At 72.6% G+C, this 53,937-nt stretch carries 59 protein-coding genes (1 of these 59 running past the window's edge); 31 read left to right on the top strand and 28 right to left on the bottom strand.

Annotation, left to right across the window (positions count from 1 at the left end; all coding sequences use genetic code 11):
- Positions 1–555: 555 nt before the first annotated feature.
- A complete protein-coding gene (locus tag AB0C28_RS32730) occupies positions 556–969 on the bottom strand; it encodes a MarR family winged helix-turn-helix transcriptional regulator (RefSeq protein WP_357859553.1) in 414 nt (137 codons plus the stop codon).
- Positions 970–1,083: 114 nt separating this feature from the next.
- Between AB0C28_RS32730 and AB0C28_RS32725 the strand changes: the two genes are divergently transcribed.
- Positions 1,084–2,013, top strand: a complete 930-nt coding sequence (locus AB0C28_RS32725) for an alpha/beta hydrolase (protein ID WP_357859556.1) — start codon at positions 1,084–1,086, stop codon at positions 2,011–2,013.
- 57 nt (positions 2,014–2,070) lie between these two features.
- Here AB0C28_RS32725 and AB0C28_RS32720 read toward each other — a convergent pair whose 3' ends face one another.
- From AB0C28_RS32720 to AB0C28_RS32710, 3 genes are all read right to left on the bottom strand, one after another.
- Positions 2,071–2,502, bottom strand: a complete 432-nt coding sequence (locus AB0C28_RS32720) for a nuclear transport factor 2 family protein (RefSeq protein WP_358079884.1) — start codon at positions 2,500–2,502, stop codon at positions 2,071–2,073.
- A 14-nt stretch (positions 2,503–2,516) separates the two neighbouring features.
- Positions 2,517–2,822 (bottom strand): DUF952 domain-containing protein, encoded by a 306-nt coding sequence (locus AB0C28_RS32715; RefSeq protein ID WP_358079883.1) that lies wholly within the window; start codon positions 2,820–2,822, stop codon positions 2,517–2,519.
- Positions 2,823–2,895: 73 nt separating this feature from the next.
- Positions 2,896–3,219, bottom strand: coding sequence for a multidrug efflux SMR transporter (locus AB0C28_RS32710; RefSeq protein ID WP_357859565.1), 324 nt, complete (start codon positions 3,217–3,219; stop codon positions 2,896–2,898).
- A 132-nt stretch (positions 3,220–3,351) separates the two neighbouring features.
- Between AB0C28_RS32710 and AB0C28_RS32705 the strand changes: the two genes are divergently transcribed.
- Together AB0C28_RS32705 and AB0C28_RS32700 are read left to right on the top strand one after the other, a co-directional pair.
- On the top strand, positions 3,352–4,305 hold the full coding sequence (locus tag AB0C28_RS32705) for a radical SAM protein (RefSeq protein WP_357859568.1): 954 nt from the start codon (positions 3,352–3,354) through the stop codon (positions 4,303–4,305).
- Positions 4,306–4,405: 100 nt separating this feature from the next.
- A complete protein-coding gene (locus AB0C28_RS32700; RefSeq protein WP_358079882.1) occupies positions 4,406–4,813 on the top strand; it encodes a hypothetical protein in 408 nt (135 codons plus the stop codon).
- Between the two features lie 87 nt (positions 4,814–4,900).
- Here AB0C28_RS32700 and AB0C28_RS32695 read toward each other — a convergent pair whose 3' ends face one another.
- Together AB0C28_RS32695 and AB0C28_RS32690 are read right to left on the bottom strand one after the other, a co-directional pair.
- Positions 4,901–5,155, bottom strand: coding sequence for a helix-turn-helix transcriptional regulator (locus tag AB0C28_RS32695; RefSeq protein ID WP_346101996.1), 255 nt, complete (start codon positions 5,153–5,155; stop codon positions 4,901–4,903).
- A 99-nt stretch (positions 5,156–5,254) separates the two neighbouring features.
- Positions 5,255–5,656 (bottom strand): hypothetical protein, encoded by a 402-nt coding sequence (locus tag AB0C28_RS32690; protein WP_358079881.1) that lies wholly within the window; start codon positions 5,654–5,656, stop codon positions 5,255–5,257.
- 103 nt (positions 5,657–5,759) lie between these two features.
- Here AB0C28_RS32690 and AB0C28_RS32685 point away from each other — a divergent pair, with 103 nt between their 5' ends.
- The 5 genes from AB0C28_RS32685 (at position 5,760) to AB0C28_RS32665 (ending at position 10,522) form a co-directional block, all read left to right on the top strand.
- The gene (locus AB0C28_RS32685; protein WP_358079880.1) at positions 5,760–6,170 is read left to right on the top strand and encodes a VOC family protein; all 411 of its coding nucleotides are present in this window, start codon (positions 5,760–5,762) and stop codon (positions 6,168–6,170) included.
- Positions 6,171–6,296: 126 nt separating this feature from the next.
- Positions 6,297–7,634, top strand: coding sequence for an MFS transporter (locus tag AB0C28_RS32680; protein WP_358079879.1), 1,338 nt, complete (start codon positions 6,297–6,299; stop codon positions 7,632–7,634).
- A 942-nt stretch (positions 7,635–8,576) separates the two neighbouring features.
- Positions 8,577–9,341, top strand: a complete 765-nt coding sequence (locus tag AB0C28_RS32675; protein ID WP_358079878.1) for a MerR family transcriptional regulator — start codon at positions 8,577–8,579, stop codon at positions 9,339–9,341.
- Positions 9,342–9,392: 51 nt separating this feature from the next.
- Positions 9,393–9,716, top strand: a complete 324-nt coding sequence (locus AB0C28_RS32670) for a metalloregulator ArsR/SmtB family transcription factor (RefSeq protein ID WP_357859582.1) — start codon at positions 9,393–9,395, stop codon at positions 9,714–9,716.
- Positions 9,713–10,522 carry an SRPBCC domain-containing protein gene (locus AB0C28_RS32665; protein WP_358079877.1) on the top strand — a complete coding sequence of 270 codons (810 nt, stop codon included), beginning with the start codon at positions 9,713–9,715 and terminating at the stop codon, positions 10,520–10,522. Before AB0C28_RS32670 ends, AB0C28_RS32665 begins: the two co-directional genes overlap by 4 nt.
- A 62-nt stretch (positions 10,523–10,584) precedes the next feature.
- Here the strand turns inward: AB0C28_RS32665 and AB0C28_RS32660 are convergent, their stop codons facing one another.
- The 3 genes from AB0C28_RS32660 to purB all read right to left on the bottom strand — a co-directional run bounded on the left by AB0C28_RS32660 (position 10,585) and on the right by purB (position 13,966).
- On the bottom strand, positions 10,585–11,625 hold the full coding sequence (locus AB0C28_RS32660; RefSeq protein ID WP_358079876.1) for a DUF4037 domain-containing protein: 1,041 nt from the start codon (positions 11,623–11,625) through the stop codon (positions 10,585–10,587).
- A gap of 161 nt (positions 11,626–11,786) precedes the next feature.
- Positions 11,787–12,539, bottom strand: a complete 753-nt coding sequence (locus AB0C28_RS32655; protein WP_358079874.1) for a GNAT family N-acetyltransferase — start codon at positions 12,537–12,539, stop codon at positions 11,787–11,789.
- On the bottom strand, positions 12,536–13,966 hold the full coding sequence (gene purB, locus AB0C28_RS32650) for an adenylosuccinate lyase (protein ID WP_357859595.1): 1,431 nt from the start codon (positions 13,964–13,966) through the stop codon (positions 12,536–12,538). Before purB ends, AB0C28_RS32655 begins: the two co-directional genes overlap by 4 nt.
- Before the next feature lie 9 nt (positions 13,967–13,975).
- Here purB and AB0C28_RS32645 point away from each other — a divergent pair, with 9 nt between their 5' ends.
- Entirely contained in the window at positions 13,976–14,122 is a 147-nt protein-coding gene (locus tag AB0C28_RS32645; RefSeq protein WP_358079872.1) for a hypothetical protein, read from the top strand.
- Positions 14,123–14,262: 140 nt separating this feature from the next.
- Positions 14,263–15,537, top strand: a complete 1,275-nt coding sequence (locus AB0C28_RS32640; RefSeq protein WP_358079870.1) for a hypothetical protein — start codon at positions 14,263–14,265, stop codon at positions 15,535–15,537.
- Between the two features lie 70 nt (positions 15,538–15,607).
- On the opposite strand, the gene AB0C28_RS32635 is transcribed toward AB0C28_RS32640, so the two are convergent.
- Positions 15,608–18,892, bottom strand: coding sequence for an efflux RND transporter permease subunit (locus AB0C28_RS32635; RefSeq protein ID WP_358079868.1), 3,285 nt, complete (start codon positions 18,890–18,892; stop codon positions 15,608–15,610).
- A 103-nt stretch (positions 18,893–18,995) separates the two neighbouring features.
- Here AB0C28_RS32635 and AB0C28_RS32630 point away from each other — a divergent pair, with 103 nt between their 5' ends.
- On the top strand, positions 18,996–19,451 hold the full coding sequence (locus tag AB0C28_RS32630; RefSeq protein WP_357859604.1) for a MarR family transcriptional regulator: 456 nt from the start codon (positions 18,996–18,998) through the stop codon (positions 19,449–19,451).
- Positions 19,452–19,530: 79 nt separating this feature from the next.
- On the opposite strand, the gene AB0C28_RS32625 is transcribed toward AB0C28_RS32630, so the two are convergent.
- Both AB0C28_RS32625 and AB0C28_RS32620 read right to left on the bottom strand, forming a co-directional pair.
- Positions 19,531–21,891 carry an ATP-binding domain-containing protein gene (locus AB0C28_RS32625; RefSeq protein WP_358079866.1) on the bottom strand — a complete coding sequence of 787 codons (2,361 nt, stop codon included), beginning with the start codon at positions 21,889–21,891 and terminating at the stop codon, positions 19,531–19,533.
- 149 nt (positions 21,892–22,040) lie between these two features.
- Positions 22,041–22,541, bottom strand: coding sequence for a hypothetical protein (locus AB0C28_RS32620; RefSeq protein ID WP_357859610.1), 501 nt, complete (start codon positions 22,539–22,541; stop codon positions 22,041–22,043).
- Between the two features lie 182 nt (positions 22,542–22,723).
- Between AB0C28_RS32620 and AB0C28_RS32615 the strand changes: the two genes are divergently transcribed.
- Complete coding sequence (locus AB0C28_RS32615) at positions 22,724–23,302, top strand: dienelactone hydrolase family protein (protein ID WP_358079864.1); 579 nt, start codon at positions 22,724–22,726, stop codon at positions 23,300–23,302.
- A 16-nt stretch (positions 23,303–23,318) separates the two neighbouring features.
- Here AB0C28_RS32615 and AB0C28_RS32610 read toward each other — a convergent pair whose 3' ends face one another.
- A complete protein-coding gene (locus tag AB0C28_RS32610; RefSeq protein WP_358079862.1) occupies positions 23,319–24,038 on the bottom strand; it encodes a class I SAM-dependent methyltransferase in 720 nt (239 codons plus the stop codon).
- 319 nt (positions 24,039–24,357) lie between these two features.
- Between AB0C28_RS32610 and AB0C28_RS32605 the strand changes: the two genes are divergently transcribed.
- The gene (locus tag AB0C28_RS32605) at positions 24,358–25,119 is read left to right on the top strand and encodes an SDR family oxidoreductase (protein WP_357859619.1); all 762 of its coding nucleotides are present in this window, start codon (positions 24,358–24,360) and stop codon (positions 25,117–25,119) included.
- A gap of 39 nt (positions 25,120–25,158) precedes the next feature.
- Here AB0C28_RS32605 and AB0C28_RS32600 read toward each other — a convergent pair whose 3' ends face one another.
- A complete protein-coding gene (locus AB0C28_RS32600) occupies positions 25,159–25,629 on the bottom strand; it encodes a pyridoxamine 5'-phosphate oxidase family protein (protein WP_357859621.1) in 471 nt (156 codons plus the stop codon).
- A gap of 106 nt (positions 25,630–25,735) precedes the next feature.
- Positions 25,736–26,221: a CGNR zinc finger domain-containing protein gene (locus AB0C28_RS32595; RefSeq protein ID WP_358079860.1), complete on the bottom strand. Its 486-nt coding sequence runs from the start codon at positions 26,219–26,221 to the stop codon at positions 25,736–25,738.
- Between the two features lie 119 nt (positions 26,222–26,340).
- Here AB0C28_RS32595 and AB0C28_RS32590 point away from each other — a divergent pair, with 119 nt between their 5' ends.
- Positions 26,341–27,219, top strand: coding sequence for a hypothetical protein (locus AB0C28_RS32590; protein ID WP_358079858.1), 879 nt, complete (start codon positions 26,341–26,343; stop codon positions 27,217–27,219).
- A gap of 45 nt (positions 27,220–27,264) precedes the next feature.
- On the opposite strand, the gene AB0C28_RS32585 is transcribed toward AB0C28_RS32590, so the two are convergent.
- The 4 genes from AB0C28_RS32585 to AB0C28_RS32570 are packed head-to-tail and all read right to left on the bottom strand — an operon-like array spanning position 27,265 to position 29,858.
- The gene (locus AB0C28_RS32585; RefSeq protein WP_346101938.1) at positions 27,265–27,477 is read right to left on the bottom strand and encodes a hypothetical protein; all 213 of its coding nucleotides are present in this window, start codon (positions 27,475–27,477) and stop codon (positions 27,265–27,267) included.
- Positions 27,478–27,480: 3 nt separating this feature from the next.
- Complete coding sequence (locus tag AB0C28_RS32580; protein WP_358079856.1) at positions 27,481–28,215, bottom strand: alpha/beta hydrolase; 735 nt, start codon at positions 28,213–28,215, stop codon at positions 27,481–27,483.
- Positions 28,212–28,826: a LysE family translocator gene (locus AB0C28_RS32575; RefSeq protein ID WP_357859634.1), complete on the bottom strand. Its 615-nt coding sequence runs from the start codon at positions 28,824–28,826 to the stop codon at positions 28,212–28,214. The genes AB0C28_RS32580 and AB0C28_RS32575 overlap by 4 nt, the downstream gene beginning before the upstream one ends.
- A gap of 60 nt (positions 28,827–28,886) precedes the next feature.
- On the bottom strand, positions 28,887–29,858 hold the full coding sequence (locus tag AB0C28_RS32570) for a WYL domain-containing protein (RefSeq protein WP_357859636.1): 972 nt from the start codon (positions 29,856–29,858) through the stop codon (positions 28,887–28,889).
- 44 nt (positions 29,859–29,902) lie between these two features.
- Here AB0C28_RS32570 and AB0C28_RS32565 point away from each other — a divergent pair, with 44 nt between their 5' ends.
- Positions 29,903–30,655, top strand: a complete 753-nt coding sequence (locus AB0C28_RS32565) for a DeoR/GlpR family DNA-binding transcription regulator (RefSeq protein ID WP_358079854.1) — start codon at positions 29,903–29,905, stop codon at positions 30,653–30,655.
- Complete coding sequence (locus tag AB0C28_RS32560; protein ID WP_358079852.1) at positions 30,652–31,812, top strand: MFS transporter; 1,161 nt, start codon at positions 30,652–30,654, stop codon at positions 31,810–31,812. Before AB0C28_RS32565 ends, AB0C28_RS32560 begins: the two co-directional genes overlap by 4 nt.
- A gap of 94 nt (positions 31,813–31,906) precedes the next feature.
- Here the strand turns inward: AB0C28_RS32560 and AB0C28_RS32555 are convergent, their stop codons facing one another.
- On the bottom strand, positions 31,907–32,668 hold the full coding sequence (locus tag AB0C28_RS32555; RefSeq protein WP_358079850.1) for a TSUP family transporter: 762 nt from the start codon (positions 32,666–32,668) through the stop codon (positions 31,907–31,909).
- Between the two features lie 88 nt (positions 32,669–32,756).
- Positions 32,757–33,425 carry an IclR family transcriptional regulator C-terminal domain-containing protein gene (locus AB0C28_RS32550; protein ID WP_358079848.1) on the bottom strand — a complete coding sequence of 223 codons (669 nt, stop codon included), beginning with the start codon at positions 33,423–33,425 and terminating at the stop codon, positions 32,757–32,759.
- A 36-nt stretch (positions 33,426–33,461) separates the two neighbouring features.
- On the opposite strand from AB0C28_RS32550, the gene AB0C28_RS32545 reads away from it, so the two are divergent.
- Positions 33,462–33,677 (top strand): hypothetical protein, encoded by a 216-nt coding sequence (locus tag AB0C28_RS32545; RefSeq protein WP_357859651.1) that lies wholly within the window; start codon positions 33,462–33,464, stop codon positions 33,675–33,677.
- Positions 33,664–34,338, top strand: coding sequence for a glycine betaine ABC transporter substrate-binding protein (locus AB0C28_RS32540; protein ID WP_357859654.1), 675 nt, complete (start codon positions 33,664–33,666; stop codon positions 34,336–34,338). Before AB0C28_RS32545 ends, AB0C28_RS32540 begins: the two co-directional genes overlap by 14 nt.
- A gap of 6 nt (positions 34,339–34,344) precedes the next feature.
- Here the strand turns inward: AB0C28_RS32540 and AB0C28_RS32535 are convergent, their stop codons facing one another.
- The gene (locus AB0C28_RS32535; RefSeq protein ID WP_358079846.1) at positions 34,345–35,790 is read right to left on the bottom strand and encodes an aminotransferase class V-fold PLP-dependent enzyme; all 1,446 of its coding nucleotides are present in this window, start codon (positions 35,788–35,790) and stop codon (positions 34,345–34,347) included.
- 167 nt (positions 35,791–35,957) lie between these two features.
- Between AB0C28_RS32535 and AB0C28_RS32530 the strand changes: the two genes are divergently transcribed.
- A complete protein-coding gene (locus tag AB0C28_RS32530; RefSeq protein ID WP_357859663.1) occupies positions 35,958–36,785 on the top strand; it encodes a GntR family transcriptional regulator in 828 nt (275 codons plus the stop codon).
- An 88-nt stretch (positions 36,786–36,873) separates the two neighbouring features.
- Here the strand turns inward: AB0C28_RS32530 and trpA are convergent, their stop codons facing one another.
- Positions 36,874–37,698, bottom strand: coding sequence for a tryptophan synthase subunit alpha (trpA, locus tag AB0C28_RS32525; protein ID WP_358079904.1), 825 nt, complete (start codon positions 37,696–37,698; stop codon positions 36,874–36,876).
- A gap of 107 nt (positions 37,699–37,805) precedes the next feature.
- Entirely contained in the window at positions 37,806–39,014 is a 1,209-nt protein-coding gene (gene trpB, locus AB0C28_RS32520; RefSeq protein WP_358079844.1) for a tryptophan synthase subunit beta, read from the bottom strand.
- Between the two features lie 153 nt (positions 39,015–39,167).
- Here trpB and AB0C28_RS32515 point away from each other — a divergent pair, with 153 nt between their 5' ends.
- Positions 39,168–40,388, top strand: coding sequence for an FAD-dependent monooxygenase (locus AB0C28_RS32515; RefSeq protein WP_357859669.1), 1,221 nt, complete (start codon positions 39,168–39,170; stop codon positions 40,386–40,388).
- 117 nt (positions 40,389–40,505) lie between these two features.
- Here AB0C28_RS32515 and AB0C28_RS32510 read toward each other — a convergent pair whose 3' ends face one another.
- Positions 40,506–40,973 (bottom strand): nuclear transport factor 2 family protein, encoded by a 468-nt coding sequence (locus AB0C28_RS32510; RefSeq protein ID WP_358079842.1) that lies wholly within the window; start codon positions 40,971–40,973, stop codon positions 40,506–40,508.
- A 117-nt stretch (positions 40,974–41,090) separates the two neighbouring features.
- Here AB0C28_RS32510 and AB0C28_RS32505 point away from each other — a divergent pair, with 117 nt between their 5' ends.
- From AB0C28_RS32505 to rph, 5 genes are all read left to right on the top strand, one after another.
- Positions 41,091–41,339 (top strand): hypothetical protein, encoded by a 249-nt coding sequence (locus AB0C28_RS32505; protein ID WP_358079840.1) that lies wholly within the window; start codon positions 41,091–41,093, stop codon positions 41,337–41,339.
- 224 nt (positions 41,340–41,563) lie between these two features.
- Positions 41,564–42,568: an ABC transporter substrate-binding protein gene (locus tag AB0C28_RS32500; protein ID WP_358079838.1), complete on the top strand. Its 1,005-nt coding sequence runs from the start codon at positions 41,564–41,566 to the stop codon at positions 42,566–42,568.
- A complete protein-coding gene (locus tag AB0C28_RS32495; protein ID WP_358079836.1) occupies positions 42,565–43,662 on the top strand; it encodes an iron ABC transporter permease in 1,098 nt (365 codons plus the stop codon). Before AB0C28_RS32500 ends, AB0C28_RS32495 begins: the two co-directional genes overlap by 4 nt.
- Positions 43,659–44,414: an ABC transporter ATP-binding protein gene (locus AB0C28_RS32490; protein ID WP_357859684.1), complete on the top strand. Its 756-nt coding sequence runs from the start codon at positions 43,659–43,661 to the stop codon at positions 44,412–44,414. Before AB0C28_RS32495 ends, AB0C28_RS32490 begins: the two co-directional genes overlap by 4 nt.
- Positions 44,415–44,484: 70 nt before the next feature.
- Complete coding sequence (rph, locus tag AB0C28_RS32485; RefSeq protein WP_358079834.1) at positions 44,485–47,130, top strand: rifamycin-inactivating phosphotransferase; 2,646 nt, start codon at positions 44,485–44,487, stop codon at positions 47,128–47,130.
- Between the two features lie 13 nt (positions 47,131–47,143).
- Here rph and AB0C28_RS32480 read toward each other — a convergent pair whose 3' ends face one another.
- Positions 47,144–47,476 carry an STAS domain-containing protein gene (locus AB0C28_RS32480; RefSeq protein WP_358079832.1) on the bottom strand — a complete coding sequence of 111 codons (333 nt, stop codon included), beginning with the start codon at positions 47,474–47,476 and terminating at the stop codon, positions 47,144–47,146.
- A 238-nt stretch (positions 47,477–47,714) separates the two neighbouring features.
- On the opposite strand from AB0C28_RS32480, the gene AB0C28_RS32475 reads away from it, so the two are divergent.
- Both AB0C28_RS32475 and AB0C28_RS32470 read left to right on the top strand, forming a co-directional pair.
- Complete coding sequence (locus tag AB0C28_RS32475) at positions 47,715–48,032, top strand: winged helix-turn-helix domain-containing protein (protein ID WP_357859692.1); 318 nt, start codon at positions 47,715–47,717, stop codon at positions 48,030–48,032.
- Positions 48,033–48,180: 148 nt separating this feature from the next.
- The gene (locus AB0C28_RS32470) at positions 48,181–48,555 is read left to right on the top strand and encodes a DUF2255 family protein (protein WP_357859695.1); all 375 of its coding nucleotides are present in this window, start codon (positions 48,181–48,183) and stop codon (positions 48,553–48,555) included.
- A 107-nt stretch (positions 48,556–48,662) separates the two neighbouring features.
- Here AB0C28_RS32470 and AB0C28_RS32465 read toward each other — a convergent pair whose 3' ends face one another.
- Positions 48,663–50,192, bottom strand: a complete 1,530-nt coding sequence (locus AB0C28_RS32465; protein WP_357859698.1) for an MFS transporter — start codon at positions 50,190–50,192, stop codon at positions 48,663–48,665.
- A 231-nt stretch (positions 50,193–50,423) separates the two neighbouring features.
- Here AB0C28_RS32465 and AB0C28_RS32460 point away from each other — a divergent pair, with 231 nt between their 5' ends.
- Together AB0C28_RS32460 and AB0C28_RS32455 are read left to right on the top strand one after the other, a co-directional pair.
- Positions 50,424–50,795, top strand: coding sequence for a YciI family protein (locus AB0C28_RS32460; protein WP_357859701.1), 372 nt, complete (start codon positions 50,424–50,426; stop codon positions 50,793–50,795).
- Positions 50,792–52,003 (top strand): DUF6596 domain-containing protein, encoded by a 1,212-nt coding sequence (locus AB0C28_RS32455; RefSeq protein ID WP_357859705.1) that lies wholly within the window; start codon positions 50,792–50,794, stop codon positions 52,001–52,003. The genes AB0C28_RS32460 and AB0C28_RS32455 overlap by 4 nt, the downstream gene beginning before the upstream one ends.
- 88 nt (positions 52,004–52,091) lie before the next feature.
- Here the strand turns inward: AB0C28_RS32455 and AB0C28_RS32450 are convergent, their stop codons facing one another.
- A complete protein-coding gene (locus tag AB0C28_RS32450) occupies positions 52,092–52,748 on the bottom strand; it encodes a CBS domain-containing protein (RefSeq protein WP_358079830.1) in 657 nt (218 codons plus the stop codon).
- 333 nt (positions 52,749–53,081) lie between these two features.
- Between AB0C28_RS32450 and AB0C28_RS32445 the strand changes: the two genes are divergently transcribed.
- Complete coding sequence (locus AB0C28_RS32445; RefSeq protein ID WP_358079828.1) at positions 53,082–53,690, top strand: peptide deformylase; 609 nt, start codon at positions 53,082–53,084, stop codon at positions 53,688–53,690.
- Positions 53,691–53,920: 230 nt separating this feature from the next.
- Positions 53,921–53,937, top strand: partial view of a hypothetical protein gene (locus tag AB0C28_RS32440; RefSeq protein WP_358079826.1) — the start only. It continues 445 nt past the right edge of the window; 17 of the gene's 462 nt are visible here — the first part of the coding sequence; it begins with the start codon at positions 53,921–53,923; the stop codon falls past the right edge of the window.

Below are 53,937 nucleotides of genomic sequence, written 5' to 3'. Positions count from 1 at the left end.
GGAGATGTGGTTTTAGGGTGGAAGTCCTGCTATTCGCGCCGCGAGAGGAGCAGCACGTGGGGAACCAGTCGGTTTTATGTCCGATGTGTCGGGGGGTTCTGCCCGCTTCCGGTAAGGAGTCGTACACGGCGTCGCGGGGGCGGCTGATCGTGACCAACGGGTACTGCTCGGGCGGGTGTGCCGAGGCGGCGGATCAGGCGCAGCGGGTGACCCGGCAGCAGGTTCAGGAGGCGGCCCAGGAGGTGACGCAGCAGGTGGCGCGTCCGCGGCCGGCACCCTCCCCTGCTCCGGCGCCGGTTCCTGCGGGTGCGGGGCGTGCGCCGTTGCGGGTGGTGCGCTGATCGCTGGGGGTGGCCCGTCCAGGAGGGGGGACGGGTGGCCGCTCTCTTCGTCCGGTACGGCTCGTCGCGCGGGGCGCGGCGGGCCTTTTTCATGGATGGGCGCCGATCCTCAAGGCCCCAGGCCTGAACGGCCCATGAGCGGCATGTGGTAGCAGGCTCGCTCAGGGTGCCCTTCTCGCTGCCACGATCGCCGCAGCCGCCGCAACGTGGCGGGTCACTGCTGGTGCCGGAGGAGTTTCTCCAGGAGTCGCTGGAGTTCGTCGCGTTCTTGCGTTTCGAGTCTTGCGAGCCACTGCTCGAAGTTGTCGGACAGGGTCGCCAGTGCGCGATCGAGTACCTTCTGGCCGTCCGGAGTCACCACGAGGCGGTGGCGGCGCAGGTCGCCTTCGTCGATCTCGCGCTGGACGAAGCCCTTGGCCACGAGGTTGCGCAGGTACACCGTCACGCTCGCCTTGGGCATCATCAGCCGGGCGGCGAGTTCGGCCGGGTAGCGGCATTCGTCGACCTCGCCAAGTACGAAGAACTCCTTGGTGTCCAGGCCGAGCTCGTCGAGCTGCTCGCTGCAGCTGTTCATGACCGCGGTCAGCAGCCGGTGGTTGAGCCCCCAGATCCGCGCGGCGGTATTCACCTGGCGGGTGCTCCTTCCCGAGGATCGTACAGTCACTGATATTGTACAGTTTCGTACAACATCGATAGCTGTATTAGTGCTGTTGCCGTACTAGGATACGACCGGAACGGGATCATGGCTTCCATTCAGACCACGTCCATCTCCCGCGGCGGCTTCGAGCTTGCCGGGAACCTTCATCTCCCCGAGGGCTTCGACGCAGGCCACCAGCACCCGGCCGTGATCATCGCCACGCCGGGCAGCAGCGTGAAGGAGCAGATCGGCGCCAACTACGCCCGCGCCCTGGCACGGGAAGGCTTCGTCGCTCTGGCGTTCGACCCCGCCTACCAGGGCCAGAGCGGCGGGGAGCCCCGGGATCTGGAGGATCCCGCCGAACGGGTGGCCGATCTTCGCCACGCCGTCGACTTCCTCACCGCGCTGGACCACGTGGACGCGGAGCGCATCGGCGTCCTGGGCATCTGCGCCGGCGGCGGCTACGCCGTCAGCGCCGCGATGACCGAGCACCGCATCAAGGCGGTCGGCACCGTGGTCCCGGTCAACATCGGCCGCGCCTTCCGAGCGGCCATGGCAGCCTCCGGCTCCGTCACGGGCGTGCTCCAGGACGTGGCACGGCAGGCCACCGCCGAAGCGCGCGGCCGGCAGCCGGTCCGGCACCCGTGGATCCCCGACACCGTGCGGGACGCGGAGTCCGCCGGCATCACCGACATCGACGTGCTGCAGGCCGTGACCTACTACCGGACCCCGCGCGGCCACCACGAACGCTCGACCAACCGCCGCCACTACCGCAGCGACGCGCTGATTCTGGGCTTCGACGCCTTCCACCTCGCCGACGAGTTGCTGACCCAGCCCGTCCAGGTCGTCGTCGCCGGCGAGGGCGGGTCGACCGGCTCTCTCGACGACGGCCGGCTGCTGACCCGGCTGGCACGTCAGGCGGAGGACATCCTCGTCGTCGAGGGCGCACGCCACTACGAGATGTACGACGAGCCCGAGTACATCGCGCAGGCGGTCGAGCGCCTGAGCACGTTCTTCGGCAAGCATCTGGCCTGAGCCGCCACAAGATGAGCCGATGGCACGCCGGTCAACCGCACCCCGAGACGCCGGTGTCTAGTGGTGGCCGTGGTGGCCGTCGGTGGTGTGCCAGTAGTCGCGCGTCTGTACGGCGAGGCCGCCCGCGTCGAAGCGGGCGAAGACGCAACCCGCCAGGGTGATGGGGCGGCCGTCGTCGTAGGCGTGGACACGGAACTCGATGGCGGCCTGGTCGCCGTCGACGACGGGCGTGGCGAAGGTGACGTGGGGGTCGGTCTCGCCGGCGAAGGACCAGGTGATGTAGTCGGCGATGGCTTGCCGGCCGTGGTGCGGGGGGCGGAAGGGCATGCTGGTGTGGACGGCGTCGTCGCGGTAGAGGGCGGTGATGGCGGCGACGTCGTGGTGGGTCCAGGCGTGCTGCCAGGTGTCGGCGAAGCGCTGGGCGGCGGCGCGGGTGTCCATAGGCGGGCTCGTGCCCCTGGGCGGCGTCGCGTCTGCGGGCGGTGTCATGTCCGCAGGAGGCCTCATGGAGTGGCCGGGCCGGTGTAAGGGCGGGTGGCGGTGACGCTGGTCAGGGGCAGCGGCCCGTACAGGTGGGGGAAGCCGTTCTCGACGCGGACGTCGAGACCGGCCGGGTCGATGTCGAGGACGATCAGCGGTTCGGTGAGGTGGCTGTAGAAGGCGGTGTGGACGCCGTGCAACTGGGCCAGGTCGCGGCTGCAATGGATGAAGCCGACCTGGTCGAGGGTGCGGCCGAGGGTGGAGATGCGGTACTCCCCCGCGGCGCGGGCGTTCTCCCAGTCGGTGCGCAGGGCGAGGTGGTGGATCATGGTGTCCGTTCGCTGAGGGAGGGACGGCCGCGCTCCCCCGGCCGGCCAGGTGCGCGGGTCCGATGGCTGCGCTTCAGTGGCCGCCGGCGAGGTTGAGGACGACGACGCCGGCGATGATGAGCAGGATACCGCCGACCTTGACCAGGGTCAGGGTCTCGCCGAGGAAGGCGGCCCCGATGAGCGCGATGGCGGCCGTCCCGGCGCCGGACCAGACGGCGTAGGCCGTACCGACGTCGAGCTGGAGCTTCAGGACGCGGGCGAGCAGCAGGAAGGAGATGATGTAGCCGGCGGCGACGGTGATGCTCCAGCCGAGGTGGGTGAAGCCGTTGCTGAGTTTGAGCGCCGTGGTGGCGACCACTTCGGAGGCGATGGCGAGGGCGAGCAGGATCCAGGCCATGTGCGGGGCTCCAGACGAAGGCGGGATGGGGCGGGTGTGCCGCCAGTATCGTGGGTCCGCTCCCCCGCACGGGCGGGCGGGGTTGGGGGGAACGGCTTGAAAACGGAGTCGAATGCGTGTTCCACTGGGGATGTGGGTTGGGACGCGCTTGCGCTTGTCGACGCCGCCGATGAGCGTCCGCTGATCGAGCGGCGCGCGGTGGTGCGCGACGGCTTCTACGAGATGCAGGCCCGCACCGTGATCGAGCGGGTGCCGCAGGTCGCGGGCATCGCCCAGCGGTGGGCGGTCTCCCCCTACCGTGGCTGCGCCCATGCCTGCCGCGGCTGCGGCGCCCGCGCGGGTCACCGCCGGCTCGGCCTCGACGCGGGCGCCGACTTCGACACCCGCATCGTGGTCAGGCCCAACGTGGTCGAGCGGCTGCGGGCCGAGCTGACCCGCTGGGACGGCGCGGAGCTCGCGGTCGGGCTGGGAGGCGACTGCTACCAGGCGGCGGAGGAACGCTACCGGCTGATGCCCGGCGTGATCGGGGCACTGGCGGGCGCGGGGGCGCCGTTCACGGTCTACACCAAGAGCGCGCTGGTGCTGCGGGACGCGAAGCTGCTGGCGCGGGCGGGCGCGCGGGTGGCAGTGTCGATCGCGTTCGTGGACGAACGGATCCGGCGGGCGGTCGAGCCCGGAGCTCCACCGGCGCAGGCCCGGCTGGAGCTCGTGTCGGCGCTGGTGGAGGCGGGAGTGGAGTGCCGGGTGCTGATGTCGCCGGTGCTGCCGCTGCTGAGCGACGCCGCCGACCAGCTCGCGGCGACCGTACGGCGGATCGCGTCGGCGGGCGCGGCCGCGGTGGAGCCGGTGGTGCTTCGGCTGCCGCCGGGCACCCGGGAGTGGTACCTGAGCTGGCTGCAGGAGGCACATCCGCAGCTGGTGGAGCGGTATGAGGAGCTGTACGACCGGGCGGGCCTGCCGTCCGAGGGGTACGAGGGCCGGATCACGGGGCAGATCGCCCAGTTGTGCCGGATGTACGGGATGGGGTGCGGGGCGCCGGCGGTCGAGCCGCGTGAGCCGGTGGCGGCGCAGCTGGCCCTGGTGTGATCGTCGCGGCTGAGTGTGGATTTCTGCGCAGACCGGCGCCTTGACCGGTTTTAGCGTCGGCCTGGTCAGGATTGCAGGATTCCACGAGAGGAGAGATCTCATGACCGCGAAGGCCAGACGTCGTGGCCTCGCCGTCGCTGTCGCATCCCTCGCCGCCGCGGGCGTGCTCGGAGCGCCTGCCGCGAGCGCGTCGGCTCATCCGGTGCCGGGATGCAAGAGCAGGACGTACCCGGGGTATCAAGTCCAGCACGTGCACCTGTACCTGAGCGACCCGGCCGTGGCCGTGTGCAAGGCGTTCAAGCGGATCGGGGGCGGCAGGTTCCAGGTGTTCTACAAGATCAAGGGGCGCGGTGGCCCCCGGCAGGTGCAGGTCCGCAACGACGGGACGCGCGTGCGCGAGTACTTCGTGCGCGGCGGCACGGGGACGATCAAGGGCCGGCTGCAGGGGCAGCGCACGTTCTTCCGGACGTGCCGCCCGGACGGCACGGTGTGCGGGCCGTGGCTGTGACGCCCGCCCGAAGGACGGCCGCGATCGTGTAGACCCGCCCGGCGGTGCGCCGCGCGTTCCTGGAGGGGGACGTGCGGCGCCGGCGGGTCAGGGGGCGGCGGCCGGGGTGGAACGGGTGACGAGATGGTCAAGGGAGATGCCGAGCACGTCGGCCAGAGCCGCGATGGTGAAGAACGCCGGCGTCGCGATCCGGCCGGTCTCGATCTTGCGGAGCGTCTCGGCGGACATGCCGGCGGCCGCGGCGACCTCGACGATGCTCCGCTCCGCCCTGGCCCGTCGCAGCACCATGCCGAGCTGCTCGCCACGCAGGCGTTCTTCAGGGGTCAGCGGGGGTCGCACCATGACACCCATGCTATACCCCGGGATAGAAATACCGGACCAGACCGGCAGCCGCCCTCCCCCGGCGAACGTCACACCGGCCGAGGTCAGCGGTCGAAGGGGTCAGCGGTCGAACCAGCGGGCCGCGGGCGCGGTGAGCAGCGCGCCGGCGACCCCCAGCGGCAGGAGCACGCTCAACGGCAGCGACGCCCACACGAAGCGCTCCGCCAGCACCATCGACACCAGGTTGCCGCCACCCAGGATCGCCTCCACCGCCACCGCCGCCCACCGTACGAACGACCGCCGCGACCCCCACCGCAGAACCAGCCACACCATCACCACCAGAACGACGGCCGGCAGCAGGAACAACAGCAGAAACAGCGAGGGGGCGCTCGCCGCGGCCGCCAGCACCCCGCCCATCACGACCAGCCCCAGTACACTGGCGACCACCTGCACGATGAGCACCACCCGCGCGGTCCGCACGAGAGCGGGCATGGGCTCGACCGGGACACCGTCGCTCGTCACCCGATCATTGTGCCGCACGCCCGCACCAACCGGCCGAGGCCGGCAGGGAACCGGGCAGGAATCGAGAAGCACCCCACGCCGGACCGCGCCTAACGTGACGGCCATGGACATCACCATCCACGCCAGCTTCCTGCCGCACGACGACCCGGACGCCTCCCTGGCCTTCTACCGCGACCTGCTCGGCTTCGAAGTACGCGACGACGTCGGCTACCACGGCCTGCGCTGGATCACCGTCGGCCCCGCCGGCCGCCCCGGCGCCTCCCTCGTCCTGCAGCCGCCGGCCGCCGATCCCGGCATCACCGCCGCCGAACGCGTCACCATCGCCCAGATGATGGCCAAGGGCACCTACGCCGGCATCCTGCTGGCCACCGACGACCTCGACGGCCTGTTCGAACGGGCGCGTGCGGGCGGCGCGGAGGTGGTGCAGGAGCCGGTCGAGCAGCCGTTCGGGGTACGTGACTGCGCCTTCCGCGACCCGGCCGGCAACATGGTCCGCGTCCAGCAGCAACGCTGAGCCCCCGCGGCGGGCGCCAGGCCCACGTTCGTGATCTTCGCGGTCCGGAATTGACGGGGCCGTGTGGGAGGGTGGCGGCACCGGCCCCGGCGGCCGGACACCCCCTGCGTGAGAGAGGCGCCTTCCGTGCGAGGTCCCGGCCGTGCTCACCCCACCGGCGGCAACCCGGACCGCGGCGACACCAGTGAGGAGGACCGTCCGCGCCCGAAGGCCGGAGCGCGGATCGCCTCTGCCTTCTCCCCGCTGGCCGCACCCGGCTTCCGCCGCTACTACCTCGGCCAGACCGCCTCCTTCTTCGGCGACGCCCTGACCCCGCTCGCCGTCGCGTTCGCCGTGTTGCACCTCACCGGCTCCGCCGTCGACCTCGGCATCGTGGTCCTCAGCACCCGGCTGCCGATCATCGCCCTGACCCTGCTCGGCGGAGCAGCCGGCGACCGCTTCTCCCGCCGCTCCATCATGCTGATCGCCGACCTGACCCGCCTGGCCGCCCACGGCGCCACCGCCGTGCTCCTGCTGACCGGCAGCGCGCACCTGTGGACGCTGGTGGCCCTGCAACTGATCGCCGGCGCCGGATCGGCGTTCTTCAACCCGGCCGCCGTCGGGCTCGTCGCCTCCCTGGCCGGCAAGGAGAACCTCCAGGCGGCCAACAGCCTCATCTCGATCTCTCGCAGCACCGTGTCGATCGTCGCGCTGGGCGTCGCCGGAGCCCTCGTGGCGTGGGCCGGGCCGGGGTGGGCGATCGCGATCGACGCGATGACGTTCGCGGTGAGCGCCGCGTTCCTGGCCCGGCTCCCGCGCGACCTCCCCGAAGGCGGACGTGTCCCGGCGCGCGGGCTGCTGGCCGGCATCGGCGACGGGCTCGCCCAGGTGCGTCGGCGCACCTGGCTAGGGGTGTGGATCGTCCACCTCGCCGTCGCCAACGCGCTCGTGATCTCCCCCATCCTGGTGCTCGGCCCGTACGTCGCCGACCGCTCCCTCGGCGGCGCGCCGGCCTGGTCGGCGATCGGCATCGCCTACGCCGCCGGCGGGCTGGCCGCAGGCGTCGTCAGCGCGCACTGGCGGCCCGCCCGCCCCATGGTGGCCGCCCTGCTGGCGTTCCTGCTGATCGCGCCGCTGCCGGCCCTGCTCGCCGTGCCCGCACCCCTCTGGCAGCTCGTCGTCGCGGCCGTCGCCGCCGGCGGGCAGGTGACGGTGCACAACGTCATCCAGACCACGGCCCTCCAGCGGCACCTGCCCGCCGATGCCGTCGCGCGGGCGGCCTCCGTCAGCATGCTCGGCGCCCTCGTGGCGGCGCCCATCGGCATGGGGCTGGCCGGGCCCGCGGCCTCCTTCTTCGGCACGCGGCCCGTGCTGATCGCGTGCGCCGCGATCGCCGTGCTCATCACCGCCGTCACCTTGCCGGTGCCGGCGGTCTGGCGGCTCCGGGACGACTCTTCCGGCCCGGTCTCGTCAGTGTCCGGGTAATAACGCGCAGGATGTCGCAGGGGTGCGCCCGGGTAATAACTGGTGCTCCAAGCACACGGTGGATCCGTGGCCGAGCTGCGGGCGCCCGCGCGGCTCCGCGGCGTTCGTGGTCATGGTGTCAGGGCGGCGGGCAGGCTCGTTCGCCCGGCTCGCGGGCTGCGGGACCACCGCGCCCGCTCCGGCCCTGACGGCTCCGCCCGAGCCCGGCCCGGCAGGCCGTAATAAGGCGGTGGCCGGTCGCGGCCCGCGGCCGGGCCGTCGCAGCCGGGCGACAAGCCGGCCCCGCAGGCGCGTGCTCTGCCCGGTATCCGCCGGCGGGCGTCCCCGGCCGGCGCGTACGAATCTGTCCGGACGGTCACCGGGCCGCCGCCCGGACGGACCTCCTCCAGGCCGGGCCCCGCGCCGCACACCGGCGCGCCCCGCCACAGTTCTTCTCGCGAGCACAGGTGATAACTCCACTCCATCAGCGCCCGCACCACCCGCGGCCAGGGCAGCACAGCCCCAGGCCCCGGACAGCGGCAGGCGGGAACGGTCAACGACCCAGGACGAAAGCGCACAGGGCACGGCGAACCGGAGTCCGGCCCCGGCCACCTCGTGCCGGCGCCCGACGAAACGTCTCACCTCAGCCGGCCGGTAGCCCGCACGGCGCCCCCGGGAGGTCCTGATCGTCACCGCTGTCATGGTGTCTTCTGCCGACGAGGGCAGCGGGTCGCCATCTGCGCCGCGACCCCGTCGTCGCACCCAGGCTATGTCCCCGCGACGGCGCGAGTGTCCCCTGGTCAAGAAGCCACAGCAAGTTTTGACCTGGCCATGAGGTTCACCCGGTACGCCGTTGAATCCGGCACCTGAACCCGGCACCTGAACCCGGCACCTGAACCCGGCGCCTGAATCCGGCACCGCCCGGCTTGACCCGCACGCCCCGCCACCCGGCAAGCTGGACCCATGAGCCACTCCGTCGGACAGGTCGCCAGGATCGCCCGCATCACCGTACGCACCCTGCACCACTACGACGAGATCGGCCTGCTCACCCCCAGCGAACGCAGCCACGCCGGCTACCGCCGCTACACCGACGACGACCTCACCCGCCTGCAGCAGATCCTCCTCTACCGCGAACTCGGCTTCCCCCTCGACGAGATCGCCGTCATCCTCGACGCGCCCCACACCGACGAGCTCACCCACCTGCGCCGCCAGCACGAACTCCTCACCCGCAAGGCCGAGCATCTGCACGAGGTCATCGAAGCCGTCGAACGCGCCATCCACGCCCGCCAGGCCGGCATCGCCCTCACCCCGGAAGAACGCTTCGAGATCTTCGGCCACTTCCGACCCGAGGACCACGACGCCGAGGTCGAACGCCGCTGGGGACACACCCCCCAGTACGAGCAGAGCCGCGAGCGCGTCGCCTCCTACACCAAGGCCGACTGGCTCCAGCTCAAAGCCGAGACCGAGGCCATCAACGACGACTTCGTCGCCGCCTGCAAGGCCGGCCTGCCCGCCGACGGCCCCCACGCCATGGACCTGGCCGAACGCCATCGCGGCCACATGAACCGTTGGTTCTACGACTGCGACCACGAGCTGCACGCCTGCATCGGCGACCTGTACGCCGAGGACAGCCGCTTCATCGAGACCTTCGACGCCCTCCACCCCGGTCTCGCCGCGTATCTCGGCCAGGCCTTCCGCGCCAACGCCCGCCGCGCCGCCACGCCCTAACCCCGCTACATGCACTTGCGGGCATATAGCCGGTCGAGTATATTCACCGCCATGCCCTTCGACGTGCTAGCCGAACCCGCACGACGCCACATCCTCGACCTCCTCCTCCAACGCCCCCACCAAGTCAACGAACTCACCCACCACCTCGGCCTCACCCAACCCGGCACCTCCAAACACCTGCGCGCCCTCCGCCAAGCCGGCCTCGTCACCGTCCGCAAAGACGCCCAACGCCGCTGGTACGAACTCCGCCCCCAGCCCCTCGCCGAAATCGACGCCTGGCTCACCCCCTACCGCCGCCTCTGGAACACCACCCTCGACCGCCTCGAAACCCACCTCGACACCATGCACGACCACCCGGAAGACCACACCCCATGAACGAGACCCTCACCCTCCACCCCGACGGCCGCACCACCCTCCAACTCCAGCGCCGCCTCCCCCACCCACCCCACAAGGTCTGGCGCGCCATCACCACCCCCGAACACCTCTCCGCCTGGTTCCCCGCCGACGTCACCATCGACGGCGACCGCATCACCTACGGCTTCGGCCCCGACGGCCGCATCACCGAAAACGACCCACCCCGCACCTTCGCCCACACCTGGGGCGACGACGAACTCCGCTGGCACCTCCAGCCCGACGGCCAAGCCACCCTGCTCACCTTCACCCACACCTTCACCGACCGCCACGGCGCCGCCAGCTTCGCCGCAGGCTGGCACACCTGCATCAAGGCCATGCTCGCCCACCTCGACGGCCGCCCCACCCGCCTGCCGCAAACCCCCGACCCCGCCACGTCCGCACGCCTGCACGAGGACTACATCGCCATCCTCGGCCTGCCCGCCACCACCCTCCACACCACCGCCGACGGCCGCGCCGGCGTCCGCGTCGAACGCCAGCTCACCCGCCCCGCCCAAGACGTCTGGCAACTCCTCGGCGGCGCCGCCGCGCGGCCCGGCAGCCCGCCTCCCGAGGCGTTCACCGTCCCCGGCCTCAAAGCCGGACTTGTCACCCGCGCCGAGACCGCCGAGCTGCTCGCGTACGACACTCCGGAGGGCGGCGTGCGCTGGGAGTTCGCCGAGGGCACCGGGCAGGGCCCCCGCCTCATCGTCACCCACACCGGCGACACGGCCTTCTTCGACGCCTGGCGCGTCCGCGTCGAAGATCTGGCGGCTTCCCTCGTTGAGTAGGGTTTTTGAATAATGGGGTCGATGTGTTCTGCATCGACCCTCGGCCTTTACGCTGTAGATCACTACATGGTGAGGCCCAGCGCGGCCGCCGTCACCGCCCGCGCCCGCTCCGGCGCCACCAGCAGATCCGTCGAATCCGTCAGCTGATCCACACACCCCAGCAGCGGCAACCCGGCCACCACCGCATCCCCCACCGCCGCCATCAGCGCCCCCGCGAACCGCTCCCCGTCGATCACCCGGAACGGCCGCTCGAAGAACGGCCGCACCCGATCGTCCAGCCGCTCGGCCAGCCCCGCCCGGTTCTGCCAGCCCGCCACCCGCGCGTACGCGGCCGACAGCCCCTCCTCCCGATCCCGCCACGACCGCGCCGCCATCGCCGACCCCAGCGACTCGGCCAGCTCCGCCGAGCCCGGCATCCGCGCCAGCGCGCTGCCCAGCCATTTCGCGTACGGCGGATAGCGGCGGCGCAGCAGCAACGCCAGCCGCATCACCTCCCGCGCCAGCCGCGCCCCCACCACGGCCGAGCCCAGCTCGTCACCCACCTCCGCGCACCGGCCGGGAAACGGCTCCTCCTGCCAGATCCGGCGCCACTGACAGGCCAGCACATACCGCCACACGTCCTGCGGATACCAGCGCAACGCCGCCCTGGCCGCCTCCAGCCCCGGCTCCCCCAGCCCGTCGCAGAACACCTCGCCCCGCGTCACCTCCGCCAGGCGCTGCCACGGCACCGACAGCCAGTCCAGCAGGCTCACCCCCTCGCGCGGATCGAAACCGAGCCGCCCGCGCAGCCACCCGCCCAGCTCCGTCACCGTCACCCCGGGCCGCACCGCGCCGTGGTAGCCGAACACGGTGGGGTAGCCGGCGAAGCGTTCCGGCAGCCCCGCCACCACCTTCGCCTCCACCTCGGCCACCCGCTCCCCCGGCACGAACAGCAGCACCCTGGGGCCCCAGTCATGGTCGGCCGAACGCGCCGTGTCGAACTCCAGCACCTCCGAGCCGGGCCCGATCAGCGCCGCCCCGTGCGCGACCCCCGTCAGCAGAGGGGCCACCACTTCGCCGTAGAAGGCGCGCGACAACTCGATACCAGGTACAAAATCGGACATCACTCCGCCAACTTTGCACCAGCGCTTCCGGAACCACATCCGATTTTTCCGCCGGCCCCCGGGACCGCCGCCCGAGCACCGTGACCAGGCACGGCCGGGGCCTGGTTGGGGCCTGACCGAGGCGCGGTCGGGGCGCGGTGAGTCGTGGCCAGTACGAGCGGTCAGGGGGCGACGTGCGCGGCCATCACCGGCCGCCGCCGGTAGCCGATCCGCTCGTACACGCCGATCGCCGCGGCGTTGACGTCGTCCACCATCAGCGCGGCCCGCCCGTACGCCACCACCAGCTCCCGCGACACCCACCGGCACACCCGCTCGGCCAGCCCCCGCCCCCGGAACGCCGAAGCGGTCGCCACGCCGGCCAGCAGGCCCACCGTCGGGGCCGACCACGCGTCGGCCGCCACGGCGGCGAGCACGCCGTCCACGCGCACGCCCGCCCACCGGCTCACCCCCGCCGCTCCGGGAACGGCGTAGGAGTGCGGCGCCGCGGCCGCCAGCAACGCCGCGACCTCAGCCTCCGTCTCCAGCCAGCCCACGCCGTCGCCCGCGATAGGAACGAGGGCCGGGGCGGCGGCTGGGGCTGGGGCGGTGGGCAGGCTCATCCATGAGAACCTGCCGGCCTCATCCACCCCGTCCAGCTTCGCCGTCACCGCGCCCATCAGCTCCACCTCCCCCAGCGGCCGGTACGAAGGCCCCAGCTCGCCCAGCGCGTGCCGTACCAGCTCCACCGCGCACGCGGCGTCACCCCACACCGCCAGCCGGTCACGCCGCGAGATCTCCGGGCTGCCCGCCACGACCGCGTCACCCAGCGCCCAGGCCCGGCCCGCGCCGGTCAGGCCCTGCGCCGCCCACATCACCAGGTCGTCGTCATCGCACGCCGAGCTGAGCTCGCGGACCGAGCGCAGCTCGGTGATCACAGGATCGCGCCGGGACGGTACGCGGCCGCCTCCGGGTGCGCCGCCACGACCTCGCCCACAGCCCGCGAGACCGCCTCCACCTGATCGGCCGCCGCCCCCGTGAACGACACCCGGTCGGCCAGCAGCTCCTCCAGCCGCTCCCGGTCCAGCGGGAACCGCTCATCGGCGCCCAGGCGGTCCAGCAGCTCGTTGGCCGCCCCGCGCGAACGCATCGCCAGCGCCGCCCCCACCGCGTGCTCCTTGATCAGCTCGTGCGCCTGCTCGCGGCCCACCCCGGCCCGCACCGCCGCCATCAGCATCTTCGTCGTGCCCAGGAACGGCAGGTAGCGGCTGAGCTCGGCGGCGATCACCGCCGGGAACGCCCCGAACTCCTCCAGCACCGTCAGCATCGTCTCCACCAGCCCGTCGAAGGCGAAGAACGCGTCCGGCAGCGCCACCCGGCGCACCACCGAGCAGGACACGTCGCCCTCGTTCCACTGGTCGCCGGCCAGCTCGCCGACCATGGAGGCGTAACCACGCAGCACCACGGCCAGGCCGTTGACCCGCTCGCAGGAGCGGGTGTTCATCTTGTGCGGCATCGCCGAGGAGCCGACCTGCCCCTCCTTGAAGCCCTCCGTCACCAGCTCCTGGCCGGCCATCAGCCGGATCGTCTTGGCCAGCGACGACGGCGCCGCCGCCAGCTGCACCAGCGCGGTGACGACCTCGAAGTCCAGCGAACGCGGATAGACCTGCCCCACGCTGGTGAAGCGGTGCTCGAACCCCAGATGGGCGGCCACCCGCCCCTCCAGCTCGGCCAGCTTGCCACGGTCGCCGCCGAGCAGGTCGAGCATGTCCTGGGCGGTGCCGACCGGGCCCTTGATGCCGCGCAGCGGGTAGCGGGCGATGAGCTCCTCCAGCCGCCGGTAGGCGACCAGCAGCTCGTCGGCCGCCGTGGCGAACCGCTTGCCCAGCGTCGTGGCCTGCGCCGCCACGTTGTGCGAACGGCCCGCGATCACCGTCGCCTCATGCTCCTCGGCCAGCGCCGCCAGCCGGGCCAGCAGCGCCACCACCCGGTCGCGCACCAGCAGCAGGCTGTCGCGCACCTGCAGCTGCTCCACGTTCTCGGTCAGGTCACGCGAGGTCATGCCCTTGTGCACCTGCTCGTAGCCGGCCAGCGCGTTGAACTCCTCGATGCGGGCCTTCACGTCGTGCCGGGTGACGCGCTCGCGCTCGGCGATGGAGTCGAGGTCGACCTGCTCGACCACCTTCTCGTACGCGGCCGGCGCGCCCTCGGGCACCGCGACCCCCAGCTCGGCCTGCGCCCGCAGCACCGCCAGCCACAACCGCCGCTCAGCGATGATCTTGTATTCGGGCGACCACAGGCGGGCCAGCTCCGCCGAGGCGTAGCGGCCGGCCAGGACATTCGGGATACGCGGCTTCGACGTCACGTCGCACAAGTGTATTCACCCCGCCCGGCCACCGGATCAGCGGCCACGGGCACGAGCAGCCAACCCGCTCCCGCCCGCGCGACCGGCTCACCGGCCCGCTGGAAGGGCCGCCACCTCAAGGGCCGCGAGACCTACGACGAAGAGCGCGCGGCCTGATCCGCCGGCCTCCAGCCTCGTTGCGGTGTTTGTGTGATCGTTGATTGTTCGGCCGACGACAAGCCTGCGCCTTTACAATGTAGATTTATGACCAAGGCAACCCGTTCATCCGGGACGACCGCGACCGGACCTCCCGCGCCGTGACCGTCGCGGATCTCGCCGGACGCCGGGAGCCACGCCTCGCGGCCGCCGCCATCACCCTGCTCCTCTCCCTCGGCACCTTCGACCAGCTGAAGACACCCGCCCTGCCCGCCCCCGCCGGAGCCGCCACCTCGGCCGAGGAGATCGCCGATCGGCTGCGCGCACAGCTCGACGACGACCCCACCCGCGCCCCCTACGTCACCGCTGCGGCCGCTCCCCTCCTGGCCTCGTGTCCGCCGCAAAGCGGCGAGGCTCGGATGCCGCCCGGCGGCGTTCCCGCCTACAGCGGCGAGCTGCTGCCCCCGGAGATGGACGAGCCGCTGAGGGTCCGCTTCTGGATCACCTCCCCCGAGAGGGCGGCGGACGCGGTCACCGCGGCCCGCCCCGGCGCCGGGGAGTGCGACCGTCCCGGCCACCAGACGCTCAAGGAGGTGGCGGGCTACGACCGGCTGGGCTGGCGCGGCGTGCGGACCCTGGTCACGACGGACACCTGGACGGACGACGATTCCCGGGGCGCCGTGGCGACGATCGTGGCCGCGCGCGGCGGGCTGCTGGCGGAGGTGACGTGGGCCTGGCCGTTCGAGGCGGGCGGCGAGCCCGGCCGGCACGCCCTGCTCCAGGGCACCGCGTCGGCCGCGTCCGCGCTGGCAGCCGCCGGCGGCGACCCCTCCAGACCCGCGCCCGTCGCCCCCACCGCCATGACCATGCGGTCGGCGTCAGCCAGGATGGCCGCGGCCCTGCCCTCTGCCTCCTCCTACGGCAAGGACATGGCGTCCTGGCCGACCCCGGGAAGCGGGCCGCGTTCACATGAACTGGTCTGCGGGGACCCCTCTCGTGAGGAGAACGCCTACGCCGGCGCTCCGGCCGTCACCCGTCGCCTGATCGGCGACGTCTCGGTCCACGAGGCGATGTTGTTCCTGCCGGACGAGCGCAGCGCCGAACGGGCCCTGAGGAAACCGCTCAGCTGGGACGGCTCATGCTCCTTCGACGAGGACGGGCAGTCCTACAGCATCCAGCCCCGGCTCGACCCCTTCACCAGCGGCCCGTGGACGGGACAGATCAGAACGTTCGCCGTACAGCACCCCGAACCGCCGCCCAGGCCCAAGGGCGCCGTCCGCCACTCGACGGCTCATGTCGCGGTGGGTGTGCGCCATGGCACGACCATGGTCTACCTGCGCTGGCAGGGACCCGCCGGCACGGACCCGGCCGCCGCCCTGCGTACCGGCCGCACCGCCCTCATGAGCACCCTCGGCCGGCTGCCCGCCGGCGGGTGAGACAACAGGCGCGCCACGGCGGGCGACGATCGGTGTCGTCGCCCGCCGGAGCGTCACTTCCCTGGCGTCGTCACGCGGGCTGGCCGGCCAGCTTCTCCTGGCCCGTCTCGCCGGCGCTCTCCCCCTCCGCACGCCCGGAAGCGTGCCGCGAGCCCCCACGCTCCCGGGTCACCACCACGTACAGCGTCGGCACCAGCACCAGGGTCAGCAGCGTCGAGGAGATCAGGCCGCCGATCACCACGATCGCCAGCGGCTGCGAGATGAACCCGCCGGACCCCGTCACCCCCAGCGCCATCGGCGTCAGCGCGCAGATCGTGGCCACCGCCGTCATCAGGATCGGCCGCAGCCGGCGCCGGCCGCCCTCGATCACCGCCTGCACCACGCCCATGCCCTGCTCGCGGTACTGGTTGATCAGGTCGATCAGCACGATCGCGTTCGTCACCACGATGCCGATCAGCATCAGCATGCCGATCAGCGCCGGCACGCCCAGCGCCGTGTCCGTCGCCACCAGCAGCCCGATCGCGCCCGTGGCCGCGAACGGGATCGACACCAGCAGGATCACCGGCTGGATGAAGCTGCGGAACGTCGCCACCATGATCATGAACACGATCGCGATGGCCACCAGCATCGCCAGCCCCAGGTCGGCGAACGCGTCCGCCTGGTCGGCCGACACCCCGCCGATCTCGTAGGAGGCGCCCGCCTGCAGCTGCAGGCCGTCCAGCTTCGTCGTCAGCGCCTGCGTCAGCGTGCCCAGGTCGCCGGAGTCCTCCGCCTTGGCCGACACCGTCGCGGAACGCTCCCCGTCGATCCTGGTCACCTGCGTCGGCCCGGCCACCTCGCGCACGTCGGCCACCGACGACAGCTTCACCAGCCCGGCCGCCGTGGGCAGCTTCAGGTTCCCGATCGCCTTCAGGTCGTCCGGCGCGTCGGCGCCGCGCAGTACCAGGTCACTCGTACGGCCGTCCAGGACGATCTGGCCCAGCGGCGCGCCGCGGAACGCCTGCGCCACCGCTTGCCCGACCTGCGCCTCCGACAGGCCGCGCTCGGCGGCCTCCTCCCGGTCCACCACGACCTCGACGCGGGGCGCGCTGGTCTCCAGGTTCGACGACAGGTCGCGCAGGCCGGACACCTCGCCCATCGCCCGCTTCACCTCGTCGGTCGCGGCGCGCAGCGCCTCGGTGTCGGGCGCGCGCACGATCACGTCGATCGAGTCGGAGGCGAACCCGCCCCCGCCGCCGCCACCACCGCCGATGGTGACCTCGCCGACCCCGGACAGGCCGTCGATCGCCGTACGGAGCTCCTTCTCGATCGTGGCGGTGTCGGAGTCCTCCACCAGCGTCACCGAGTAGGAGGCCCGGTCGGCGCCGCCGCCGGTGCCGCCCATCATGGCGTTGCCGCCACCCACGTTCACCTGGTACGTCTCGACGCCGTCCTGCGCGCCCAGCACCGCCTCGACCTTCTTGGCCGCCTCGTCCGTCGTCGCCAGGTCCGTGCCGACCGGCATCCGCTGCGACAGCGACAGCGTGTTCTGCCCGGAGGAGTCGAGGAAGTTCGTCTGCAGCCCGCCGGCCAGCCCCATCGTGGCGACGAACACCGCCACCCCGATGAGGATCGTCACCAGCTTGAACTTGGTGGCGAAACGCAGCACCGGCAGGTAGGCCCGCTGCAGCGGCGAGCGCAGCTCCTTGGCCTCGGCCTCCTCACGCTGCTTGCGCGCCTGCTCCGGCGTCAGGTCCGGCGTCCGCAGGAACCAGTACGCCAGCACCGGCACCACCGTCAGCGACACCACCAGCGAGGCCAGCAACGCCACCGTCACCGTGATCGCGAACGGGCTGAACAGCTCGCCCACCAGGCCGCCCACCAGCGCGATCGGCGCGAACACCGCCACCGTCGTCAACGTCGAGGCCGTCACCGCCCCCGACACCTCACGCACCGCCGTCAAGATCGCCGGCAACCTGGCCTCGCCGTAGGCCAGATGGCGTTTGATGTTCTCCAGCACCACGATCGAGTCGTCCACCACCCGGCCGACCGCGATCGTCAGCGCGCCCAGCGTCAGCAGGTTCAGCGAGTAGTCGCCGGCCCACAGCACCAGCAGCGCGATCACCACCGACAGCGGGATCGACACCGCCGTCACCAGCGTCGAACGCACCGACAGCAGGAACACCAGGATGACCAGCACCGCGAACGCCAGCCCCAGCAGGCCCTCGGTGGTCAGGCTCTCGATCGACTGCTCCACGTACGGGGCCTGGTCGAACACCACCGACACCGCCGTGTCCGAGGAGTCGCCCAGCGCCTTGGTCAGGTCGGGCAGCTTCTCGGCGATGGCGTGCGAGATCGCCACCGCGTTGCCGTCGGGCACCATCGTCACCGACACGCCCAGGCTCGTCTTGCCGTCGGTGCGGGTGATGGCCGTCGCGGCCTCAAGACCGCGCGTGATCTTCGCCACGTCGCCCAGCTTGACCGGCTTGAGCGGCTTCGGCTTGGGGGGCGCGACCGGCTGCTGCGCCGTCTGGCCCTGCCCCGGCCTGCCCGCCTGAGCCTGAGCCTGCTGCGCTTGCTGAGCCTGAGCTTGGGCTTGGGCCTGCTGCTGTTGTTGCTGCTGTTGCGCGGCCGAGGGCTGGGCGGGCGTCAGATACAGGTCCTTCAGCTTGCGTACCGAGTCGACCCGCGAGCCCACCTGCACCGTCAGCGACTTCTCGCCCGAGATCAGCGTGCCCGCCGGGATCGGCGTGCCGTTCGCCTTCAGTACGTCTGGGATCTGCGCCGCCGACACCCCCGCCAGCGCCATCTTCTTCGTGTCCGGCTCGATGGTGACGACCTCGTCACGGGTGCCCGTGACCGTCGCCTCCCGCACGCCCTCCACGCTCTGCAGCTCCGGCACCACGATCCGGCGCAGCTTGTCGGCCATCGCCCGCTCGTCGCCGCCGTCGCCGACCGCCAGCACCAGCACCGGGATGTCGTCGGTGCTGCCCGCCACGACCTGCGGATCCACCCCGTCCGGCAGCCGCACCCTGCTGATCGCCTGCTGCATCTTGTTCAGCGACGACTCGATGTCGGTGCCGTACTCGAAGGCCACCTGGATCTGTGCCAGGCCCTCCTTCGAGGTCGACGTCATCTGCTCCATCCCGGTCAGTCCCTGGAAGGAGTCCTCGATCGGAGCGGTAACCTGATCTTCGACGATCTCCGGTGACGCACCCGGGAACGGCGCGATCACGAACGCGCCGGGAAACGACAGCGACGGCAGCAACTGCTGTTTGAGCTGCGGGATCGTGAACGCGCCGAACGCGGTCAGCACGATCGCCACCAAGATGACAAGGCTGCGGTTGAGCAGGCTCAGCCGGGCGAATGCGGTCATACTCCCCCTCCAAGAGTTCGCCCCACACTAACACTTCGCCTTGAACGAATATTTAGACGGACCGAGCTTTCCTGATAACCTTCTCAGGAAGCGAGAGGTGAGTGTGAGCAACGAACGCGAAGAGCTGATCAGCCGGATCGCCCAGACCCAGCGTGGCCTGGGCAGGCTGTTCGCCCAGCACCAATCCCCCCTGTTCAGCTCCAACCTCACCATGAGGCAGCTCAAGGTCATCCTGATCCTGTCCACCACCGGCTCCGCCTCCGGCCAGGACCTGGCCCACAACCTCGGCGTCGGCCTCGGCACCGTCACCGGCATCGTCGACCGCCTCGTCGCCCACGGCCTCGTCGGCCGGCACGAGGACCCCCATGACCGCCGCGTACGCCGCGTCCAGCTCACCCCCGCCGGCACCAAGCTGATCGAGGACATCAACAACAGCGGCGCCCAGCACTACCGGCGCATCATGGAGCACCTCGACACCGAGACCCTGCGCGCCCTCGACCGCGTCACCCGGACGATCCGCGACGTGGCCGAGAAGCTCGCCCACGAGGGCGACGCCTGACCCTCCCCGCCTCGTTGTCATGGGTTTTCTGCTGGGCGGTGGGTTTTGAACCGGCCCACCGCCTTTACATTGTAGATTTCTAGGCTAGGCGGGACAGCACCGGCGGCAGCTCGCCCTCGTGCACCACCGTCAGCCGCCGCGTCGCCCGCGTCACCGCCACGTACAGGTCCTGGCCGCCCATCGGCGACTGCCCCAGGATCCCCGCCGGGTCGACCACCACCACCGCGTCGAACTCCAGCCCCTTGGCCTGCGTCACCGTCAGCACCACCACCGGCGCGTCCAGGTCCCCCCGCGGGAACAGCGCGGCCACCTCGGCGTGCCGCGCGTCCGGCGTCACCACGCCCAACCGGCCCTCCCCCGCCCCGGCGCCGGAGCCACCCCCAGTCCCGGTCCCGGTCCCGGTCTCGGTCCCGGTCTCGCCGTCCGTGCCGAGTTCGGCCCGGAGTTCGGCCAGCTCGGCCGCCACCAGCTCCGGCAGCCCGGACACCGGCATGCGGATCGCCCGCGGCTCCGCGCCGCCCTCGCGTACCGACTCCGGCGGCTCCTGCCCGGGCGCGTACGCGCGCAGCACGTCCGCCGCCACCCGCATGATCTCCACCGGCGTGCGGTAGTTGACCAGCAGCCGCTCCTCGCGCCAGCGCCCTTCCAGGTACGGGTCCAGCACCTCCGCCCACGTGTGCGCCCCCGCCGCCGAGCCCGTCTGGGCCAGGTCGCCCACCACGGTCAGCGACTTGGCCGGCACCCGCCGCATGATCATCCGCCAGGCCATCGGCGACAGCTCCTGCGCCTCGTCCACGATCACGTGCCCGTAGGCCCAGCTACGGTCGGCCGCCGCCCGGTCGGCGGTGGTCAGGCCGGTGCCGTCGTCGGCGTGCCGCTCGGCCAGGACGTCGGCCCGGTCGAGGACGCCCGCCTCGGCCACGCCCGTCGTGGTCAGCACCTCGCTCGCGTACAGCAGCTCCTCGGCCTGCTCCCGCTCCGCCCGCCTGGCCGCCACCCGCAGCGCCGAGTCGTCCTCGCCGAGCAGCTCGGCCGCCTCGTCCAGCAGCGGCACGTCCCCGTCCGTCCACTCCGCCTCCGGCGGGCGCGTCAGCAGGTGCCAGTCCAGGCCGGGCGGGCAGGCCGCCCACAACGTCTCCGGCGAGGAGAGCAGCTCCGCCACCAGCCGCTGCGGCGTCAGCTCCGGCCACAGCTCATCCAGCGCCCGGCGCACCTCCGGCTCGCCCCACAGCCGCGCCGAGGCCAGCTCCACGTCCAGCTCGTCGAGATCGCCCTCCAGGTCCAGCGGCTCGCTCAGCTCGGGCTCGCCCTCGATCACCAGCTCCTCGATGTGCAGCGACTCCTCCAGCGCCCGCGCCTCGGCCCTGGCCAGCTCCTTGAGCAGCTCGGTGACGAACAGCTTGCGCGCCATGTTGTGCGGCAGCCGTACCGCGCGCGCCCGCTCGCGCAGCCGGGCGCACGTCTCGTGCGGCACCCGCAGGCGCAGGCCGTCGAGCTCCACCACCAGCTCGCCGGACGGCACCCGCTGACGCAGCCGCACCGCCTCGGCCACCACCTCGGCCATGCGCGGATCACCCTTGACCACCGCCGCCTGCGGTGTGTCGGCCGCCGTCGCGCGCACGCCGGGGAACATCTCGCCGACCGTGGTCATCACCACCTGCGTCTCGCCCAGCGCGGGCAGCACCTGGCCGATGTAGCGCAGGAACATCGGGTTGGGGCCCACGACCAGCACCCCGCGCCGTTCGAGGGTGTCGCGGTGGGTGTAAAGCAGGTACGCCGCCCGGTGCAGCGCCGCCACCGTCTTGCCGGTGCCCGGCCCGCCCTGCACCACCAGCGCCCCCTGCAGCCCGGCCCTGATCACCCGGTCCTGCTCGGTCTGGATGGTGGCCACCACGTCGCCCATCCGGCCGGTGCGGCCCCTGCGCAGCGCGGCCAGCAGCGCCGCCTCGCCCACCAGCGTGCGGCGATCCCCCTCGCTCATCCGCTCCAGGTCGAACACCTCGTCGTCGATCCCGACCACGACCCGGTCCTTCAGGTGCAGGTGGCGGCGCCGTACCAGGCCGCCGGGATCGGTCGCGGTGGCCACGTAGAACGGCCGCGCCGCCGGCGCCCGCCAGTCGATCAGCACCGACTCGTGCCGCTCGTCTCGCAGGCCGATCCTGCCGATGTACGTGCGCAGGCCCGACCCGTCGTCCACGCGGCCGAAGCACAGTCCCCGCTCGACCGCGTTCAGCTGCGCCAGCCGCCGCGCCTGCTCCGAGGCCAGCGCCTCGCGCTCCACCATCGCCTGGTGTGTTCCCGCGCCGGCGCCCCTGGCGTACACCTCGCGCAGCGTCGCCTCGGCGCGCTGCCTGGCGACGTCGAGCAGGTCGTAGAGCCACGCCACAGTGCGCTGCTCGCTGTCAAGGGCTTGCGCAAGACCATCTTGACGATTAGTCATTCCCTGGTATACTCCTAACAGGAGGTCTGTGAACGGCTCGCTTGCAGACATGCAATGTTCGAGCTTAGCGCCGCGCCACAGGCCCGCGCAATCCCTCCTCCGCACCCGCGTGACGTCACCGCGGGCAGCCGCGTGCCGATCGCGACCTTTCAGAGCGCCAGCACGGCCATGAAAGCCATGCTGGCCGCCATTCCGGCCGAGCACAGCTCCAGGCCCAGCCTCTGACGCCGCCCCTGACCCTGCTCCTGGTGGCGCCCGTCCCGTTCCGGCAGGATCCGGACGAGACGGGCGCAGGTCCAGAGCACCCCGATCACCACCGCCACCCCCGCCGCCGAGCCGCCCCCATGCGCGTGCCCGGCCCCCACGTGATCGGATCCGCCTGTCGCCGTCAGCACCAGCAGGACCGACATCACCACGAAGTCGTGGATGTGATGACCGGACTCCGCCCGCCGGGACGGCGAACCGCAGAGCCAACCGGCGGCCAGCAGCGCGAGCACCGCGACGACCACGAACCCCGCGTGCCCGGCCGCCATGCCCAGCGCCATGACGACGTGCGGCCACCTCCCGCCGGAACGCGCCGGCGGCAGCAGCGCCGGGACCAGGGCCAGCGCGCAGCCGGCCGACACCGCCGCCACGTGCAGCAGCTGCATCACGGGCCTCCTCACCGTTCGCGGTCCCGGCTGAACAGACCCCCGGCCCGGCCGGAACTCATCGCTCAGGACGGCATCGCTCAGGACGGCTCTGTGGGCGAAAACTCGGCCCTGAGCGAGGAGACAGGCATAGGCTGCCTGATCGAACACGTGTACTGACGGCGAACGGGTTGGAGAAGACCATGGCGACTGTCGCTCTCTTTCATCACGCACTGGGGCTGACCCCGGGCGTCACCGTGTTCGCCGACGACCTGCGCCGGGCCGGGCACACCGTCCACACGCCCGACCTGTTCGAGGGCCGCACCTTCGGCGGCATCGAGGAGGGCATGGCCTACGTCCAGGACATCGGCTTCGGCACCGTGATCGATCGGGGCACCCGGGCGGCCGGTGACCTGCCCGCCGAACTGGTCTACGCCGGTTTCTCCATCGGGGTGCTCAGCGCGCAGAAACTGGCCCAGACCCGGCCCGGCGCGCGGGGCGCGCTGCTGTACTACGCCTGCGTGCCGCTGTCGGAGTTCGGCGACGCCTGGCCCGGCGGGGTGCCGGTCCAGGTGCACGGCATGGACGCCGACCCCTTCTTCGCCGGCGAGGGCGACCTCGGCTTCGCCCGGCAGGTGGTCGAGTCGGCCGGGCAGGGCGAGCTGTTCCTCTACCCCGGCGACCAGCACTACTTCGCCGACCCCACCCTGCCCTCCTACGACCCGGACGCCGCCACGTTGCTGCTGTCTCGCACGCTGGCCTTCCTCGACGCCCTCTCCTGACGCGCCGCCGGCGAACCTACGGGCGGCGGAACAGCGCCGACAACAGGAACGCCTGGCCGAACAGCGGGGCGTCGCGCGGCTGCTCCGTCATCGGGCGCAGCTCCACCTCCGTGTAGCCGGAGAAGATCCGGCGCAACTCCTGCGGCGTGTAGGCCAGTCCTCCGTGCAGGCGGCCGTCTCGGTAGAAGTCCTCGTCGGGCTGCTCGGAGCCCATGCGGCCGGCCGCGAAGCACGTCAGCCCCAGGTGGCCGCCGGGCGCGAGCACCCGTTCCAGCAGGGCGAGGTAACTCACCCGGCGGTGCGGCGGCAGGTGGTGCAGGCAGCCGGAGTCGTACACCAGGTCGTACGGCCCCGCCGGCGCCGAGGTGAAGGCGTCCCCGCACACGAAACGCACCTCGGCCCCCGCCTCGCGAGCCCGCTCCCGCCCCCACTCCACGGCCGTGGGCGACAGGTCCACCGCGTCCACCTCGAACCCGAGCAAGGCCAGGTAGACGGCGTTGCGTCCCGGGCCGCAGCCCAGGTCCAGAGCGCGGCCGGGCACCAGCAGCCCTCTGTCCGCGTACGAGGCCAGGCTCTCGTCCGGCCCGCCCGTGAAGAACGGCACCTGCCTGGAGCGGTCGGCGTAGAACTCGTCCCACCAGCCGGACGCCTGCTCCGTCCACCGGTCGGCGCCGGCGGCGAACATCCGGTCCAGCAGCTCCATGACGTCGTCGATCGTACGGATGGTGCGATTCACCCGGGACCTCCAAGGAAGGGGGCCGCCCCGCGCGGCCAGACCCGTCGATCTTAGGCCGCCACGGCCCGCGTACGCCCTGGTCAAAGGCCGTTTCCACACCCTCCCGCAAGGCGCTGAACGGGGGCCGGGAACGCCGTGCCGCCGCCCTCCTCACTCCCCTCCGCGAGCGCGGCCGGCGTCCGGCGGCGCCGTCCTGAGCGGCGGGCGCGGGCCTTCCAGCTCCGCTCCGGCACCGGCCGGCGGCGGGCGCGGCTGTGGCCTTGCTCACACCTCGCCCACCCGCCGCGGCCGGTGCGGGCGGGTGCTAGCTTGACCGTCCATGTCCGACTATCTGCGAGAGCTGTTCTCCCTGCACGGCCGGCGCGCGCTGGTGACCGGCGGCAGTTCCGGGATCGGGTACGCCATCGCCGAGGCGATCGGGCGCGCCGGGGCCGGCGTCGTGCTGGTCGCCCGCGGACAGGCCGAACTGGACCAGGCGGTCGCCCGGCTGCGCGAGCACGGCGTCACCGCCTCCGCGATCAGCGCCGACCTCGGCGACCGCGCCGCCGTCCAGCGGGTCTGCGAGCGCGCCGGCGACATCGACATCCTGGTCAACGACGCCGGCAACAACATCCGCAAGCCCATGGCCGAGCTCACCGTGGACGACTACGAGCGCACGATCGCCGTCAACCTGACCGCCCCCTACCTGCTCGGCCAGCACTTCGGCCCGCGCATGGCCGCCCGCGGCTGGGGCCGGATCATGAACGTCGGCTCGCAGCAGTCGATCAGCGCGTTCGGCGACAGCGGCGTCTACGGGGCGTCCAAGGCGGCGCTCGCCGGGCTGACCCGATCGCAGGCAGAAGCGTGGTCGGCAAACGGGGTGTGCGTGAACACGATCATGCCGGGGTTCGTGCTGACCCCGCTGACCGAGGCCGCGCAGGCCATCCCCGGCCGGGTCGAGGTCATGGCGGCGCGGCACATGGCCGGCCGCAACGGGGTCCCGGAGGACTTCGCGGGCGCCGCCGTCTTCCTGGCCGGAAACGCCTCCGCCTTCGTCACCGGCCAGATGCTCTTCGTCGATGGAGGCTTCTCCGTCCACTGATCTTGTTCGTACGGCCGCCGAGCGCCTTTACAAAGTAGATCAGTCGCGGCGGAACTCCCGCACCCCCGCCCCCTCGCGCCAGGCGGTGATGACGAGCTCGTCCCCGGTGACCCTGGTCCACGCCACCTCGCTCAGCTCGATCCGGAACAGGTGGGACTCGGTGCCGGGCAGCCCGAACGACGCCAGCAGCTCCGCGTCGGTGATCTCCACCGCCCGGCCGGCCAGCTTCAGGTCCCCCTCCCACGAGGACGGGTCGGCCGGGTCGGGGTCGCGTGAGGTCACGTGCAGCGCCATCCGCGGATCGCGGCGCAGGTCGGCGGCCTTGACCGCGCGCGGCATGGAGCCCGTCCACAGCTCCCCGTCGCGGAAACTCGTCTCGACGCCGCTCACCCGGGGCGAGCCGTCCTTGCGCAGCGTGGCCAGCACCTTGTGCGTGTACGCGTCCATGAGGCGGCGCGCCACCGCGGCCAGCTCGGGCGCCTGCTCGCCGAACTCGTTCCATGAAGCCATGGCACCCATCATGGACGCCGCCACCGACACAAACCCCGCTACCGGACCATCGGCCGACGATCGGGGGCGACCGGCAGGCGACCGGTGACGCGCGTCCAGCGGGTGTTCAGGCGCGGCGGCGGGCGCGGTAGGCGCTGGCCTTGGCGCGGTTCTGGCAGGACAGGCCGCAGAAGCGCCGCGAGGTGTTCTTGGTGACGTCGAAGAAGACCAGCTCACACCCGTCGGCCTCGCACGAGCGCAGCCGCTCCCCCTGCCCGACCCCGATCACCATGGCCAGCGCCGTGGCCGCGTCGGCGGCCCAGGCGTCGGGCAGGCTCGCCCCGGCACTGTGGAAGGCCAGGCGCGGCGGGTCCCCGTACAGGCTGGGGACGGCGCCGTGGCGGACCAGGGCCTGGTTGAGCGCGGTGATGTCGCCGGCGAAGGCGGGGTGGAGCTCGGCGGCCACGTCGGCCAGCCGATCGGCGTCGGCGTCCGTCAGCGGGCGGCCGGGCGTCCAGTCGTGCGAGCGCAGCGCCTCCTCCAGTGCGGCCCGCCGGTTCTCCGGCGGGGTGACGGGACGGCCGCGGGCGCGCGTGACGTGCAGTTCGTTCACCAGGAGGACGCCGAGCTCCGCCCACCTCCCGACATAACTGTCTATTTGGGATTGACCAGTGATGCGCCAGGCCTCTATCGTCACTGGCATAGCTTACCTAGACAGTGAGGATTGTGGTCATGAGAGCAGAGTCCAAGCTCGCCCGCCGCATGTGGCATCAGCTGGAGCCGGTGCACGCCGTGCTGTACTTCTCGCCGCAGGCGAACGACGCGGCCGCGGCGCTGGGGTACGACATGACGTCGCGCTGGCCCAGCTATTTCGCCTACCGCACCGCCCCGCTGGGCGCGGCGGGCGCGCGGCTGGCCACGGCGGCGTACTACAGCTTCAGCCCGGCGACGGTGGCCGAGCACGTGCCCGCCGTGTGGGACGTGGCCTCGCCCGAGAAGGTGCTGCGGACCCGGCTGGAGGCGATCGACCAGACCTATCGCCACCTGCTCGGCGACCGGGTGGCAGGGTCGGACGTGACCGAGGCGGCGGAGCTGGCCAGGCGGGCGGCGCAGAGCGTCACGGTGGGCGGGCGGCCGTTCGCGGCGGCCAACCTGGACCTGCCCTGGCCGGACGAGCCGCACCTGGCGCTCTGGCACGCCGCCACCGTGCTGCGCGAGCACCGCGGCGACGGCCACCTGGCGGCCCTGGCCGCGGCGGAGCTGGATCCGTGCGAGGCGCTGGTGTCGTTCGCGGCGATCGGGGCCGCGCCGGTGGCGAACTTCGCCGGGCGGGGCTGGAGCGAGCAGGAGTGGGCCGAGGCCACGGAGCGGCTGGCCGCCAGAGGGCTGGTGGACGCCGCCGGACAGGCCACCGAGCGCGGCCGTGAGCTGCGTGACCAGGTGGAGCGCATGACCGACGACCTGGCCGCCGAGCCGTGGCGGCTGCTCGGGGAGGAGCGCGCCGGGCGGCTGGCCCAGCTCGCCTCCCCGTTCCTCGGCGCGGTCTTCGAGGCCGGGCTGCTGCCGATGACCAGCACGCTGGGCATCGCGACGGTGCGGGTCCCCGACTGACGCGACCAGCGGAGACGGCCACACGTCATCGGCCACGCCGGGAGGCTAGCGGCGGCCGTACTTCTTGTGCACCGCCTGTTTGCTCACGCCGATCGCGTCGGCGATCTGCGCCCAGGCGAGCCCGGCCACCCGGGCGCGCCTGACCTGGACCGCCTCCAGCCGCTCGATCTCGCGGCGCAGCGCGGTGGCGGCGCGCAGGGCCAGCAGCGGATCGTCGTCCTGCGTCTGCCTCACGAGGGTCGCCAGGTCGTCCGTCATGTTCTAAAGGTAGTCCAGCAGCAGCCGGTTGATCTCCTCAGGACGTTCCAGGCTCGGCAGGTGACCGGCCCACGGCAGCTCCAGCAGCCGCCCCGCGGGCAGCTCACCGGCCACCTGGCGGGCGGTGGCCACGAAGTACGGCAGCTCGTGCCCCCCGGTCACGACCAGGGCGGGCACGTCCAGGTCCGGCAGCGACAGCTCCCGTTCGAACTGCTCCGGCTCGGGGTCGGCGGCCAGCTGCACCTCGAACGCGTGCCGCTGCATCGCCGCCAGCCGCAGCCGGGCCGCCTCGTCCGCCTCGGGGCCCAGCAGGGTGCGCACGTTGAGCTCGGTGGCCTCCTCCACCTGACCGCGCTCCAGCAGGCGCGCCTCCTCGTCCCAGTACGCCCGCAGATCCGGCGTGGGTTCCAGGTCGACGATGGGGTTGAGCAGCACCAGCCGCCCGGCCAGCCCGGCCGAGGCCAGCTCCAGCGCCACCCGGCCCCCGCCCGAGGAGCCGACCATGGCCGCCCGGGTGACGCCCAGCGCCGCCAGCACCCTGGCCACGTCGTCGGCGTGGTTGTAGGGGCCGTCGGCCCGGTAGGGCGTGTGCCCGTACCCGCGGAAGTCCACCTTGATCACCCGGAAGCGGTCGGCCAGCGCCTCCCACTGGGCGTCCCACATGCCGGAGTCGGCCGCCGACGAGTGCAGCAGCACCACCGGGTCGCCCGTGCCGTGTTCGGCGTGCCAGATCGTCATCGCGACTCCACCGCCATCCGCACGCCCAGCCCGATGAGCAGCACGCCGGAGATCCGCTCCAGCCTGCGCCTGACCGCGGGCCGCTCCAGGACGGCCCTGGCCCTGGCCACCGCCCAGACCAGCAGCCCGTACCAGAGCAGGTCCACCGCCACCCACACCAGGGCGAGCGTCACCAGCGTCAGCGGCACGTCGTGTCCGGCGGGGACGAACTGCGGCAGGAACGACATCGCGAACACGCCGGCCTTCGGGTTGGCCAGGCAGGTGCCGAGCCCGGCCAGGTACGGCCCGCGCCGCCCCGGCGCGACCACCGCCTCCTGCCTGGCCGGCGCCGCCTCGCGGGCCTGCCACAGCGCCTGGGCGCCCATCGCGACCAGCAGGACGGCGCCGGTCACGCGCATGACGTCGTAGGCCAGCTGCGAGGCCACGAGCAGGGCCGACAGGCCGAACGCGGCGGCCAGGCCCCACGCCAGGATCCCGGTCTCGTTGCCCAGTGTGGCGGCCAGGCCGGAGCCGCGGCCCGCGCGCAGCGTCTGGCGCAGGATGATGGCCGTGCTGACCCCGGGCACCATGGCCACCAGGACACACGCGCCCGCGAATGCGAGAAGGTACATGCGGGGATGCTGACAGACACGCGCCCGGATTTCGCCTGGTTTTCGGTGCGTGTCCCGGTGTCAGCCGTACAGCTTGGCCAGCTCGGCGACCGCCTCGCCCATGAGCGCGCGCAGCTGCGGCGGCCCCAGCACCTCCACGTCGGCGCCCATCCGCAGCAGCACCCAGCGCGCGTGCGTGATCGACTCCACCGGCACGGTCAGCGTGCGCCACCCCTCGGGGTCGGGCTCGCCGGCGGCGGCCAGCGCGGCGCCGACCACGTCGGCGCCCATCGTGAACGCCAGCAGGTCCTCCCGCCCGGGTGCCACCTTGATGACGGCCTCGGCGGTGTACATCCGCTCGCGGAACTCCTTGGCGTACGCCTGCCAGAACGAGCCCAGTTCGAACCCGTCCGGCCGGGCGAAGCGGCCGGGCAGCGTCTCCAGTGTCAGGATGCGCGCCACCCGGTAGGTGCGCGGCGAGCCGTCGGGCGGCGCCGCCACCAGGTACCAGGAGCCGCCCTTGAGCACGAGCCCGTACGGGTGGATGATCCGGTCGACCTCCTTCTGGCCCCAGCGCCGGTAGGTCATGTGCAGCGGCCGCTGCTCCCACACCGCCTCCGACACCTCGCTCAGGTGCGGCACGTCGTCGGAGGAGCGGTACCAGCCGGGCACGTCCAGCAGGAACCGCTCCCGCATCCGGGAGGCGTGTGAGCGCGGCTCGGGCGGCAGCGCGGCCAGCAGTTTCAGCTCGGCGTTGGCCGCCGGCTCCGCCCTGCCCAGCTCGGCTGCCGGGCCCGGCAGCCCGGCCAGGAACAGCGACGACGCCTCCTCGGCGGTCAGCCCGTTGAGCCGGGTGCGGTAGCCGTCGAGCAGCTGGTAGCCGCCCGCCGGGCCGCGGTCGGCGTAGACCGGGACACCGGCCGCCGACAGTGCCTCGACGTCGCGGTAGACGGTGCGTACCGACACCTCCAGCTCGGCCGCCAGCTCCGGCGCGGTCATGCGGCCGCGCGTCTGCAGCAGCAGGAGAAGCGAGAGCAGGCGGCTGGCACGCATACCCGCCATTGTATTGCGCACATTGTCCATGTTTGTATGAACAGATGGAACGTGTGCGCGCCATCATGAACACCCTGCGGACCGCCGACAGCGTGTCGGTGTCCGAGCTGGCCGCCGAGCACGGCGTGTCGGAGATGACGATCAGGCGTGACCTGGACGAGCTGGCCCAGCAGGGGGTGGTCCGCCGGGTCAGGGGCGGCGCGCTGTCGTTGCTGCTGCGCGGCGAGGAGCCGCCGTTCGGGGTGCGTGAGCGCGAGGCGGTGGAGGCCAAGCGGCGCATCGGGCAGGCGGCGGCGGAGCTGGTCGCCGACGGGGAGGCGGTGATCCTGGACGGCGGCACGACCGCGCTGGAGGTGGCCCGCGCGCTGGCCGGCCGGCGGGTGACCGTGCTGCCGCTGGCGCTGCAGGCCGTGTCGCTGCTGGCGAGCGCGCCGCGGGTGCGGGTGGTGCTGCCCGGCGGCGAGGTGCGCAAGGGCGAGCTGAACGTCACAGGCCCGCTCACCGAGAGCTCGATCAGGGCGCTGCGCTTCGACACGGCCGTGATCGGCTGCTGCGGCCTGTCGGCCGAGCACGGCCTGACCGCGCACGACCTGCCGGAGGTGGCCGTCAAGCAGGCCGCCATCGCCTCGGCGCGGCGGGTGGTCGTGGTGTGCGACTCGGGCAAGTTCGCGCGTACGGCGTTCGGCGCGGTCTGCCCGATCGGCCGGCTGGACGTGGTGGTGACCGATCCCGGCATCCCGCCGGAGGAACGCGACGCCCTGGTGGCGGCCGGCGTGACGGTCAAGGAGAGCGGGTGAGCGGCCCGAGGGTCCTCGTCCGTGAGCGGGTGGCCGTCTACCTGCTGTTCTTCCTGGCCGGGGCGGCCATCGGCACGTGGACGGCGCGCATCCCGGCCATCAAGGAACGGCTGGGGCTCGGCGACGGCCAGCTGAGCCTGGCCCTGCTGGCCATCGCCGCCGGGTCGGTGCTCGGCATGACGGTGGTGGGCCGGCTGGTGGACCGCCACGGCAGCGCCCGGGTGATGATCCCGGCCGCGCTGGCCCAGGGCGTGGTCCTGGTGCTGCCGGCCCACGCCTTCGACCTGGCGTCGCTGGCGGGGGCGCTGCTGCTGTTCGGGCTCGTGCACGGGGTGCTCGACGTGTCCATGAACGCCAACGCCGTGCAGGTGGAGCGGGCTCTGGGGCGGCCGGTCATGTCGTCGTTCCACGCCGTCTTCAGCGTGGGCGGGTTCGCCGGGGCGAGCGTGGGCGGGCTGTTCGCGCACTTCGCGCTGACGGCGGCGGTCACGTTCTGGTCGGCCGGGGCGGTGATCGCGGCGCTGGCGGTCTGGGCGGCGCGGTGGGCGCTGCGGCCCGCGCCCGAGCCGGCGGACGGCGCGCGGGGGCGGGACGGGCTGCCGAAGGGCATCGTGTTCCTGGGCGTGCTGGCGTTCTGCTGCCTGGTGGGCGAGGGGGCCGCGGCGGACTGGAGCTCGGTCTACCTGAGCGAGGACCTGGCCGCCGCGCCGGGGTTCGCCGCCGCCGGGTACGCGGCCTTCTCGATCATGATGACGGCGGGCCGGCTCGCGGGTGACCGGCTGGCCGCCCGGTTCGGGCCGGTGCCACTGGTGCGCTGCTGCGGCCTGCTGGCGGCGGCCGGGCTGGGGCTGGCGCTGCTGGCCGGACATCCGGTGGCGGGCGTGGCCGGGTTCGGGCTCTTCGGGGCCGGTTTGTCGTGCATCGTGCCGCAGGTGTTCGCGGCCGCCGGGCACCGGGATCCGGCCTACGCCGGGCGGTCGCTGGCGCGGGTGGCGGCACTCGGCTACCTGGGGTTCCTGACCGGGCCGGTGCTCATCGGGGGCCTGGCCGAGCTGACGGGGCTGCCCCGGGCGCTGGCCGTTCCCGCGCTGCTGGCCGCGTTCGTGGCCCTGGCCGCGACGGCGCTGCGCGTCCGCGCCGAGGAACGGGCGCCCTGAGCGATGTCCGGCGCCTCTCGACGCGCGCGCCGGGGAACGGGCGCGGGCGCGACAGACGCGGGCAGAACGGGCGCGGGCAGAACGGGCGCGGCGGTCAGTCGAACTGCTGCCAGCCGAGCCTGATCACCATCGCAACGACCACGCACAACAGCACGATCCGGACGAACGACGCGCCCCGCCTGAGCGCCATCCGCGCGCCGAACTGGGCGCCGGCCACGTTGCACACGGCCATGCCGAGGCCCAGCCCCCACTGCACGTGCCCCTGCACCGCGAACACCGCCAGCGCGCCCAGGTTCGTCCCGATATTGATGATCTTGGCAGAGGCCGACGCCGAGACGAAGTCCAGCCCGAGGATGGTGGTGAAGGCGATGATGAAGAACGTTCCCGTGCCCGGCCCCAGGACGCCGTCGTAGAAGGCGATCCCGACACCGGCCGTGGCCACCGCCGCGACGACGCGGGACCGGGTGCGCAGGTGCGGCACGGGCACCGCGCCCATCGCCGGGCGCAGCGTCACGAACGCGGCCACGGCCAGCAGCACCACGATGACGGCCGGCCGCAGCACCTCGGTCGAGATGGAGGCGGCGGCCCACGCGCCCAGCCCGGCGCACACCACGGCCAGGGCCGCGCCCGGCAGCACCACCTGGCGGTCCACCTTGGTGGAGCGGGCGTAGGCGACGGCCGCCGAGGTGGTGCCGAAGACGGACGAGAGCTTGTTGGTGGCCATCGCCTCGACCGTCGGCATGCCGGTCATCAGCACGGCGGGCAGCTGCAGCAGGCCGCCGCCGCCCACGACGGCGTCGACCCACCCTGCTCCTGCGGCCGCGGTCAGCAACACCAGGACCTGATCCAGCGGCACGCGCCACTCCCCCGATTCCCCCAAGAAACGACAAGAGTGTACAAGTCGGGAATCAGTTACCCAGCGCCAGCCCCTGCCCGGGCGTCACTCACAGCCCCGCCGGGACGTCGGTCAAGCCCAGCTCCAGCCCCGGCTGAGCGCTCAGCCCGGCCGGCCCCGCGTGCCCTTGCCGTCGCCGAGCGCGCAGGACAGCTCGCGCGCCGTCTCCGCCACCGAGGCGCCGATCTCGTGCAGCCCGGTGTGTGAGGCCGCCCTGGGTGACGGAGACGCTGATCGCCGCCATGATCACCCCCCGGTGATCGCGTACGGGGGCCGAGACGCCCGCCTCGCTGTCGTCCAGCTCGACGTCGGAGACCGCGTAGCCGTCCGTGCGCGCCGAGGCCAGCTCCTTCAGCCACGCGTCGATGCCGCCGACGCTGCCGTCGAGCCCGGCGGGCAGCACGGTGGCGAGGAGCTCACGCACGCGTTCCTCGTCCCACTCGGCCAGCAGCGACCGGCCGGCCACCGCCATGATCACCGGGACGGAGACGCCCTCCCAGACCCGGTGGTAGGCGCGCGAGGAGGGCACCGACAGCAGGGTCAGCACCATGTTGCCGCGCAGCACGCACAGATAGGCGTCCTCGTCGAACGCCGCGGCCAGCCGCCGCACGTAGGGGGCCGAGACCCGGACGAGCCGGGACTGCTCGGTCCGCGCGGCGAGGGCGAACAGCCGCCATCCGAGCCGGTAGCGCCGGGTGAGCGGGTCGCGTTCGACCATGCCCTCGACCTCGAGCCCGCGCAATGCCCGGGAAAGATGCTCATCGGCATCGCCGCCATCGCCGCCTTCGTCGACGGCCCCGGCCTGGGCACGCAGATCTTCGAGGGCCTGTCGCGCCTCGGCTCGGTGAACTCGCTCAACGCCACGCTCGCCGGAACGCTCGGCATCGTGGTCGTCGCCATCCTGTTCGACCTGTTCTTCTTCGCCGTCCGCCGGCTCACCACCCCGAGGGGGCTTCGTGTTCGACCGTGACACCGAAGGCGTGCGCATCGAATTGCGCTCGCTGACCAAGCACTACCCGGGGCAGCCCGCCCCAGCGGTCGACGACGTCACCCTCGACATCCCCGCCGGAGAGCTCGTCGTGCTGGTCGGCCCGTCCGGCTGCGGCAAGACGACCACCATGAAGATGATCAACCGGCTCGTCGAGCCGACCTCCGGCGAGATCCGCATCGGCGGCCAGGACGTGCTCGGCCTCGACCCCGACCAGCTACGCCGGCACATCGGCTACGCCATCCAGCAGGTCGGCCTCTTCCCCCACCAGACGGTCGCCCAGAACATCGGCCTGGTGCCCAAGCTGCTCGACACCGGCGTCGTCTACACCGAGACCGACAAGGGCCAGACCTGCAACTTCGGCGAGGTGTTCACCACCGACGGCCGTATCGCCGCGCTCGGCCTGACCGTGCTGGAGGACGACAAGAAGTTCTTCCCCATCTACAACGCCGCGATGACGATGCGTCAGGAGACCTACGAGAAGTACCCCGCGCTGGAGAAGGTGCTGCAGTCGGTCATCGCCAAGCTGGACGACGCCACCATGCAGCAGCTCAACGCCCGGGTGGACGTCGAGGGCGAGGAGCCGGGCAAGGTGTCGGCCGACTGGCTGGGCAAGCAGGGCCTGCTCGGCGCCGACGCCTGACCCCGCTCACGTTCGCGTGGGGCCGGTGGCGGCGCGTTCCGCCCGCAGTTCGGCGCAGCTCTCGCCGATGATGTCGAAGAGCTGCTCCACCCGGTCCCGGTGGGTGCGGTGGCTGACGACGCAGACCCGGATCATGTACCGGCCGCCGATCCGCGTGCTGGACAGCAGCGCCCGGCCCCGCGCGATCACGCGGCGCAGCAGCTCGGCGTTGAACGTGTCGGCATCGCTCCCGTCCTCCGGAACCCAGCGGAAGGCGACGGCCGTCAGGCTCGGCCGCCACGGAACCTCGAAACCCTGCTCGCGCAGCCGGTCGTGAACGAGTTCGGCCAGGTCGAGCTTCTCGTCCAGGGCGCTGCGGAAGGCGGCCAGGCCGTGCAGCTTGATCGGCAGCCACAGCCGCAGGCCGCGGAAGTCGCGGGTCAGCTCCGGGGAGTACTCGCTGAAGTTGGGGATCTCCTCCTCCTCGCTCAGGTCCTGGAGGTAGGCGGCGTCCATGTGGTGGGCCTGGCGCAGCAGGGCGCCGTCGCGTACCAGCAGCGCGCCGATCCCGTACGGCAGGAACAGGGCCTTGTGCGGATCCATCGTGATCGAGTCGGCCAGCTCGATGCCGCGCAGCCGGGCCCGGCCGCGTTCGGTGAGCTGGAACGGGCCGCCGTAGGCGGCGTCGACGTGGAACCACGCGCCGGCCCGCCCGGCGACGGCGGCGAGCTCGGGGAGCGGGTCGACGGCTCCGGTGTTCGTCGTGCCCGCGCTGCCGATCACCAGGAACGGCCGCAGCCCGGCCCGCCGGTCGTCCTCGATCATCCGCTCCAGCGCGGCCGGGTCCATGGCCAGGTCAGGGCCGGTCGGCACGGCGCGTACGTACGCGCGCGGGACGCCCGCCAGCAGGGCCGCCTTGGCGCAGGAGGCGTGGGTCTGCTCGGTGACGTAGACGGTGCCGTCGAGGAAGCTCTCACCGAGCCGGGCGACGCGGGCGGTCACGATGGCCGAGAAGTTGGCCATGGAGCCGCCGGAGGTGAGGATGCCGCGCGCCTGCTCGGGGTAGCCGAACAGGTCGCAGAGCCAGCGGACGGCCGTGGCCTCGATCTGCGCGCAGGCGGGGGCCAGCTGCCAGACGGAGACGTACTTGTTCATCACCGCGGCCATGAAGTCGGCGAGCGCGGCCGCGTAGAGGCCGCCGCCCGGCACGTAGGCGAGATAGCCCGGCCCGGCGCTGGCGGCTCCGACGCGGGCCGCCGCGTGCAACGTGGACAGCAGGCCCGGCAGCGGGCTGCCCAGCTCGGGAGCCGGCTCGCGCAGCGCCTTCGCCAGGTCCTCGCCGCCGGCCGGGTCGAAGGCGGGCAGCTCCGGCAGGTCGCGCAGGTACTCCTCGGCGAAGGCCAGCACGGCCTCACCCATCTGACGCACCTGCTCCGGGCCTGGCTCCAGGGGGTAGTGCATGGCATCTGACATGGTCCGTATCCTGACATCCGCCCTCTACCGGACGGCAACCGTGGTCCGCACCGGCTGCGGTGCGGCTGGCGACCGTGCTCGCCGGCGGGTTCTGGAGCGGACGGCGACCGTGCTCGCGACTGTGCTGGTGACCGTGCCCGGCGGTGGCCACGGATAGGCTTTGGCGCATGTTCCCGGAGGGAGAGCCCAGGCCGCGCCTGACCGGCACGGCGGGCGGCGAGCCGAAATATCAGGCCATCTACCGCGACCTCCTGGCCCGGATCGAGGCGGGCGACGTCGCGACCGGACAGCCGCTGCCCTCACAGCGGGAGCTCGCCGACCACTACGGGGTCAGCCTGATGACCGTCCGCCAGGCGCTGCAGCGGCTCGGCGCGGAGGGGCGGATCGAGCAGCGGCACGGGCTCGGCACGTTCGTCGCGGGCCCGCCCGTGATCCCCTACCAGCTCAACAGCCTGGGCAGCCTGGCGGAAGAATTGGCCGAGCAGGGCATCGATCTGGAGACGGTGCTGCTCGGGGTGCGCCGCGGGCCCGCTCCCGCGCCGGTGCCCGCGCAGCTGGGGCTGGGGCCGCACGACGAGGTCACGGTGGTCGAACGGCTGCGCGTGGTGGGCGGGACGCCGGTGATCCACCAGCTCTCCTACCTGCCGCCCGGCCTGGCCGCCGACCTGGACGCCGGCTTCGAGGCGGGTCTTGACGCCGACGAGCTGAAGCGGACGCCGCTCTACCGGCTGATCGAGGAGCGGGGCGGGGTCACGCCGTCGTGGGCGACCGAGGCGATCAGGCCGGTGGTCCTGTCGGAGGAGCAGGCCCGCCTGCTGGAGCAGCCCGCCGGAGGCGCCGCGCTGCTGAGCGAGCGGGTGACGTACGACGTGGACGATCGACCGGTGCTGGCCGACCGGGCGATCATGTGCGCGTCGCAGGTGGTGTTCACGACCCGCCGCCAGGCCCCCGAACGCCCAGCAGTCGCCCTACGCCTCGACCACCCCACCACCTGACCACCCGACACGTGATTGACCGGCGCCCGACCGCTCGCAGCCCCGACCGCTCGGCACTCGAGTGCTCGGCATCTGACTGGCCGGCACCTCAGTGCCGGCCACGTGGACGCCCGGCACCGGGGGGTCGGCGTGCCCTGGCGGGGCTGCGTCTCACGCCCTGGGCGAGTTCGCGGGCGAGCGCTTCCACGGCAGCCACGCCGCCGGCCGGGTCGGGGGCGTTCATCAGGGCGCGGACGAACGCCGAGCCGACGATCACGCCGTCCGCGAACGCGGCGACCTCGGCGGCCCGTGCCGCGTCCCCAACGCCGAGCCCCACGCACACCGGCAGGTCCGTGACCTCCTTCACACGCGCCACCAGCTCTTTCGCCCCGGTGCTCACCAGCTCCCGCTCCCCCGTCACGCCCATCACGGAGGCCGCGTAGAGGAAGCCGCGCGAGGAGCGGGCGGCCACCTCGATGCGTTCGCGGGTGGAGGTGGGGGCGACCAGGTGGACGCGGTCGAGGTCGTGCCGGTCGGCGGCGGCGTGCCAGGCGGCGGCCTCCTCGGGCAGGAGGTCCGGGGTGATCAGCCCCGCGCCGCCGGCCGCGGCCAGGTCGGCGGCGAAGCGGGCGACGCCGTACCGGTCGATCAGCGTCCAGTAGGTCATGATCAGCGCGGGGGTGCCGCGCAGGGCGCGAACGGCGCTCAGCCCGTCGGCCGGGGTGGTCCCGCGGGCGAGCGCGGCCTCGGTGGCGCGCTGGATGAGCGGGCCGTCCATGAGGGGGTCGGTGTACGGCAGGCCCACCTCGACCGCGTCCACCCCGCCCGCGACCATGGCCCGCATGGCCGCCACCGAGGTCGCGACGTCGGGGAAGCCGACAGGCAGGTAGCCGATGAGCGCGGCCCGGCCTTCCCGCCCCGCCCGCTCGACCACCGCGCGGACACTTCCATGCCCGCCTTCCCGCCTCTCCCCGGACAAGCCCGCGCTCCCGACTTCCTGAACCTGCTCAAAGCTCGCGTGCCCGGCTTCGGAACGGGTGTTCATGCGTCCGCCTCCATCAGCCCGAAGTACCGGGCGGCCGTGTCCATGTCCTTGTCGCCGCGCCCGGAGAGGTTGACCAGGACGATCCCGTCCGGTCCCAGCCGCCGCCCCTCCCTGATCGCCCCAGCCAGCGCGTGCGCGCTCTCGATCGCCGGGATGATCCCCTCGGTGCGGCACAGCAGCTGGAACGCCTCCATGGCCGCCGCGTCGTCCACGGCCTCGTAGCGGGCCCGGCCTGTGTCGTGCAGCCAGGCGTGCTGCGGGCCGATGCCGGGATAGTCGAGCCCGGCGGAGATGGAATGGCTCTCCTGGGTCTGTCCGTGTTCGTCCTGCAGCACGTACGTCCGGCTCCCGTGCAGGATGCCGGGCGTGCCACCCGAGACGGCGGCGGCGTGCCGGCCGGTGCCGATCCCGGCGCCGCCTGCCTCCAGGCCGACGAGTTCGACGCCGGGGTCGTCGAGGAAGGCGTGGAAGATGCCGAGCGCGTTGGAGCCCCCGCCGACGCAGGCGCAGACGACGTCGGGCAGCCGTCCGGTCAGGTCGAGGATCTGCCGCCGCGCCTCGGTGCCGATGATCTGCTGGAACTCGCGCACCATGGCAGGGAACGGGTGCGGCCCCGCGACCGAGCCGATGAGGTAGTGGGTGTGCTCGACGTTGGTGACCCAGTCGCGCATGGCCTCGTTCATGGCGTCCTTGAGCGTGCGTGAGCCCGAGCTCACCGGGACGACCGTGGCTCCGAGCAGGCGCATCCTGACCACGTTCAGCGCCTGGCGGCGCATGTCGACCTCGCCCATGTAGATCACCGCCTCCAGCCCGAGCAGGGCGGCGGCCGTGGCGGCGGCCACGCCGTGCTGGCCCGCGCCGGTCTCGGCGATGATCCGGCGCTTGCCCATACGCCGGGTGAGCAGCGCCTGGCCGAGCACGTTGTTGATCTTGTGGGAGCCGGTGTGGTTGAGGTCCTCGCGCTTGAGCAGGACGCGGGCGTTCCCGGCGTGCCCGGCGAAGGACGGCACCTCGGTGATGATGCTCGGGCGGCCCGAGTACGAGCGGTGCAGCTCCTCCAGCCGGTCGCGGAACGCCGGGTCGCCGAGCGCGTCGCGGTAGGCGGCGTCCAGCTCGTCCAGGGCCACGACCAGGGCCTCCGGGGTGAACCGGCCGCCGAATCGGCCGAAATACGGCCCGGCGCGGCCGGTCAGGGTCTCCGTCATCGGGCACCTCCCTTATCTAGTGTTCTAGAAGACTAGAACTTGATGAACGGGCTCGTCAATCAGCAGTCCGTGAGTGGCGGCGTCAGGGATGGTCCGGCGCCCCTTCCGTACAGTGAAAGCAGGGGGAGCGACCACGACGGCGGGGAGCCGGCCATGAGCGCGCACAGCGACCACCCTCACACCAGCGGCGACGCGATCTCGGTGAGTGTCGTGGGCGGCGGCATCGGAGGGCTCACCACCGCACTCTCACTGCTGCGCCGCGGCGTCGACGCCCACGTGTACGAGCAGGCCGCCGAGCTGAGCGAGGCCGGCGCGGGGGTGCAGATCAGCCCGAACGCCTCCCGCGTGCTGCACGGGCTCGGCCTGGCCGAGGACCTGGAGCGGACGGGCATCAAGCCGGTGGCCCTGCACCAGCGGCGCTGGGACGACGGCCGCACCCTGGCCCGTTCGCCGCTCGCCGGGCCGCTGCAGGCCGCCTTCGGCTTCCCCCACTACCTGATGCACCGCGCCGACCTGCTCGCCGCGCTCGCGAGGCGCCTGCCCGCCGAGCGGCTGCATCTGCGGCACCGTCTCACCGGACTGACCGATCACGGGGATCGCGTCGAGGCGAGGTTCGCGAACGGCGCCCGCGCCGAGGCCGACGTGCTGGTGGGCGCGGACGGCATTCACTCCCCCACGCGCGCCGCCCTGTTCGGGCCCGAGCATCCGCGTTTCACCGGCTGCGTCGCCTATCGCGGCCTGGTGCCGGCCGAGCGGCTGCGCGGTCTGGGGCTGGAGGTCACCACGCAGCTGTGGATGGGGCCCGGCGGGCACTTCGTGCACTACTTCGTCGGCGGCGGACGGCTGGTCAACTTCGTGGCGATCGTCGAGCGGGACACCTGGACGCGGGAGTCCTGGACCGACCGCCGGGATGTCGCCGAGGCGCTCGCCGCGTTCGAGGGCTGGCATCCGCAGGTGCGGGCGATCATCGAAGCGGTGGACGAGACGTACCTGTGGGCCCTGTTCGATCGCGCCCCGCTCCCGCGCTGGTCGGCCGGCCGGGTGACGCTGCTGGGGGACGCCTGCCACGCGATGCTGCCGTTCATGGCCCAGGGGGCGGCGATGGCAATCGAGGACGCCGCCGCCCTCGCCGCCCGCCTCGCCGCCGCCCAGGCCGGCCCCCGGCAGGACCTCGCCGCCGCCCTGCTGCGGTACGAAGCCGCGCGCATCCCGCGTACGTCACGACTGCAGGCCATGTCGACCGCCAACAAGACGGAGTTCCACCTGCCCGACGGGCCCGCCCAGGTCGAACGCGACGCCCGGATGGCCGGTGGGGTGCCCGGCATGTCGTTCCAGGCGCTGGCCTGGGTCTACGGTCACGACGCCGCCGCCTGACCGGCTCCCGTCAGTACGTGCCCGGCGGCCGAGCACGTCCGGCGCACGTCCGGCGTGCGACCGGCCTCGGCGCATTCCCCGCCGCGACTTCAGCCGTGGCGGGTCGGCAAAGTGGGCTCAGCCGCGGCGGGCCGGGGCCCAGCCGTGCCCCCATCCGCCCTGGATCATCGTCTGGAACGCCCACCCCTCCTCCGTGCGGACGAGCAGGTCCGCGTAGTGCATGCGCTCCTCGCGGCCCTCGATCGTCATCGTGGCGTCGGTCTCGACGACCACGAGGTTCGGGCTGACGAAGTGCGGGGTGCGGACCGAGGTCAGGCCGAGGCCCGCGGTGCCGCCGCCCATCGCCTCCTTCATCGCCTCGACGTACTCCTGCCTGCTCCACTGCTTGACGGCGGCGTGTCCGCCGGGCACGTCGGTGACCACGTTCATCGGGAAGACCGCCAGGTCGGCGAGCTCCTCGATCGCCCCCTGCTCGGCCAGGGCGTCGTAGCGTGCGAACCAGCCCTCCACACTCGCCCGGTCGTCGTCGCTCGGCTGGTAGACCATGAGAACCCCTTCCTTGCCGTACGTTGTACCGTACATCATACGGCAGGCGTTCGCGACGGCATTTCCCGGCGGGCGGCGGAGGCAGGGGCGGTCGAACCGGAGCGGAGGTCCCCGCGTAGTCTCTAGGAGACCAGCCAAGACTCGGAGGAACGCTCTGTGGTGAGTGGGATCCCAGGGGCCCTGCCCGCCAGGAGACCGAAACCGAACGCCATCTGCGTCGGCGGCCCCTGTGACGGCATGCTCACCCACATCGAGCAGGATGTCGGCGTCGTACGGGTGCGCTTAAAACCCGATCTCCAGACCCGCGGCGTCCGCTACCGCATCACCGCGGGCCGCGTCCACCATCCTTCGTGCAACGCGCCGTTCGTCGTGCTGAGCTGGGCCGGCGACGACGCCGGGGACTGAGCTCCCACAACCCCGAAAACCCCGGAACCCGTACGAAAACCTCCGGCGCGCCCGCTCCCGGGCAGGCCGCGAGGCGCCTTCGGCGTGCCCGGACCCGGCGCCCCTCACCTCCGGAGCGGCACCACGCCCACTAATTGCAACTTGCTGGCAATTGCGTGTTATGTGCAGAATGTGGTGTTTCCTCAGATCATGAACGCCACCTCTCACCTCCGGAGACGCACCACATGAGAAGGTTGCTCGTGCTGCTGGCGGCTCTGACGCTGACCGCCTGCGGGCAGGCGCCCCCCGCCCAGGAGGCCGGGCCCGCCACGGCGCCGGCCGGTTTCCCCGTCACGATCCAGAACTGCGGCCGCACGCTCACCTTCGACCGGCCTCCGGTCAAAGTGGTGAGCGGCTACCACCCCTCGCTGGAGACCCTGTTCGCCCTCGGCCTGAGCGACCGGGTCGCCGGGCGGACGAACTTCTCCGAAAGCGCCTTCCTGCCGGGCCACAGGGAGCTGTACGCCCGGATCCCGGAGATCTCCCCGACGATCATGCTGCCGCAGAAGGAGGTCATGCTCGCCCAGGGCGCCGACTTCGTCCTGGACAACGCGATGGCCTCCTTCGACGCCGCCGGCGGCTACGCCACGGTGGCGGAGCTGGACGCGGCGGGCTCCCCGGTCTACATCCTGGGCGGCTGGTGCGGCCCGAGGGAGACGCTCGAGTCCACCCTGGAGGAAACCTTCACCGACCTGCACAACCTGGGCCGGATCTTCGGCGTCCCCGACCGCGCCGCCAAACTGGCCGCCGGCCTGCGGGCCGGGCTCGACGACGTGCGCAGGCGGGTCGGCGGCCGGCCGCCGGTCAAGGTATTGGCCACCGACGGCGGCAGGGGCCCGGTCAACGCCTACGGCGACGCCGGCCTGACCCACCAGCTGATCACCGCCGCCGGCGGGCGCAACGTGCTGGAGGGCGTCAAAGGCGACTACACCGAGGTCAGCGTGGAGCAGGTCAGCGCCGCGCAGCCGGAGGCCGTCCTGGTCAGCGAGTACGCCACGCTGCGAGGCGAGACGACGCCGACCGTGCGGGCCAAGACCGCCGACACCTTCGCCGTGATCAGGAACAGCCCCGCCGCCAAGGCCCGGCGCGTGCTGGCGCTGCCGGTGGCGGCCCAGCATCCCGGCTACCGCAACCTGCTGGCCGTCGCCGACATCGCCCGCTTCCTGCACCCCGGCGCGTTCCCCTCATGACCACGGCGACCACCCTTGACCAGGCGAGCGCCGCCACCGCGGGGCCGGGCCGGCGCCGCGCCCGCTACCTCGCGCTCGTCGCCGGGCTGGCCGTGGCCGTGCTCGCCTCGACCTGGCTGGCGGTGAGCATCGGCGCGGTCCACGTCGCGCTGCCGCAGGCGTGGGGCATCGTCGCCGACCGGCTGGCGCCGGGCCTGTTCCCGCGCACGTGGACGCCGGTGCAGGAGCAGATCGTGTGGGAGTTCCGGCTGCCGCGGGCGCTGCTGGCGCTGCTCGTCGGAGCCGGGCTCGCAGTCGTCGGGGCGGTGCTGCAGGCGCTGGTGCGCAACCCGCTCGCCGACCCGTTCTTGCTCGGCGTCTCCTCCGGCGCGTCGTTCGGCGCCGTGCTCGTGCTGATCCTGGGCGCGGGAGCGCTGGGCGGGCTGTCGCTGTCGGGCGCCGCCTTCGCCGGCTCCCTGCTGGCCCTGGGCCTGGTGTACGCGCTGGCGCAGCGGGCGGGCCGGATCACGCCGTCGCGGCTGGTGCTGGCCGGGGTGGCGCTGGCCTACCTCTTCCAGGCTCTCTACAGCTTCGTGCTGCAGCAGGCGCAGAGCGGCCGGGCCGCCCAGCAGGTGCTGTTCTGGCTCATGGGCAGCCTGGGCGGGGCCCGCTGGCACATGCTGCCGCTGCCGGCCGCCGTTCTGGCGGCGGGCCTGGCGTACCTGCTGAGCCGGCATCGCCCGCTGAACGCGCTGGCCGCCGGCGAGGAGAGCGCCGTCTCCCTCGGCGTGAACGTGCAGCGGCTGCGGGTCACGCTCTTCGTCCTCACCTCCCTGCTGGTCGGCGTGCTGGTGGCGACCAGCGGCGCGATCGCGTTCGTCGGGCTGATCGCGCCGCACGCGGCCCGCCTGCTCGTCGGCGCCGACCACGGCCGGGTGCTCCCGGTCACCGCGCTGCTGGGCGCGGCGTTCCTGCAGCTGGTGGACGTCGCGGCGCGCACCATCAGCGCGCCGCAGGAGCTGGCGCTGACCATCGTCACCGCGCTGTTCGGCGTGCCGTTCTTCCTGTGGCTGCTGCGCCGCCGCTCGGCCGAGCGGGCGGTGAGCGTCGCATGAGGCTCGATCTGAGCGGCGTCTCGGCGCATCTCGACGGCCGTCCCATCGTGCACGAGGCCGGCCTGATGGTGGCCGACGGCGAGTTCGTCGCCCTGGTCGGGCCGAACGGTTGCGGCAAGTCCACCCTGATGCGGACGATCTACCGGGCACTGCGGCCCTCGGCCGGGCTCATCACCGTGGACGGCGACGACGTGCACCGCCTGTCCTGGCGCGAGTCGGCCCGGCGGACGGCCGTGGTGGCGCAGGAGACGCCCGCCGAGCTCGACTTCACGGTGGGCGAGGTCGTGCTGATGGGGCGCACGCCGTACCGGCGCGTTCCCGCCGCCGACGAGGAGCGGTGCGCGCGGGCCCTCGACCGGGTCGGCCTGTCCGGCGCGCGGGAGCGCGTCTACGCCACCCTGTCCGGCGGCGAGAAGCAGCGCGCGCTCGTCGCCCGTGCCCTGGTTCAGCAGACCCGCCTGCTCCTGCTCGACGAGCCCACCTCTCACCTTGACGTCCGCCACCAGCTGGAGATCCTGCATCTGGTCCGCGAGCTGGGGGCGGAGCTGGGCATCGCCACGCTGGCAGTCCTGCACGACCTCAACCAGGCCGCCGCGTTCTGCGACCGCCTCTACGTCATGGGCGCCGGCCGCATCCTGGCGGGCGGCCCGCCCGATCAGGTCCTCACCCCCGAACTGATCGCGCGGGTGTACGGCGTGCGCGCCGTACACCGCACCCAGCTCGTCTTCGAACGGCTCGGAGGCAGCCCCTGATCGCGACCCGCTCCCCCTATTACGATACAGTTCTGCTCTGTATTTGAATGGAAAGGGACGGAGATCAGCCATGGGTGCGTACGTGCTCGGGTTCCACGACATCGGCAGGGCCCAGCTCCCCCTGGTCGGAGGCAAGGGCGCCAACCTCGGGGAGCTGTCGTCCATCGGCGGCGTCGAGGTCCCGTACGGGTTCTGCGTCACCACCGACGCCTACCGGGAGGTCGTGGAGGCCGACGCGCGGGCCGGTGCGCTGATCGACGGGCTGGCCGGGCTGCGGGCGGACGACCGGGAGGCGATCGCCACCGCCGCGGCGCGGCTGCGTGCCGTCATCGAGGCGTTGAGCGTGCCCGAGGAGATCCGGCGCGAGATCGCCCGGCACCTGGAGGAGGCGGGCGGCGACGGCGTGGCGTGCGCGGTGCGCTCCAGCGCGACCGCCGAGGACCTGCCCTCCAGCTCCTTCGCCGGCCAGCAGGACACCTACCTCAACGTCCGCGGCGCGGCGGCGGTGATCGATGGCGTGCGGCGGTGCTGGGCGTCGCTGTTCACCGACCGGGCGGTGGCCTACCGCATCAGGAACGGCTTCGACCACCGCGCCGTGCGGCTGTCGGTGGTCGTGCAGCGGATGGTCTTCCCCGACGCGGCCGGCATCATGTTCACCGCGGACCCGGTCTCCGGCAACCGGACCGTGGTCTCGATCGACGCCGGGTTCGGCCTCGGGGAGGCGTTCGTCTCGGGGCTGGTCAACGCCGACAACTACCGGGTCAGGGGCGGGCGGATCATCGGCAGGAAGGTCGCCGTACAGACGAAGGAACTGCGCGCCGCCCCTGACGGCGGCACCGGGGAGCAGCCGGTCGAGCCGGGACACCAGAATGTCCAGAAGCTCACCAACGGCCAGATCCTGCGGCTGGAGAGCCTGGGCCGGCGGATCGAGGCGCACTACGGCGAGCCCCAGGACATCGAGTGGGCCCTGCACGACGACCGCCTGTACGTGCTGCAGAGCCGCCCCGTCACCACGCTCTACCCCGTGCCGCCCGCCGACGACGGCAGGAACCACGTGTACGTCTCCTACGGGCACCGGCAGATGATGACCGACGCCTTCGCCCCGCTCGGCCTGTCGTTCTTCGCCCTGCTGCACGACCGGCTCGGCCGCACCGCCGGCGTCGTGGCGGGCAACCGCTTCTACAAGGACGTCTCCGCCGAGCTCACCTCCGCCTGGGCCAGGCCGGCCACCCTCAAGAGCCTCGCCCAGGTCGACGTGCTCATGGCGGACGGCCTGCGCACCGTGCTCAAGGACAGGGACTTCACCGCCTCGCTGGCGCGCGGCCGCACCTCGATGCTGGACTTCGGCGACGCCGGCCCGCTGACGATCGCGCGCCAGTACCTCAAGCTCTCCCGTGAGGACGACCCCGGCGTCGTTCCCGCCCTCATCGCGCACACCGAGGAGACGGTGGAACGGCTGCGCGCCGACCTGGCGGGCAAGTCCGGCGACGATCTGTTCCAGTACATCATCGACGACCACGCCGTCCTGGCCGAGCTCACCTTCGACCCGCGCAGCGTGGCCGCGGCCTTCGTCGGCATCCAGGCGGTGAACTGGGTCGACAAGCACATGGAGTCCTGGCTGGGCGTGAAGAACGCCGCCGACGCCATCGCCAGGTCCGCCGACCACAACGTGGTGGCCGCCATGGGGCTCGGCCTGCTGGACGTGGCCGACGTCGTTCGCGCGCACCCGCAGGTCGTGCGCCACCTGGAGACCGCCCCGCGCGACACCCTCCTCGCCGGCCTGGACGGGCTCGACGGCGGCGCCGAGGTGCGGGAGGCGCTGGAGGGCTACCTGCGCGCGTACGGCATGCACTGCGCCGGCGACATCGACATCACCAGGACCAGGTGGAGCGAGGACCCGGCGCCGCTCGTCCCGCTCATCCTGGCCAACGTGCGCACCTTCGCGCCCGGCGAGCGCCGCCGCAGGACGGAACAGGGCCGCGCCGAGGCGGAACGCGCCATGGAGGACCTGCTCGGCCGGGTCGGGAAGCTGCCCGGCGGCGCGGCCAAGGCCAGGCGGGCGGCCAGGAAGATGAGCCTGATCCGCCACTTCATCGGCTACCGTGAGTACTCCAAGCACTCCCTGCTGCTGCGGTACGGGCTGTACAAACGGGCCCTCATGGCGGAGGCGGCGGGGCTGGCGGAGCGCGGGGTCGTCGAGGCGCCAGAGGACGTGTTCTTCCTGTCCATCGAGGAGTTCAGGACCGCGGTCGCCACCGGCGAGCTCGACCCCGCGCTCGTCACCGCCCGGCGCGAGGCCCACGAGGTCTACCGGAAGCTGACCCCGCCGCGCGTGATCACCTCCGAGGGGGAGGTCTTCTCCGGCGCCTACGACGCCGGCGCCCTGCCCGAGGGGGCGCTGGCGGGCATCGCCGTGTCGTCCGGCGTCGTGGAGGGCCGCGCCCGGGTCATCCGCGACCTCGCCGAGGCCGACGTGGAGGAGGGGGACATCCTCGTGACGGTCTGCACCGACCCGAGCTGGTCCCCGCTGTTCGTCTCGGTCAAGGGCGTGGTGATGGAGGTCGGGGGCGTGATGACGCACGGCGCCGTGGTGGCGCGCGAGTACGGCCTGCCCGCGGTCGCCGGGGTGGACGGGGCCACGGAGCGGATCGAGGACGGCCGGCTCATCCGGGTCAACGGCAGCGAAGGCTACGTCGAACTGCTCCCCAGCCCCTGACCTGCCGCAGCGGCTAGGCGGGCTCGGTCGGCTCGGCCCGGTCGTACCGCTCCACCGCGGCCAGCGCCTGCTCGACGTGGTCGTGCACGGTCACCGCCCGATCGGCGCCGGTGATCTGCAGCAGCCGGGCCACCCTGGGCCGGACCCCGGCCAGGTGCACGCCCGCGCCGTGGACCCGGGCGAGCATGGCCGCGGCCAGCAGCACGGCCAGCCCGGAGCTGTCCAGAAACGTCAGCTCGCTCACGTCGACGACCAGATGCTCGTCCAGCCGCCGGCGCACCCGATCGAGGTACGTCTCCAGGTCGGCGGACGTGCTGGCGTCCACCTCCCCCGCAATCGTGATCACGCTGATCACTTCGCCGGCCGCGACACGCCGGTGGCTCAGGCTGAGGGCAGACATGGCGACCTCGCTGTGACGGTCAGAGTGCCGACAGGGTGCACAGGCATTGCGGTGAATGCCGTCCGCTGCTTAGGTTACGGCTGAAGACTGTTGCACGAAAGACTATTCGTCATAGGATCTTCATGTAAAACTTTTCATCCATCTCCGCAGAGCCGGAGAAGCCGCGGAGGAAGCACACACGACCGTGCACGCAACCGAGAACGAACCGTCCACCTGGACCTTCCTGACCCATCACGCCCGGGTGCTGGTGGCGATCACGCGCGACCCCGGGGTGCGGCTGCGGGAGATCGCCGAGGTCATCGGCATCACCGAGCGGGCGGTGCAGAAGATCGTCTCCGACCTCTACCAGGCCGGCTATCTGACCCGGGAGCGGGTCGGCCGGCGCAACCACTACAGCCTCAACCTCGACCAGCACTTCCGCTACCCGACCGAGGCCGACCTGCCCATCAGCATGCTGATCGGGATCTTCACCGACCGCGAGCCACCGCACCAGACCGGCTGACGGCACTCCCGGGAAGCCGTCGCCGGGAGCGCCTTTGCCAAGACCATGCGCACCCGGGCAGCCGCGACGACGGCTCCCGGGTACGGGTGAGTCGATGGGGGAAAGGGGATCGCCGTCGGCGGCGGTCGACTCGAAAGGGGGGCCGCCGATGTCCGGCTGGAGCATCCACGAGCTCACCGCGATCGGCACGGCCGAGAAGCTGCAGCTCTCCTCCCGGCGGAGCGACGGCAGCCTGCGCCGGCCCGTGGCCGTGTGGGTGGTGCGCCACGGCGACGACCTGTACGTCCGCTCCCTGCACGGCCGCGAGGGCGCCTGGTTCCGGGGCACGCAGACGCGGCACGAGGGCCACATCTCGGCCGGCGGCGTCGAGCGGGACGTGGAATTCGCCGACGCCGGCCACTCCCTCGACGACGAGATCGACGGGGTGTATCTCGCCAAGTACCACCGTTACGGGCCGAACCTCCTGGCCGGCGTCGTCAACCCCGCCGCCAGGGCCGCCACGATCAGACTCGTGCCCCGCTGACCCCACGACCGCCCACCGCCGGCTCCGGGAGCGGGCCCGATGCCGGCGGGCGGCTTCCTGCTCGCCCGCCCCGCGATCCCCACCCGAACGGCTGCGCCCCCGGAACGTCACCGCTGCGCTGTCGCCGCCCGCTCAGGCGTGCCCGCGCGTGCGGGAGCGGCGGGGCGCATGACGTGGACCAGCAGGGCCAGCCCGGCGAAGATGGCGGTGCCGACGAGGCCGGTGACGTGCAGGCTCGTCGTGAACGCGGCCCGCGCGGCGTGCAGCAGCTCCGCGGCCTGGCCTGCGGGCAGGTGCCCGGCGGCGGCGACCGCGCCCGCCAGCGAATCCTTCAGCGAGCCGGGCAGGGAATCAGCGAGCGAGCCGGACATGTCGTTCATGCGGCTGGCGTAGACCAGCGTGCCGACCGCGCCGAGCAGTCCCAGGCCGAGGGAGCCGCCGAGGTAGTTGCCGGTCTCCGACATCGACGCCGCCGAGCCCGCGCGGTGCGGCGGCACGGATCCGACGACCAGCCCGGTGCCGAGCGCGAACAGCGGGCCGGTGCCGAGCGCCAGCACGGTGATGCCGGTCATCACCAGCGGCAGCGAGCCGGCGCCGCCCACGGCGACCAGCAGCAGCGCGCCCAGCGCGGAGCAGGCCAGCCCGGCGGCGATCGCGGTCGTCCCGTCCATCCGCCTGGCCAGGGCCGGCGCGAGCATGGTGCCGGCCGCCGTGCCCAGGCCCATCGGCGCGAACAGCACCGCCGCGGCGACCGGCGAGTGTCCCAGCACGCCTTGCAGGTACTGGGTGACCATCAGCCCGGTCCCGGCCATGGCGACCCCGGCCAGGACCAGCGCGACGAGCACGGCGGTGAACGGGCGGTTGCGGAACAGCCGCAGGTCCAGCAGCGGGGTCTCCAGGCGCAGCTGGCGTCGTACGAACACGGCTCCGACGGCCGCCCCGGCGACGAGGGCCACCGCCGGCCCGGCCTGCGCGCCCTCGACGGTCAGCTGCTTGATCCCGTACACCACCGACAGGACCGCCACGAGGGACAGCCCGACGCTGACCGGGTCCAGCCGGCCGGCCTGGTCGCCGCGGTGCTCCGGCAGCAGGAACGGCCCGGCGAGCAGCAGCACCGCCATCGCCGGGACCGCGACCAGGAACACCGACCCCCACCAGAAGTGCTGCAGCAGCAGCCCGGCCAGCACGGGCCCGAGGGCGCCGCCGGTGAACTGGCAGGTCGCCCAGATCGCGATGGCCCGCCCGCGCTGCCGCTCGTCGCGGAACAGGTCGATGATCAGGGCGAGGGTGGACGGGGTCAGCGTCGCGCCGGCGACGCCCAGCAGCGCACGCGCGACGATCAGCATCAGCGGGCTGACCGAGAACGCGGCCACGACCGACAGCACCAGGAACGCCGCCCCGCCGATCATCAGCAGCCTCCTGCGCCCGATGCGGTCGCCGAGCGTGCCCATCGTGATGACCAGGGCGGCCACGGTGAATCCGTACCCGTCGGTAATCCACAGTTGCTGGACGCCGGTCGCGCCCAGGTCGGCGCTCAGTTGCGGCAGCGCCAGGAGCAGGGCCGTCATGTCCATGGCGACGAGCAGGGTCGGTAGTGTGAGGACGGCCAGTCCCAGCCAGGCCCGGTTGACACGCATGTGGCGAACTTCCTGTTCTCTCGACGTTTCGCCGGGAGGTCGGAGCGGCCGGACGTTTATCGACATCGGCGCGGGCCCGTTTCCGTTCGTATCCGTACCGCCTGGCATGTCGAGGCCCTGCGGGAAGATTTCTGGAGAAAGTCCGGGCGAGGACGTCAAGACGGCGGCGGCGGCTCCGACCGACCGGCGAAGGGCCCCGCCCATGGGGCTCGCCCACACGAGGAGTACGCGATGAAATTCCTGATCAACCTGCACATCAACCCGGCCGTGCTGGACGCCCTGACCGACGAGGAGAAGGCCGCGATCGGCGACGGCCACGCCGCGTTCATCGAGGCGCTGAAGCGGTCCGGCGAGCTGATCACGACGCAGGCGCTGGCCGACCCTTCCCAGGCGGCGGTGGTGACCGTGCGCGACGGCCGGCCGGTGGTGACCGACGGCCCTTTCCTGGAGGCCAAGGAGTATCTGGGCGGCTTCTACCTGATCGACTGCGAGAGCAAGGAGCGGGCGATCGAGCTGGCGGCGCGGATCCCGGACAGCGCGATCGAGGGGCTGGGGGTGGAGGTGCGGCAGGTGATGTTCGCTGACGGACAATTGGAGTCATGACGACTCCGGCCGTCGAGGACCTGCTGCGTGAGCTCACGCCACAGGTCCTCGGCACGCTGACCCGCCGCCACGGGCAGTTCGAGGGGTGCGAGGACGCCGTGCAGGAGGCCGTCCTCGCCGCGACCGTGCAGTGGCCAGTCCAGGGCGTGCCGGACAACCCGCGCGGCTGGCTGATGACCGTCGCGTCCCGGCGGTTCATCGACCAGTTGCGCAGCGACCACGCGCGGCGCGAGCGCGAGTCGGCGACGGCCGCCGAGGTGACGCCCGAGGAGGTCCCGGGCACCGACGACACGCTGGTCCTGCTGTTCCTGTGCTGCCATCCGACGCTGACCGCGGCCTCGCAGACGGCGCTGACGCTGCGTGCGGTCGGCGGCCTGACCACCGCCGAGATCGCCCGCGCGTTCCTGGTGCCCGAGGCCACGATGGCGGCCAGGATCAGCCGGGCCAAGCAGCGGATCAAGGCTGCGGGCAGCTCGTTCAGCCTGCCGGACGGCGCGGAGTGGCAGGAGCGGCTGCGGGTCGTCCTGCACGTGCTCTACCTGATCTTCAACGAGGGCTACACCGCCTCGTCGGGCAGCGAGCTGCACCGCGCCGACCTCGCGCACGAGGCGATCCGGCTGACCAGGATGGTGCACGCGCAGCTGCCCGGGGACGCCGAGGTGACCGGGCTGCTGGCGTTGATGCTGCTCACCCACGCGCGCCGCGAGACGCGTACGACGGCGGCCGGTGACCTGGTGCCGCTGGACGAGCAGGACCGCAAACGGTGGGACCGCGAGCTGATCGACGAGGGCATCGAGCTGGCCAGGTCGTCGCTGGGCGCTCCGGAGCTGGGGCCGTACCAGCTCCAGGCCGCCATCGCCGCCACGCACGCCGACGCCGCCTCGGCGGAGGAGACCAACTGGCCGCAGGTGCACGCGCTTTACCTGATCCTGGAACGCATCGCACCCAATCCGATGGTCACCCTCAACCGGGCGGTCGCCCTGGCCGAGATCGAGGGGCCGGCCGCCGGGCTGGCCCTGCTGGCCACGCTGGACGGTGACGCGCGGATGGCCGGGCATCACCGGCTGCTGTCCGTGCGGGGGCATCTGCTGGAGAAGGACGGGGATCCGGGCGGGGCGTACGAGCACTACCGGCGCGCCGCGAAGGCCACCGCCAGCCTGGCCGAGCAACGCTACCTGGAGTCCCGGGCCCGCCGGGTGCGGCCGTAGGTCCGCGCGCCGCTGCCGCCCAGGTTGCGGGCGGCGGGTGCGGGCGGCGGGCCTGGACGGCGGGTTTGGGCGGGCCTGGGCGGGTCGGTCACATGAGCGGAGGAACGACGTAAAGGTCGTCCTTGCGTGCGGTCAGCTCGCACACGACGTCGATGACGCCTTCGACCGCTCTGACGGCCTCGGTGAGGGCGATGGCCCGCGACCGGGTGGCGACCTCGCCGGTGATCGTGACGACGCCGCGCTCGATCCGCGCGCCGACCTCGTCCGGACCGGCGAGCGCCGCGTCGACGTCGGCCGCCAGCTCGTGCTCGGGGCGGGTGAAGACGCGCAGGACGTCGCGCTGGTGCAGGGTGCCGGCGATCCGCCCGGTGACCGGGTCGATCACGGGAAGCTGCTTGACGCGCCGCTCGTGCATCAGGCGGGCGGCGTCGCGTACGGGAGTCTCGGGCGTGACGGTGATCGCCGGGGAGGTCATGAGGGTGCCCGCGGTCACCGCAGCGGCCTTGCGGTGCTCCAGGCGGCGCCTGGACGACTCGAAGATCGACACGCTGTGCCGTACCGGATCGACCTCCTTGAGCAGGAGATCGTCCTCGGAGACCACGCCCACCGGCCGGCGGTCGGCGTCGATGACGGTCACCGCGCCCACCGCGAACCGCTTCATCGCGGCCACGATGTCCGCGAACGACGCGTCCTGCGGCACCGCTATGGCCACCCTGCCCATGACGTCCTTGACTTCGATCGGCATGACGTCCACCTCACCTTCTCCTCCAACGGTCCTCCGCGCCGGGCCGGACCGGCAGCAACGAACGTCCCGACTCCCATGGGCCCAACGACCCTGCGCGCCAGGGCCGGATGGGGAGACGGCCGCGCCGAATGCAAAGGCGCCGCGCGCAAGCGGCCTCAGCACGCGAGCGGCCCGGATCCGGCCATGCGGAAGGGGCAAGGGCCGGCTGTGCGGGACGGTGGCTGACGGATATATCGGCACGTGCCCTACCTTCTACTGAGCGAGTGCCGACAGAGAGGATCTTCCGTACATGAGGCACCACGAGAGCGCGGCCGCTGGGCCGGGTGGCCGGCGATGAGCGGCGCGGAGCTGATCGAGCGCGTGCACGCCGTGCTGGAGGCGCCCAGGCCCTGGTCCGTCACCCAGGTCGGCGACCCCGTGCTGCGCCGCACGGCCGCTCCTTACGACGGCCAGTTGCCCGACGGGCTGCTGCGCGAGCTGCTCGACGCGATGTTCCGCCACCTGCCGGGCGTCGGGGTGGGGCTGGCCGCGCCGCAGATCGGCATCCCGCTGGCGCTGGCCGTCATCGAGGACCCGGCCGACGTCCCGCCGGAGGTCGCCGCCGAGCGTGAACGCCCGCCGCAGCCGCCGCTCGAACTCGTCAACCCCGTCGTCACCCCGCTCGGCTCCGACTCCCGCGCCTTCTACGAGGGCTGCCTGAGCGTCGAGGGGCTGACCGCCGTCGTCGCCCGCCATGCGCGGATCCGGCTGTCGGCGGTCGACGGGAACGGGCGCGCGTACGACATGGAGCTGTCCGGCTGGCCGGCCCGCATCGCCCAGCACGAGACCGACCACCTGAACGGCCTGCTGTACCTCGACCGGGCCGATCTCCGCTCGCTCTCGACCATCGCCAACCACGAACGATTCGTCGCCTCCCCGCAGCCCGGTCCCGCACCGGCCTGAACGATCCCGCTCCTGGTGGCCGGCTCGGAGGGCCGGCATGCCTGGCCGCCGGGAGCACGGCTTCCGGCGGCGCGGGACCACGTGATCCGCCTTTGGGCTGCCGACGTTTGGGCGGCGTGCGGCGGGCGATCATCTGATCTGGGGGAAACGGTCACGATGTGTCACATTTGGGGGTCGTATCCCGTCATGAAGGTGTCTGGACGAAAGTCTGAAACCGCACGGGGACGAACATGGCGACCTCTTCACA

This window comes from Nonomuraea sp. NPDC048892, from assembly GCF_040649735.1.
Classification (GTDB): Bacteria; Actinomycetota; Actinomycetes; order Streptosporangiales; family Streptosporangiaceae; genus Nonomuraea; species Nonomuraea maheshkhaliensis.
The sequence above is the reverse complement of the archived record's forward strand: the minus strand, read 5'-3'. Positions and strand labels throughout refer to the sequence as shown.

Bases quoted from the DNA above. Each gene is read 5' to 3' on its own strand.
- AB0C28_RS32725 (WP_357859556.1), top strand. From the start codon at position 1,084: ATGGCTTCCATTCAGACCACGTCCATCTCCCGCGGCGGCTTCGAGCTT.
- AB0C28_RS32720 (WP_358079884.1), bottom strand. From the start codon at position 2,502: ATGACACCGCCCGCAGACGCGACGCCGCCCAGGGGCACGAGCCCGCCT.
- AB0C28_RS32715 (WP_358079883.1), bottom strand. From the start codon at position 2,822: ATGATCCACCACCTCGCCCTGCGCACCGACTGGGAGAACGCCCGCGCC.
- AB0C28_RS32710 (WP_357859565.1), bottom strand. From the start codon at position 3,219: ATGGCCTGGATCCTGCTCGCCCTCGCCATCGCCTCCGAAGTGGTCGCC.
- AB0C28_RS32700 (WP_358079882.1), top strand. From the start codon at position 4,406: ATGACCGCGAAGGCCAGACGTCGTGGCCTCGCCGTCGCTGTCGCATCC.
- AB0C28_RS32695 (WP_346101996.1), bottom strand. From the start codon at position 5,155: ATGGTGCGACCCCCGCTGACCCCTGAAGAACGCCTGCGTGGCGAGCAG.
- AB0C28_RS32685 (WP_358079880.1), top strand. From the start codon at position 5,760: ATGGACATCACCATCCACGCCAGCTTCCTGCCGCACGACGACCCGGAC.
- AB0C28_RS32675 (WP_358079878.1), top strand. From the start codon at position 8,577: ATGAGCCACTCCGTCGGACAGGTCGCCAGGATCGCCCGCATCACCGTA.
- AB0C28_RS32670 (WP_357859582.1), top strand. From the start codon at position 9,393: ATGCCCTTCGACGTGCTAGCCGAACCCGCACGACGCCACATCCTCGAC.
- AB0C28_RS32665 (WP_358079877.1), top strand. From the start codon at position 9,713: ATGAACGAGACCCTCACCCTCCACCCCGACGGCCGCACCACCCTCCAA.
- AB0C28_RS32660 (WP_358079876.1), bottom strand. From the start codon at position 11,625: ATGTCCGATTTTGTACCTGGTATCGAGTTGTCGCGCGCCTTCTACGGC.
- AB0C28_RS32635 (WP_358079868.1), bottom strand. From the start codon at position 18,892: ATGACCGCATTCGCCCGGCTGAGCCTGCTCAACCGCAGCCTTGTCATC.
- AB0C28_RS32625 (WP_358079866.1), bottom strand. From the start codon at position 21,891: ATGACTAATCGTCAAGATGGTCTTGCGCAAGCCCTTGACAGCGAGCAG.
- AB0C28_RS32620 (WP_357859610.1), bottom strand. From the start codon at position 22,541: ATGCAGCTGCTGCACGTGGCGGCGGTGTCGGCCGGCTGCGCGCTGGCC.
- AB0C28_RS32615 (WP_358079864.1), top strand. From the start codon at position 22,724: ATGGCGACTGTCGCTCTCTTTCATCACGCACTGGGGCTGACCCCGGGC.
- AB0C28_RS32605 (WP_357859619.1), top strand. From the start codon at position 24,358: ATGTCCGACTATCTGCGAGAGCTGTTCTCCCTGCACGGCCGGCGCGCG.
- AB0C28_RS32600 (WP_357859621.1), bottom strand. From the start codon at position 25,629: ATGGCTTCATGGAACGAGTTCGGCGAGCAGGCGCCCGAGCTGGCCGCG.
- AB0C28_RS32590 (WP_358079858.1), top strand. From the start codon at position 26,341: ATGAGAGCAGAGTCCAAGCTCGCCCGCCGCATGTGGCATCAGCTGGAG.
- AB0C28_RS32585 (WP_346101938.1), bottom strand. From the start codon at position 27,477: ATGACGGACGACCTGGCGACCCTCGTGAGGCAGACGCAGGACGACGAT.
- AB0C28_RS32580 (WP_358079856.1), bottom strand. From the start codon at position 28,215: ATGACGATCTGGCACGCCGAACACGGCACGGGCGACCCGGTGGTGCTG.
- AB0C28_RS32575 (WP_357859634.1), bottom strand. From the start codon at position 28,826: ATGTACCTTCTCGCATTCGCGGGCGCGTGTGTCCTGGTGGCCATGGTG.
- AB0C28_RS32570 (WP_357859636.1), bottom strand. From the start codon at position 29,858: ATGCGTGCCAGCCGCCTGCTCTCGCTTCTCCTGCTGCTGCAGACGCGC.
- AB0C28_RS32565 (WP_358079854.1), top strand. From the start codon at position 29,903: ATGGAACGTGTGCGCGCCATCATGAACACCCTGCGGACCGCCGACAGC.
- AB0C28_RS32550 (WP_358079848.1), bottom strand. From the start codon at position 33,425: ATGGTCGAACGCGACCCGCTCACCCGGCGCTACCGGCTCGGATGGCGG.
- AB0C28_RS32545 (WP_357859651.1), top strand. From the start codon at position 33,462: ATGCTCATCGGCATCGCCGCCATCGCCGCCTTCGTCGACGGCCCCGGC.
- AB0C28_RS32535 (WP_358079846.1), bottom strand. From the start codon at position 35,790: ATGTCAGATGCCATGCACTACCCCCTGGAGCCAGGCCCGGAGCAGGTG.
- AB0C28_RS32530 (WP_357859663.1), top strand. From the start codon at position 35,958: ATGTTCCCGGAGGGAGAGCCCAGGCCGCGCCTGACCGGCACGGCGGGC.
- trpB (WP_358079844.1), bottom strand. From the start codon at position 39,014: ATGACGGAGACCCTGACCGGCCGCGCCGGGCCGTATTTCGGCCGATTC.
- AB0C28_RS32515 (WP_357859669.1), top strand. From the start codon at position 39,168: ATGAGCGCGCACAGCGACCACCCTCACACCAGCGGCGACGCGATCTCG.
- AB0C28_RS32510 (WP_358079842.1), bottom strand. From the start codon at position 40,973: ATGATGTACGGTACAACGTACGGCAAGGAAGGGGTTCTCATGGTCTAC.
- AB0C28_RS32500 (WP_358079838.1), top strand. From the start codon at position 41,564: ATGAGAAGGTTGCTCGTGCTGCTGGCGGCTCTGACGCTGACCGCCTGC.
- AB0C28_RS32495 (WP_358079836.1), top strand. From the start codon at position 42,565: ATGACCACGGCGACCACCCTTGACCAGGCGAGCGCCGCCACCGCGGGG.
- AB0C28_RS32490 (WP_357859684.1), top strand. From the start codon at position 43,659: ATGAGGCTCGATCTGAGCGGCGTCTCGGCGCATCTCGACGGCCGTCCC.
- rph (WP_358079834.1), top strand. From the start codon at position 44,485: ATGGGTGCGTACGTGCTCGGGTTCCACGACATCGGCAGGGCCCAGCTC.
- AB0C28_RS32470 (WP_357859695.1), top strand. From the start codon at position 48,181: ATGTCCGGCTGGAGCATCCACGAGCTCACCGCGATCGGCACGGCCGAG.
- AB0C28_RS32465 (WP_357859698.1), bottom strand. From the start codon at position 50,192: ATGCGTGTCAACCGGGCCTGGCTGGGACTGGCCGTCCTCACACTACCG.
- AB0C28_RS32460 (WP_357859701.1), top strand. From the start codon at position 50,424: ATGAAATTCCTGATCAACCTGCACATCAACCCGGCCGTGCTGGACGCC.
- AB0C28_RS32455 (WP_357859705.1), top strand. From the start codon at position 50,792: ATGACGACTCCGGCCGTCGAGGACCTGCTGCGTGAGCTCACGCCACAG.
- AB0C28_RS32450 (WP_358079830.1), bottom strand. From the start codon at position 52,748: ATGCCGATCGAAGTCAAGGACGTCATGGGCAGGGTGGCCATAGCGGTG.
- AB0C28_RS32445 (WP_358079828.1), top strand. From the start codon at position 53,082: ATGAGCGGCGCGGAGCTGATCGAGCGCGTGCACGCCGTGCTGGAGGCG.